The organism is Allofournierella massiliensis (assembly GCF_964241245.1).
Taxonomy (GTDB): Bacteria; Bacillota; Clostridia; order Oscillospirales; family Ruminococcaceae; genus Allofournierella; species Allofournierella massiliensis.
In genome coordinates, this window is the sequence record NZ_CAXSWZ010000006.1 from 57,672 (window position 1) to 112,834 (window position 55,163).

At 51.2% G+C, this 55,163-nt stretch carries 64 protein-coding genes and 1 pseudogene (1 of these 65 only partly in view); 44 read left to right on the top strand and 21 right to left on the bottom strand.

Features of this window, described 5'->3' with window-relative positions:
* The 9 genes from ACESYO_RS04810 to ACESYO_RS04850 form a co-directional block, all read left to right on the top strand.
* A protein-coding gene (locus ACESYO_RS04810) for a hypothetical protein (protein ID WP_071430727.1) crosses the window boundary here: on the top strand, nt 1–2,763 show its 3' portion. It extends 1,443 nt beyond the left edge of the window; 2,763 of the gene's 4,206 nt are visible here — the last part of the coding sequence; its start codon lies off the left edge, out of view; its stop codon occupies nt 2,761–2,763.
* A gap of 11 nt (nt 2,764–2,774) precedes the next feature.
* Nucleotides 2,775–5,105 (top strand): BREX-4 system phosphatase PglZ, encoded by a 2,331-nt coding sequence (gene pglZ / locus ACESYO_RS04815; RefSeq protein ID WP_071430725.1) that lies wholly within the window; start codon nt 2,775–2,777, stop codon nt 5,103–5,105.
* Between the two features lie 12 nt (nt 5,106–5,117).
* Nucleotides 5,118–6,569 carry a BREX system Lon protease-like protein BrxL gene (brxL, locus tag ACESYO_RS04820; RefSeq protein ID WP_076944459.1) on the top strand — a complete coding sequence of 484 codons (1,452 nt, stop codon included), beginning with the start codon at nt 5,118–5,120 and terminating at the stop codon, nt 6,567–6,569.
* Nucleotides 6,559–6,756: a hypothetical protein gene (locus ACESYO_RS04825; protein ID WP_071430723.1), complete on the top strand. Its 198-nt coding sequence runs from the start codon at nt 6,559–6,561 to the stop codon at nt 6,754–6,756. The genes brxL and ACESYO_RS04825 overlap by 11 nt, the downstream gene beginning before the upstream one ends.
* Nucleotides 6,757–6,765: 9 nt before the next feature.
* Complete coding sequence (locus ACESYO_RS04830; RefSeq protein ID WP_235821954.1) at nt 6,766–7,890, top strand: cysteine desulfurase family protein; 1,125 nt, start codon at nt 6,766–6,768, stop codon at nt 7,888–7,890.
* A gap of 73 nt (nt 7,891–7,963) precedes the next feature.
* Nucleotides 7,964–8,137, top strand: coding sequence for a hypothetical protein (locus ACESYO_RS04835; RefSeq protein WP_158100246.1), 174 nt, complete (start codon nt 7,964–7,966; stop codon nt 8,135–8,137).
* A gap of 2 nt (nt 8,138–8,139) precedes the next feature.
* The gene (locus tag ACESYO_RS04840; protein ID WP_083389885.1) at nt 8,140–8,799 is read left to right on the top strand and encodes an SIMPL domain-containing protein; all 660 of its coding nucleotides are present in this window, start codon (nt 8,140–8,142) and stop codon (nt 8,797–8,799) included.
* Between the two features lie 20 nt (nt 8,800–8,819).
* The gene (locus ACESYO_RS04845; protein ID WP_373209448.1) at nt 8,820–9,530 is read left to right on the top strand and encodes a hypothetical protein; all 711 of its coding nucleotides are present in this window, start codon (nt 8,820–8,822) and stop codon (nt 9,528–9,530) included.
* Nucleotides 9,531–9,801: 271 nt separating this feature from the next.
* Nucleotides 9,802–10,041, top strand: coding sequence for a hypothetical protein (locus ACESYO_RS04850; RefSeq protein WP_071430715.1), 240 nt, complete (start codon nt 9,802–9,804; stop codon nt 10,039–10,041).
* Nucleotides 10,042–10,105: 64 nt separating this feature from the next.
* On the opposite strand, the gene ACESYO_RS04855 is transcribed toward ACESYO_RS04850, so the two are convergent.
* From ACESYO_RS04855 to ACESYO_RS04910, 12 genes are all read right to left on the bottom strand, one after another.
* Nucleotides 10,106–10,333, bottom strand: coding sequence for a sporulation initiation factor Spo0A C-terminal domain-containing protein (locus ACESYO_RS04855; RefSeq protein ID WP_071430713.1), 228 nt, complete (start codon nt 10,331–10,333; stop codon nt 10,106–10,108).
* Nucleotides 10,334–10,464: 131 nt separating this feature from the next.
* Nucleotides 10,465–10,782, bottom strand: a complete 318-nt coding sequence (locus ACESYO_RS04860; protein WP_071430711.1) for a helix-turn-helix domain-containing protein — start codon at nt 10,780–10,782, stop codon at nt 10,465–10,467.
* Between the two features lie 435 nt (nt 10,783–11,217).
* Nucleotides 11,218–11,640: a hypothetical protein gene (locus ACESYO_RS04865; protein ID WP_087233705.1), complete on the bottom strand. Its 423-nt coding sequence runs from the start codon at nt 11,638–11,640 to the stop codon at nt 11,218–11,220.
* A 14-nt stretch (nt 11,641–11,654) separates the two neighbouring features.
* Complete coding sequence (locus tag ACESYO_RS04870) at nt 11,655–12,314, bottom strand: endonuclease/exonuclease/phosphatase family protein (RefSeq protein WP_071430708.1); 660 nt, start codon at nt 12,312–12,314, stop codon at nt 11,655–11,657.
* Nucleotides 12,311–13,819 (bottom strand): Y-family DNA polymerase, encoded by a 1,509-nt coding sequence (locus ACESYO_RS04875; protein ID WP_087233708.1) that lies wholly within the window; start codon nt 13,817–13,819, stop codon nt 12,311–12,313. Before ACESYO_RS04875 ends, ACESYO_RS04870 begins: the two co-directional genes overlap by 4 nt.
* 27 nt (nt 13,820–13,846) lie before the next feature.
* Complete coding sequence (locus tag ACESYO_RS04880; RefSeq protein WP_373209447.1) at nt 13,847–14,251, bottom strand: MmcQ/YjbR family DNA-binding protein; 405 nt, start codon at nt 14,249–14,251, stop codon at nt 13,847–13,849.
* Between the two features lie 3 nt (nt 14,252–14,254).
* A complete protein-coding gene (locus ACESYO_RS04885; protein ID WP_071430702.1) occupies nt 14,255–14,833 on the bottom strand; it encodes a flavodoxin family protein in 579 nt (192 codons plus the stop codon).
* 37 nt (nt 14,834–14,870) lie between these two features.
* Nucleotides 14,871–15,287 carry a UPF0158 family protein gene (locus tag ACESYO_RS04890; RefSeq protein ID WP_071430700.1) on the bottom strand — a complete coding sequence of 139 codons (417 nt, stop codon included), beginning with the start codon at nt 15,285–15,287 and terminating at the stop codon, nt 14,871–14,873.
* A gap of 4 nt (nt 15,288–15,291) precedes the next feature.
* Complete coding sequence (locus ACESYO_RS04895; protein ID WP_071430698.1) at nt 15,292–16,278, bottom strand: SEC-C metal-binding domain-containing protein; 987 nt, start codon at nt 16,276–16,278, stop codon at nt 15,292–15,294.
* The gene (locus ACESYO_RS04900; protein WP_071430695.1) at nt 16,275–16,580 is read right to left on the bottom strand and encodes a carboxylate--amine ligase; all 306 of its coding nucleotides are present in this window, start codon (nt 16,578–16,580) and stop codon (nt 16,275–16,277) included. Before ACESYO_RS04900 ends, ACESYO_RS04895 begins: the two co-directional genes overlap by 4 nt.
* Nucleotides 16,581–16,623: 43 nt before the next feature.
* Entirely contained in the window at nt 16,624–17,139 is a 516-nt protein-coding gene (locus ACESYO_RS04905; RefSeq protein ID WP_071430693.1) for an ImmA/IrrE family metallo-endopeptidase, read from the bottom strand.
* A 71-nt stretch (nt 17,140–17,210) separates the two neighbouring features.
* Entirely contained in the window at nt 17,211–17,633 is a 423-nt protein-coding gene (locus ACESYO_RS04910; RefSeq protein WP_071430691.1) for a helix-turn-helix domain-containing protein, read from the bottom strand.
* Nucleotides 17,634–17,896: 263 nt separating this feature from the next.
* Here ACESYO_RS04910 and ACESYO_RS04915 point away from each other — a divergent pair, with 263 nt between their 5' ends.
* The 11 genes from ACESYO_RS04915 to ACESYO_RS04965 all read left to right on the top strand — a co-directional run bounded on the left by ACESYO_RS04915 (nt 17,897) and on the right by ACESYO_RS04965 (nt 27,848).
* Nucleotides 17,897–18,148 carry a hypothetical protein gene (locus ACESYO_RS04915; RefSeq protein ID WP_071430689.1) on the top strand — a complete coding sequence of 84 codons (252 nt, stop codon included), beginning with the start codon at nt 17,897–17,899 and terminating at the stop codon, nt 18,146–18,148.
* Nucleotides 18,149–18,150: 2 nt separating this feature from the next.
* Nucleotides 18,151–18,885: an ImmA/IrrE family metallo-endopeptidase gene (locus tag ACESYO_RS04920; protein ID WP_071430687.1), complete on the top strand. Its 735-nt coding sequence runs from the start codon at nt 18,151–18,153 to the stop codon at nt 18,883–18,885.
* Between the two features lie 311 nt (nt 18,886–19,196).
* Nucleotides 19,197–19,805: a hypothetical protein gene (locus ACESYO_RS04925; protein ID WP_235396398.1), complete on the top strand. Its 609-nt coding sequence runs from the start codon at nt 19,197–19,199 to the stop codon at nt 19,803–19,805.
* A 555-nt stretch (nt 19,806–20,360) separates the two neighbouring features.
* Complete coding sequence (locus tag ACESYO_RS04930) at nt 20,361–20,519, top strand: SHOCT domain-containing protein (RefSeq protein ID WP_140400354.1); 159 nt, start codon at nt 20,361–20,363, stop codon at nt 20,517–20,519.
* Between the two features lie 193 nt (nt 20,520–20,712).
* Nucleotides 20,713–22,254 carry a recombinase family protein gene (locus ACESYO_RS04935; RefSeq protein WP_087233714.1) on the top strand — a complete coding sequence of 514 codons (1,542 nt, stop codon included), beginning with the start codon at nt 20,713–20,715 and terminating at the stop codon, nt 22,252–22,254.
* A 17-nt stretch (nt 22,255–22,271) separates the two neighbouring features.
* Nucleotides 22,272–23,177: a recombinase family protein gene (locus ACESYO_RS04940; RefSeq protein ID WP_087233717.1), complete on the top strand. Its 906-nt coding sequence runs from the start codon at nt 22,272–22,274 to the stop codon at nt 23,175–23,177.
* Complete coding sequence (locus ACESYO_RS04945; protein WP_195450675.1) at nt 23,134–24,780, top strand: recombinase family protein; 1,647 nt, start codon at nt 23,134–23,136, stop codon at nt 24,778–24,780. The genes ACESYO_RS04940 and ACESYO_RS04945 overlap by 44 nt, the downstream gene beginning before the upstream one ends.
* 66 nt (nt 24,781–24,846) lie before the next feature.
* Nucleotides 24,847–25,167, top strand: coding sequence for a helix-turn-helix domain-containing protein (locus ACESYO_RS04950; protein WP_087233722.1), 321 nt, complete (start codon nt 24,847–24,849; stop codon nt 25,165–25,167).
* 3 nt (nt 25,168–25,170) lie between these two features.
* Nucleotides 25,171–26,430: a type II toxin-antitoxin system HipA family toxin gene (locus tag ACESYO_RS04955; RefSeq protein WP_087233725.1), complete on the top strand. Its 1,260-nt coding sequence runs from the start codon at nt 25,171–25,173 to the stop codon at nt 26,428–26,430.
* 295 nt (nt 26,431–26,725) lie between these two features.
* Nucleotides 26,726–27,436, top strand: a complete 711-nt coding sequence (locus ACESYO_RS04960) for an LURP-one-related/scramblase family protein (RefSeq protein ID WP_087233727.1) — start codon at nt 26,726–26,728, stop codon at nt 27,434–27,436.
* Nucleotides 27,437–27,491: 55 nt separating this feature from the next.
* On the top strand, nt 27,492–27,848 hold the full coding sequence (locus ACESYO_RS04965) for a HipA domain-containing protein (RefSeq protein ID WP_330396775.1): 357 nt from the start codon (nt 27,492–27,494) through the stop codon (nt 27,846–27,848).
* On the opposite strand, the gene ACESYO_RS04970 is transcribed toward ACESYO_RS04965, so the two are convergent.
* From ACESYO_RS04970 to ACESYO_RS04995, 6 genes are read right to left on the bottom strand one after another with little or no spacing between them, the layout of a single operon-like run.
* Entirely contained in the window at nt 27,749–28,618 is an 870-nt protein-coding gene (locus ACESYO_RS04970; RefSeq protein ID WP_087233730.1) for a DUF6551 family protein, read from the bottom strand. The two genes, ACESYO_RS04965 and ACESYO_RS04970, sit on opposite strands and share 100 nt — an antisense overlap.
* Complete coding sequence (locus tag ACESYO_RS04975) at nt 28,618–29,571, bottom strand: ParB N-terminal domain-containing protein (protein ID WP_087233733.1); 954 nt, start codon at nt 29,569–29,571, stop codon at nt 28,618–28,620. The genes ACESYO_RS04970 and ACESYO_RS04975 overlap by 1 nt, the downstream gene beginning before the upstream one ends.
* Nucleotides 29,552–29,959, bottom strand: coding sequence for a hypothetical protein (locus ACESYO_RS04980; RefSeq protein WP_087233736.1), 408 nt, complete (start codon nt 29,957–29,959; stop codon nt 29,552–29,554). Before ACESYO_RS04980 ends, ACESYO_RS04975 begins: the two co-directional genes overlap by 20 nt.
* Nucleotides 29,960–29,969: 10 nt before the next feature.
* Nucleotides 29,970–30,755, bottom strand: coding sequence for a hypothetical protein (locus ACESYO_RS04985; protein ID WP_195450674.1), 786 nt, complete (start codon nt 30,753–30,755; stop codon nt 29,970–29,972).
* Complete coding sequence (locus ACESYO_RS04990; RefSeq protein WP_087233739.1) at nt 30,756–32,636, bottom strand: recombinase family protein; 1,881 nt, start codon at nt 32,634–32,636, stop codon at nt 30,756–30,758.
* Nucleotides 32,629–33,234 carry a recombinase family protein gene (locus ACESYO_RS04995; protein WP_087233742.1) on the bottom strand — a complete coding sequence of 202 codons (606 nt, stop codon included), beginning with the start codon at nt 33,232–33,234 and terminating at the stop codon, nt 32,629–32,631. The genes ACESYO_RS04990 and ACESYO_RS04995 overlap by 8 nt, the downstream gene beginning before the upstream one ends.
* Before the next feature lie 428 nt (nt 33,235–33,662).
* Between ACESYO_RS04995 and ACESYO_RS05000 the strand changes: the two genes are divergently transcribed.
* Both ACESYO_RS05000 and ACESYO_RS05005 read left to right on the top strand, forming a co-directional pair.
* Complete coding sequence (locus ACESYO_RS05000; RefSeq protein WP_373211211.1) at nt 33,663–33,995, top strand: hypothetical protein; 333 nt, start codon at nt 33,663–33,665, stop codon at nt 33,993–33,995.
* Nucleotides 33,996–34,048: 53 nt separating this feature from the next.
* On the top strand, nt 34,049–34,342 hold the full coding sequence (locus ACESYO_RS05005; protein ID WP_087233748.1) for a helix-turn-helix domain-containing protein: 294 nt from the start codon (nt 34,049–34,051) through the stop codon (nt 34,340–34,342).
* A gap of 41 nt (nt 34,343–34,383) precedes the next feature.
* Here the strand turns inward: ACESYO_RS05005 and ACESYO_RS05010 are convergent, their stop codons facing one another.
* Nucleotides 34,384–34,743: a helix-turn-helix domain-containing protein gene (locus ACESYO_RS05010; protein ID WP_087233751.1), complete on the bottom strand. Its 360-nt coding sequence runs from the start codon at nt 34,741–34,743 to the stop codon at nt 34,384–34,386.
* A gap of 143 nt (nt 34,744–34,886) precedes the next feature.
* On the opposite strand from ACESYO_RS05010, the gene ACESYO_RS05015 reads away from it, so the two are divergent.
* The 9 genes from ACESYO_RS05015 to ACESYO_RS05055 all read left to right on the top strand — a co-directional run bounded on the left by ACESYO_RS05015 (nt 34,887) and on the right by ACESYO_RS05055 (nt 39,995).
* Entirely contained in the window at nt 34,887–35,270 is a 384-nt protein-coding gene (locus ACESYO_RS05015) for a helix-turn-helix domain-containing protein (RefSeq protein WP_087233754.1), read from the top strand.
* 154 nt (nt 35,271–35,424) lie between these two features.
* Nucleotides 35,425–36,144, top strand: coding sequence for a metallophosphoesterase (locus tag ACESYO_RS05020; RefSeq protein WP_087233757.1), 720 nt, complete (start codon nt 35,425–35,427; stop codon nt 36,142–36,144).
* Nucleotides 36,141–36,503 carry a hypothetical protein gene (locus ACESYO_RS05025; protein WP_087233760.1) on the top strand — a complete coding sequence of 121 codons (363 nt, stop codon included), beginning with the start codon at nt 36,141–36,143 and terminating at the stop codon, nt 36,501–36,503. Before ACESYO_RS05020 ends, ACESYO_RS05025 begins: the two co-directional genes overlap by 4 nt.
* The gene (locus ACESYO_RS05030) at nt 36,484–37,728 is read left to right on the top strand and encodes a hypothetical protein (RefSeq protein ID WP_087233762.1); all 1,245 of its coding nucleotides are present in this window, start codon (nt 36,484–36,486) and stop codon (nt 37,726–37,728) included. Before ACESYO_RS05025 ends, ACESYO_RS05030 begins: the two co-directional genes overlap by 20 nt.
* Nucleotides 37,725–38,288: a metallophosphoesterase gene (locus tag ACESYO_RS05035; protein WP_373209445.1), complete on the top strand. Its 564-nt coding sequence runs from the start codon at nt 37,725–37,727 to the stop codon at nt 38,286–38,288. The genes ACESYO_RS05030 and ACESYO_RS05035 overlap by 4 nt, the downstream gene beginning before the upstream one ends.
* On the top strand, nt 38,285–39,169 hold the full coding sequence (locus ACESYO_RS05040) for a hypothetical protein (protein WP_373209444.1): 885 nt from the start codon (nt 38,285–38,287) through the stop codon (nt 39,167–39,169). The genes ACESYO_RS05035 and ACESYO_RS05040 overlap by 4 nt, the downstream gene beginning before the upstream one ends.
* Nucleotides 39,162–39,386: a hypothetical protein gene (locus ACESYO_RS05045; RefSeq protein WP_373209443.1), complete on the top strand. Its 225-nt coding sequence runs from the start codon at nt 39,162–39,164 to the stop codon at nt 39,384–39,386. Before ACESYO_RS05040 ends, ACESYO_RS05045 begins: the two co-directional genes overlap by 8 nt.
* Entirely contained in the window at nt 39,386–39,697 is a 312-nt protein-coding gene (locus ACESYO_RS05050; RefSeq protein WP_373209442.1) for a hypothetical protein, read from the top strand. Before ACESYO_RS05045 ends, ACESYO_RS05050 begins: the two co-directional genes overlap by 1 nt.
* 67 nt (nt 39,698–39,764) lie before the next feature.
* Nucleotides 39,765–39,995 carry a hypothetical protein gene (locus ACESYO_RS05055; protein ID WP_373211212.1) on the top strand — a complete coding sequence of 77 codons (231 nt, stop codon included), beginning with the start codon at nt 39,765–39,767 and terminating at the stop codon, nt 39,993–39,995.
* Between the two features lie 736 nt (nt 39,996–40,731).
* Here ACESYO_RS05055 and ACESYO_RS05060 read toward each other — a convergent pair.
* Nucleotides 40,732–41,322, bottom strand: a complete 591-nt coding sequence (locus ACESYO_RS05060; protein ID WP_320812437.1) for a helix-turn-helix domain-containing protein — start codon at nt 41,320–41,322, stop codon at nt 40,732–40,734.
* Nucleotides 41,323–41,543: 221 nt separating this feature from the next.
* On the opposite strand from ACESYO_RS05060, the gene ACESYO_RS05065 reads away from it, so the two are divergent.
* The 7 genes and pseudogenes from ACESYO_RS05065 (at nt 41,544) to ACESYO_RS05095 (ending at nt 49,650) form a co-directional block, all read left to right on the top strand.
* Entirely contained in the window at nt 41,544–42,617 is a 1,074-nt protein-coding gene (locus tag ACESYO_RS05065; protein ID WP_058962759.1) for a mandelate racemase/muconate lactonizing enzyme family protein, read from the top strand.
* A gap of 25 nt (nt 42,618–42,642) precedes the next feature.
* Nucleotides 42,643–43,812 (top strand): DUF819 family protein, encoded by a 1,170-nt coding sequence (locus ACESYO_RS05070; protein WP_058962758.1) that lies wholly within the window; start codon nt 42,643–42,645, stop codon nt 43,810–43,812.
* Between the two features lie 22 nt (nt 43,813–43,834).
* Complete coding sequence (locus ACESYO_RS05075; RefSeq protein WP_058962757.1) at nt 43,835–45,916, top strand: CocE/NonD family hydrolase; 2,082 nt, start codon at nt 43,835–43,837, stop codon at nt 45,914–45,916.
* 796 nt (nt 45,917–46,712) lie between these two features.
* Entirely contained in the window at nt 46,713–47,099 is a 387-nt protein-coding gene (locus ACESYO_RS05080) for a DUF6075 family protein (RefSeq protein WP_058962756.1), read from the top strand.
* Nucleotides 47,100–47,163: 64 nt separating this feature from the next.
* Nucleotides 47,164–48,084, top strand: a complete 921-nt coding sequence (locus ACESYO_RS05085; RefSeq protein WP_058962879.1) for a ParM/StbA family protein — start codon at nt 47,164–47,166, stop codon at nt 48,082–48,084.
* Nucleotides 48,085–49,097: 1,013 nt separating this feature from the next.
* Nucleotides 49,098–49,469 (top strand): annotated as a pseudogene (locus tag ACESYO_RS05090) (VirB4-like conjugal transfer ATPase, CD1110 family); the annotation flags it as partial.
* A 58-nt stretch (nt 49,470–49,527) separates the two neighbouring features.
* Nucleotides 49,528–49,650 carry a phosphoadenosine phosphosulfate reductase domain-containing protein gene (locus tag ACESYO_RS05095; RefSeq protein ID WP_132587301.1) on the top strand — a complete coding sequence of 41 codons (123 nt, stop codon included), beginning with the start codon at nt 49,528–49,530 and terminating at the stop codon, nt 49,648–49,650.
* Nucleotides 49,651–49,699: 49 nt separating this feature from the next.
* Here the strand turns inward: ACESYO_RS05095 and ACESYO_RS05100 are convergent, their stop codons facing one another.
* Nucleotides 49,700–50,056, bottom strand: coding sequence for a helix-turn-helix domain-containing protein (locus ACESYO_RS05100; RefSeq protein WP_058962753.1), 357 nt, complete (start codon nt 50,054–50,056; stop codon nt 49,700–49,702).
* Nucleotides 50,057–50,199: 143 nt separating this feature from the next.
* On the opposite strand from ACESYO_RS05100, the gene ACESYO_RS05105 reads away from it, so the two are divergent.
* The 6 genes from ACESYO_RS05105 to ACESYO_RS05130 all read left to right on the top strand — a co-directional run bounded on the left by ACESYO_RS05105 (nt 50,200) and on the right by ACESYO_RS05130 (nt 55,146).
* Nucleotides 50,200–50,544, top strand: a complete 345-nt coding sequence (locus ACESYO_RS05105) for a helix-turn-helix domain-containing protein (RefSeq protein ID WP_058962752.1) — start codon at nt 50,200–50,202, stop codon at nt 50,542–50,544.
* Nucleotides 50,545–50,750: 206 nt separating this feature from the next.
* A complete protein-coding gene (locus tag ACESYO_RS05110) occupies nt 50,751–51,461 on the top strand; it encodes a metallophosphoesterase (RefSeq protein ID WP_058962751.1) in 711 nt (236 codons plus the stop codon).
* A gap of 76 nt (nt 51,462–51,537) precedes the next feature.
* A complete protein-coding gene (locus ACESYO_RS05115) occupies nt 51,538–51,957 on the top strand; it encodes a metallophosphoesterase (RefSeq protein WP_058962750.1) in 420 nt (139 codons plus the stop codon).
* 260 nt (nt 51,958–52,217) lie between these two features.
* Complete coding sequence (locus ACESYO_RS05120; RefSeq protein ID WP_373209440.1) at nt 52,218–52,973, top strand: LytR/AlgR family response regulator transcription factor; 756 nt, start codon at nt 52,218–52,220, stop codon at nt 52,971–52,973.
* Entirely contained in the window at nt 52,970–53,335 is a 366-nt protein-coding gene (locus ACESYO_RS05125; protein ID WP_058962748.1) for a hypothetical protein, read from the top strand. Before ACESYO_RS05120 ends, ACESYO_RS05125 begins: the two co-directional genes overlap by 4 nt.
* A 368-nt stretch (nt 53,336–53,703) precedes the next feature.
* Nucleotides 53,704–55,146 carry a helix-turn-helix transcriptional regulator gene (locus tag ACESYO_RS05130; protein ID WP_242959467.1) on the top strand — a complete coding sequence of 481 codons (1,443 nt, stop codon included), beginning with the start codon at nt 53,704–53,706 and terminating at the stop codon, nt 55,144–55,146.
* Nucleotides 55,147–55,163: the final 17 nt, after the last annotated feature.

Here is a 55,163-nt window from a genome sequence, read left to right on the forward strand (position 1 = left end):
GCAATTTCTCAATATGCCGGCGACTCTGTTGAGCTGTTTATTCCCAACGAAAAGAACCTTGACAACGCTTTTGAAGGGACTGATATGGAAGGCTCCGCAGCGAGATGTGCGGATCAGCTTGTTCGAGAAAAGGTGTTGTTCTCCAAGTCCCTTGGCGGTGGAAAATTCCAGTATGCTGCTTACAACCATGAAAACGAAATTGATGTAACACCTTTTGAGGAACAGATCGACCGCAAGAGCACCTCGGCTTTTATCACAGAGGAACTTGCTGACAGAACTCGTATCGTGGATGCAATCAGCCTTGGTGGAGCTTTGAAGCTTCGCTATGAACTGCGCTATGTTTCGTCTTCCGACTTTGATTCTACAATCAAGCAGCTTCGCAACACGGAAGAAAAGTATGCAAATAAGATCGTTGCTGTTGTATGCTTTGCGAAAGATGATGCAGAAAGTGTGGTTCTGGGCAAGAAAATACATGACGCCCTTGCTGCTGGCACCTACAACATGATTTTCATTGATGCCAGCCGTACTCCGTTTGGTGCGGATGGCTATGGCGTGTATCGTCACGATATGGCGTTATCTATGTCCCAGCAAGGAAAAGACCCTGCATTAGTTACTCAATATGCCAACAATGCAAAAGATTCTCTGAAGAAATGGAAAACCCGCATTGCAGGCGGTGAGTTTATGGTTCACACCGCAGATAAGCCGGATGGGGAACGTGCTACTACGCTGGACGCTCTGTACGGCCTTCTTGCAGAAATCAACAAGAAAAAGTTCGTGTCCTGCCTTGAGGGCTCTTACAATGTCATTGCCAATATGTATACACCGAGCAGCTTGAAGCAAGGTGTTGAGTGCGCATTCAATGAGAAAACAGCTGGTACCTTCCTGTCCGGCAGTCCCGCCACAAAGTTGGAAATCGCTCTTGACGGCGCATGGAAGGTTCCCGAATACTGGCTTTCCAAGCCTCATCTCTTGATTTCCAAAATCAAGCTGTGTGTTGATGAAATTGTAAACGATGGCTTCCAGAACGGTGGTGGCCGTGTATCTATCAAGCAAATCTATGACGTTTTGAAGGCGGCACCTTATGGTTTTATGCCCTGTAATCTGTCTGCATTTATTATGGGCTTTGTGCTGAAGGAATACGCCTCTGGGACATATAGCTGGAGCGATGGGCTTACCAACGACATTTTGAATGTTGGCAAACTCAAGGAAATGATTGACGAAGTTATTCGCCTTGAAATCACGCCGAATCCTCGCTATAAGGATAAATATATCGTTGCGATGACCCCCGCAGAGAAGGCTTTTAACGAAATTACTTCTGTGGCATTTGGGATTCCGCTTAATATGTGTACTTCGGTTCCAAACACCAGAGAACGCATCCGCAACAAGATGAAGGAATTCTCCTTCCCGATTTGGACTTTGAAGTATATTCTGGACAAAGAATCGCTTCAGACGGAAACCTCCGTGTTGTCCGAAATCATTGATTCTTTTTGTGGAATTGCCAACAGCAATAACATGGGTACAGCGAAGAGCGATAGCGATATTGCCATGGCAATCGGAAATCTTGCCCTTTCCAATCCAGATGCCGCAAAAGATTTGCAAACGATTTTGACCAAGGAAAAGTGTACCCAGGGTATGGCTGCCTACCTTGAAACCTTTGAAAATGGTACGCTTGTCTCTCTTGCTAAAACAGTTGGCGATGGCGGTCAATACCTCAATGTTCTCCGCAGGAAGTTTGATGCGGATGCGGCGAATTGGGTTTGGAATGTCGAAACCGCACAGCAGAAAATCCGTGAGGTTATTCTGGAGTATCAAATCATTGTAGAAAGCAATAAGATTATCTCCAAAAGCATCTCCTATGATGCGACCATACGGGAGTGGTGTGACAAGTGCGGATATATTCGCATCTCCTATGCAGCTGCAAAAAATTATCTTGATGAACTTGGGCCATTCCTCGGAATGCTCTATAACCTGAAAAAAGCAGGAACGCTGCTGGATTCCCAGAAGCAGTCTTTCCTGGAACTTGTTCAGGCAAACGGAAGCGCATTCCGCAACTTCTACAACAACCAGGTTGATCTGTTCAACCGTGTGTGCGGATACTATCTTGATGGGCTTTCAGAAGACGAAATCAAGGATGTGTTTGACACGATGCCTGCTGGCTCATTCACCTACGAAAAAGCAGACTATCTGAATCAGGTTGAAGCGAAGGTTGGGGCCTATAAGGAAGGCCAGAAAAACACACAGTTAAAGAAACTGTGGAGAGAGAAAACTGGGACTGACTCTCCTCGTGACTGGTCGAAAAAACACAAGATGCCTATTCTGTGTCTTATCCCTGACAACGAGGTTGCAAAAGCAAAAGCTGCATTTGGAGCTGTCAACCGTGCCAAAGCGGATGAACAGGCAATCGACCGTGCCATGGAATATTTTGCGTCTGCAAAATTCTTTGACCTTCTGGATGATAGTGCCGCTTTGGACAAAGCGTTTAGAGACAGTATCATCGGAAACTATGCGGTTATGCTTCTAAATATTCAGGAAGTGAAAGATTACCTTGACTCTCACATCACAGCAGAGCCGTTTGAGTGGTTCGGCCTTCCCGAAATTGAAAAGAAGCTTCGTCAAATGGCAGAGGCGAAATATAACCAGGGTGGTTGTGAACGTGCCCTCGCCAAGATCGATGAGATGGATATTGCTGATGTGAAGAAGTATCTAAAGGACCTCATTCGGGATAACATGGTTGTTGGCATGGAGATTATCAAAGGGAACTGAGGAGGTGCAAAATGACCATCCAAGAAGTCATTAAAAAAATTGACCGCTATCTGAAGAAAGATAATGTCGAGCCTCTTATCGTAGATGTTCAAAACAAGGCAGATTTGGAAGCCATCATGCTCCACTATCAATTGCCCCAAAATGTCTTTCTTTGTGCCTCTGATGCGGCGTTTTGCAAACCTGATGAATTCCCTGTCATCCCCAACATTCTTGAACGCCTTGCTCATGAGAATACCAACTTTTTTGTCAGTGAGATCACGAGCTTCCTCAAGTTAAAAGGCGAAAAGGCCTTGGTGCAAGAATTAAAAGAACTTCTATCTATGAGCACTGAGGGCCATGCAGTTATCCTCACCTTTCAATGTGTGGAATACTTACATACCCTTATTAAAAATGACAGGCGCCTTGATAGCAGAATTTGCGTTTTAGAGGGGATACCATCCGCTCGTCCTAAGCTGATTTTTACCGCAGAGGGCATTCAACCTACGGACGCAAGTGCGCTGGTAAAAGGGCTTCGAGGCATGGCCAAGGCGGTGGAATCAGCCGCAGCAGAGATTCTATACATCGAGACTGCAAAAAGCAAGGATCAGTATCCGTTTTCGCTCTATACGATCTCAGATTTGAAGAATCCTTATGAAGTATTGTGTCATTTGGACGCAATGACATCTGTACTGCCAGAAAGTTACGGAGATGAAGAGAACTGGCAGTATGCTTTGACAGAGTTTCGGAAATATTCTTCTTGGCAACAGTTGATTTCCGCCCAAATAGGGAGCGTCAACAATTTGGATATTGTTATCTCTACTTACAAACAAAAAGCTTCTAACAAGAAATGGCTTTGGTTGTACTTTATCGGGCTCAAACTGTTCCATGCGGGAAACAACTCCTACTTCAACAAGGCAATAGAAACGGCTACTTCCCCATCCGGGCTGATTCACAGCTTGTATCGTACTATCTTAGAGGAAGATCCGACCGACAAAGACTTTATTTCCCAATATAGACAAAGAAAAGACCTTTTGAATTCCATTGAAAACCCACTTGATGAGGTCAGTGGATTTTGCAAGATAGTCCAAAGCAAGGGGAAATATGCGCTCTGCTACCTGACAGACAATACCCTTCAGGAAAAGGAGCTTATTTTCAAGCTGTTGGATAGATACAGTGAGGACTTCGGGAGAGCAGAACTTCTTGATATATTGGAGCGAATTTATCCTGATCTTCGGGCGTATCTGACAGCGTACCATTTCAAAAGTGAACTGCTTGATAACTATTTCCAGGAGTACAAATATCAGAAGGTTGTCAATAAGATTTTCCCGGACTTCATGACACTTGTCGAAAAGCAAGCAGTCGATCGGGATTATAACAGAATTCTCCCGCCACGCAGTTCTGTGATAGAAGGAATTGATGTAACGGATACCCAGACTTATTTTACAGATGCAATGGGCGTGGAGTATCTTGGCTATATCATGTCCAGATGTCATGCACTTAAACTCATGGCGAAAGTTACTGTGTGCAGATGTGAGCTTCCATCCATCACCAGTCGGAACAAGGAATTTTGGGATGTCCTATCCACAGATCGATTCCCCATCATCTCTGTTGATAAGATAGATAAAATCAAGCATCACGGTGAGGAAGGCTATGATTATAGTCGAGAGGATCGTAAGCTCCCGATTCATTTGATTCGTGAACTGGAGCTGATTGATGAACTCCTGAAGAAAATCAAAACAAACCTCACAAACGGCGACTATCAAAAGGCCATCTTAATTGCAGACCATGGTGCCAGTCGGCTTGCTGTAATTCACGGAACCGAAAATCTATGGGAAATGCAATCAAGCGGGAAGCACTCTGGGAGATGTTGTCCGAAAAGTGAGGTCGATGAGAGGCCGGACAGTGCCACGGATGCGGAAGATTTCTGGGCGCTTGCCAATTATGACCGTTTTAAGGGAAGCCGGAAAGCGAATGTTGAGGTTCATGGCGGCGCAACATTGGAGGAAGTTACCGTACCGATTATCGAGATTTCGTATCTTAACGATGCCGTTGAAGTTAAAATAATGCCGATTGATTCAACTGCAACATTTACGGGTATCCCCGAAATTTTCGTTAGTTTCCGCAAGAAAGCTGCCATTAAAGTATTTTCTACGGAAAAGTTGGTGGATGTCAGCGTCGTAATAGACGGTCATACCTACGAAGCAAAACCGACTGCTGATAATTTCTATGTTGTTGAGGAAATGACTGAAATTCGTCGTGCCAAGACATACAGCGTAGATGTATTTGCCGGTGGAATGCCTGTTGCCACTGGCCTGCCACTTCGAGTGAAAAAAGAAAGCGGCAGCGAAAAGAACATTCTGTAAGGAGGGATACTCGTGACCGAAAAACTTCGGGATTGTTTCGATGAAATGGTCGTCTACAAGGATTTGAAGAAAAGCAACTTCTTTTCTGCGTTAGGTCTGCCATCGTTTTTGAGAGACTGGCTGCTCAAAAAGTTTGCTGATGATGAAGGTAATCTGGACATAGACGAACTTACGGATTTTATCCGCACCTATCTTCCGAATAAAGAAGAATGGGTCAGAATCAAAGATAGAATCATTAACGATAACGAGCGTGTCAAACTCCTGACCAAGATTTCTGTCGATATAAGCATAAAAACCGGAGAAATCACCTTTTCATTGCCCGACTTCGGTTTGACAAATAAAGAAACCATGATTGATGTGTCTACATGGGATCAGTATCGTGGAGAGCTTATCAGTGGGCAGGAGGTCTGGGGTGTGGTCGAGCTCGGCTATCGACCCCCGGATGACACTGCGAAGCCTAAAATTCCAGGGAAAATTCGCCTTACTGGATTTACAAATTTCTGCCCTTATACTATTGACCTTGATTATTACAAGGATGTTCGGAATGAATTTACAACTTCCGAGTGGATTGATGTGCTGTTAGGGGCCATAGATTACAATGCGGGCGGGTATGAAAGTGAGGAACAAAAGCTTTCCATGCTGACACGCATTCTTCCCTTTGTGGAGAAACGCCTCAATCTGATAGAGCTTGCACCCAAAGGAACTGGCAAGTCCTATGTATTTGGCCATGTGAGTAAATATGGTCTTCTAACAGATGGCGGAAAGGTAACTCGGGCAAAAATGTTTTATGATACCGCTCGGAAGACTCCCGGCTTTGTTACCGGCCACGACTTTATCGCAATAGATGAGGTAAAGTTGGTGCAGTTTGGCGATGTGAACGAAATGCGCTCTATCATGCAGGGATATATGGAGTATGGACAGTTTAACATCGGTGGCTACGAGGGGAAATCTGATGCAGGCATCATCTTCCTGGGTAACATCGCACAGGATAATATGGATGAGTGGCAGAATATGTTCTCCGAGCTGCCCTCACTATTTCAAGAAAGTGCATTGGTAGACCGAATCCATGGTTTCATCAAGGGTTGGGATATACCAAGAATGAATGATGATTTGAAGCTGTCCGGCTGGGCGTTAAATTCAGAATACTTCTGCACCATTTTGCACGAGCTTCGCAATGATGTGAGTTATAGAGCGATTGTTGATCAAATTATTGATGTTCCTGATAGGGCAGATACCCGTGACACGGAGGCCGTAAAGCGCATTGCAACAGCATATTTGAAGCTGTTGTTCCCGAATGTGCGGAGCGCACGGGACATCAATCCAAAGGGATTCCAGCAATATTGCCTTCGTCCTGCTGTCCGTATGCGTAAAATCATCAAACGGCAGCTTGGGATTCTCGATGTGGAGTTCAAGGGTAAGGATGTGCCTTCTTTCTCGCTGAAGGAGATTCCTTATGAAAATTGATTGTATCATCTGCGGTAAAAATAATCTTAACAAGAACACCATCGGTATTAACAAAAAACTATTGGGCGAAGACATGGAGAATTTCTACTGTATGGATTGCCTTGCCGAATATCTTGGGTGTACTGTTGAGGAATTGCTTGATAAAATCGAGGAGTTCAAAGAGGAAGGCTGTAAATTATTTGAATGAGGTGGGATTGTGAAGCGTTTTATCTATGCGGATAATGCAGCCACAACACAACTGGATATTGATGCGTTTGAGGCGATGCAACCATATCTTTTAGAAGAATACGGAAACGCTTCGCAGCCCTATTCATTTGCGAGAGCGCCCAAAAAAGCTCTGCGGGAATCGAGGGAAATCATTGCCCAGTGTATTGGCGCTCAACCTGACGAAATATTTTTCACTTCAGGTGGTACGGAAAGCAACAACTGGGCAATAAAGGGAACTGCATTTCTCGACCCGGAAAAACACGGATTTATAACATCAGCCATTGAGCACCATGCGATTTTGCGTCCGTGCGCTGATATTGAAAGAATGGGCTATCCCGTTTTTTATCTGCCGGTAGATTCTACCGGCAAAGTAAATACCGCAACGCTGTCAGAACACATTGCACCGGATACTCGGCTGGTTTCTATTATGGCCGCCAACAACGAGATAGGCTCCATTCAGGACATTCCAGCGTTAGCTGCCATTGCTCATTCCGTTGGCGCAATGTTTCATACCGATGCTGTTCAGGCGGTTGGACATATCAAAATAGATGTGAACGATCTTGGTGTAGATATGCTTTCTGCTTCCGCCCACAAATTCCATGGTCCCAAAGGTATCGGCTTCCTGTATGTCCGAAAAGGGACGCCGCTGGCTCCATACGCAAGTGGCGGCAGTCAGGAAAACCACATGAGGGCGGGCACAGAGAATATCGCATCTATTGTAGGTATGGCGGCTGCATTAAAAAAATGTGTAGATGGACTGAAAGATACAGCGGAGCATTTAACTCGGCTGGAAACCAAACTAATCATGGGCTTGTCAGATGCGAATGTACGATTTTCCAGAAATGGGAGCGCAGCACATATCCCCGGGAACATCAGTCTCTCTTTCCCCGGCTACAGTGGTGAAGCCCTCTTGCACCGATTGGATTTGATGGGAATCTGTGTCTCTACTGGTTCAGCCTGCAATAGCAGAGAAACACAAATATCCCATGTGTTGCAGGCGATTAAACTGGAGCCAGAACTGGCAAAGGGAACAATACGATTGTCGTTAGGAAAGAACAATACAGAAGGCGATATCGACGAAATCGTTGATGCACTTTTGCGAATTTTGAAGTAGAGCTTCTATTGAATACGATAACAATCATCAGCACTTGCTGGATGTGATGAAGTCCCTGTAAGGTGGTGTCATGATGAGCGAAGAACAACCCCTGATTGATTTTAGCCAAATCCCAGAATATGAAATGAAAGCCCTCTGCCGTACACTGCTGCAATCTTGCAGGGAGTTCTATTCCGACCCCAAGAATGTTGAGAAATTTGAACGGTGGAAAGCAGAGCGTGACAAGGAAAACAGAAAAGAGGTGTGATGATGTCAAGGACGATAACCGTAAAAGGAGTTGGCAGAGTCTCCACTCCGCCGGATTACATCGTCATCTCCATGAGCCTTGAAGCGCAGGATACGAACTACGAAAAAGCGATGGAACAGGCCGCACTCCAGATTGACTATCTAAACAAGGCGCTGGAATCTGTCGGATTTAAGAAGAAGTCTGTAAAAACCGTGAATTTCAATGTTCGCACAGACTATGAACGAGTAAAAGACAGAAACGGCAACTATAAAAGCGTATTCAACGGATATATCTGCAATCACCGGCTCAAAGTTGAATTTGATTTCGACACAAGGCGGCTGGCGCAGTCCCTTTCCGCAATCTCAAAATGTCTTGCCAAACCAGAGCTGTCCATCGCCTTCACAGTAAAAGACCCGTCTGCGGTCAACAAGAAGCTTTTGAAATCCGCAACGATCAACGCACGGGAAAAAGCGGAAATTCTTTGCGAAGCCTCGAATGTGGCGCTGGGAGATCTGCTCGCCATCGACTATAATTGGGGCGAACTCAATGTTGTCTCACGCACTGAATATATGCTTGATGAAAAGTGCTTGGCGATGCCGATGGGAGCCATGGCCGATATGGACATCGAACCGGATGACATTGATGTAAGCGACACAGCCACTTTCGTCTGGGAGATTCGATAATCAGAATGTGAGGTGCGGAAATGACTTGGGATGAATATTACGAAAAGTTCTATGACTGGGCGACGAGTACACAGATTCGACGGCTTTCCGCCCTCACCTCCTATGGCTCCCCGGCTGAAGTCACCGAAGTAGCTATGGAATTGTGTGATGAAAAGGCCGCAAGTCGGCTGATAAACAGAGCCTTGGATGCCGGTGTCACCTTTCAAGTCGAGAATATTGAGGATTTGAATTGCTGCGTGGATACAGCGACGATGAAGCGTGTCGTTTCCTCCGTCCAAGGAACACTTTCCGATGAAGCGTTGGATACCCTCACCGGCTGCATGGATGATGAAGTATTCCAGACACTTCTGAAAAAGGCTACGAGCGACCAATATGCACCGGCAACGATTATGGAGTTGGTTGACTGCGCAGATGAAGAGACCTTCAAAACGATGGTAATGAAAGTCACGGGATGCTTTGACGCTGAGCAGCTTGATATTTTGAGGGATTATCTTGACCAGGCAACTATCGAGACTCTGATTGAGAAATCGTTACAGGGCAAGGTGCGGTTCGCTCCGCAGCAAATCATGGAGTGGCTCGATTTTGGAATTTCGGAATCCCTCATTGAAAAAATGTCGCTGACCGCCCAAGGGACATTTGATGCCAATCAAGCTGAGGAGTTGTATGATGTACTTCCCAGACGATACATATTTGAAGATTGCGAAAAAGCATCATCTGGAACTTCACAATGAGCCCATCTACGAGGACATATCTTATCAGGAATCCGCAGCACCTCGATTGGGCTTTTGGGGAACGCTATTCGCTGCGATTGCCGGAATCAATGCAGTTTCCCGGCACAGCGAACGACACCAGCATAACGGACATTGTAACGGGGACTGCGCCAACTGCCCTCCCCACTATGGGTATCGCTATGGACGATGGTACTATGGCCACGGTCATCAATACGGCTGCGAGTTTGGAGGTAACAAAGGCGATGGCAGCATGGATTGATGAGGTGCATTGATGTTTGGAAAAAAGAAAAAGGCTCCTGCGCCGGCCTTCGATGTGACGCAAAAGCTGAAGAAAACCTGGTATGGCGGCAAGAAACGGATTCCTACCACAAAGGCGGAACAGCGCAAGATGAAGGAGGCAATCCTGAAGGTTTATCCCGAGGCGATTGTCATAGATGATAATGCAAAGCGGCAAAGGGAACTGGATTGGATAGATCGAATTAAGGAATACGATGCCTTGTTCAATGACTAAGGCTATAAAGCCACCGAGAAGATAGCAGAGGGAAACCCGCTACAACATGGTCAGAGCATCCAATTTAATGTAATGATCCGTTTTTATCCAGCATCATTGCCACCTGAAAGATGAACTCTTCCGGTGTCGGTCTGTCGCTTTTGAATGACATCATATCCCACAACTTTTGCGCCTCCTTGTCATGGTGATCGTAAGCATGATCAATAGCCAACTGCATTTCACGGAGTACATTTTCTGGCGTGGTTCCGTTCTCCCTGGCAATTTTCGCAATAATCTCTTCAAAGTTTTTCATGGATATTCCTCCGTCTTTAGACTTTTCTCTTGTTCTTTGGCGCAAGTATAACATCATAAGAATGTCGAAATCACTCACATTTTGACAGAGGAAAAAGAAAAAGCGTGGAAGAGCCGAAAGCTCTTCCACACTCATCTATCTACCAATACAGACACTACTTTTAAGACCCGCATCCTTTCTTCGTGAGGGAGCGCCTCGATGGCGGCAGAAAGCTCCGAAGCAACTCCGGCAGTCGCTCGATCCACCACATCCACCAGAAGGTCATCCGCAGATACGCCAAGCACATTTGCAATCGCTACGAAAGTGTCCATCCTCGGAATCTTGGTTCCGCGTTCAATCACGCTCACATGGGTCGGGCTAATGTCAATGCAGGCGGCAAGATCTTCTTGTGTCATGTTCTTTTTCTCCCTTGCAGCCTTGATTCTTTGTCCAACTGCTCTTGCATCCATCCTGCCACCGCCTCCTTTAGAACTCGCTTTTGTTCTAAAGAATAGTATAGTGGTGATGGCCTGATTCATACAGAATCCAAAGAACGAGGTATAATTCTAAAGAACTGTTTACGCGGATAACTTTCAGCAAAGATAGAAAAATCGAGTATCAGGTAAGGCAGTATTGATTGACTGCGCTTTTGATAGCACGCACCAATCAATCGTTTTTTTCAATCTGCATCCAGCGGCGCACTGACTCGAACAGTGCAGATGGCTTCACGCAAGACCTCATGGTCGAGCTGTCCTGGCGCTGCCGCAGTAATAGTTTACAACACGATCCGCCCCGATGCCCGAATGCCTTGTAGTCTCCACCGCATCGATACTGGTGCCAAAGAACAGAAATTCCCAGCCATATAGGAGGACTCTTCTTCGGTTTGGTCGCAGGGAAAGCAGTAATCACAAAATTCCTCGAAAGCATTCACTCTCGATATCGGCGATCTCATCCAGTGGGATTTTCGTCCCATCGGTCAGAACAAATACTCGCTCATAATAGTCAATCCGTTTCAGACTGCCGGTGTGGGATGTATAGGAGCCTCCGGCCTTCCTCTCATCCGGGACGAAGTAGGTAATGGTGATCTCCGGTCGGTCTGCTATGATGTCCTGAAGGTACTGCTGTTTCCGGTCCAGCTCCTCCCGCACTTCCTCCCCAATCTCCACTTTTGTATCTGTCAGCCGTCCGGTTTCCTGGATGGCATCCTCGTAGCCGGTGAGAGCGGCGAAGGGGGAAAACTGTGCCGCTCTGTCCAGCATGGACATCTGCGGCCTTGTTTTGGAGACATGATGGGGCAGATGGATGATGTCATCATACTGTGTTTTCATGATTTTTGCCCCCCTCAAAAGGTGACCACAATTCCCTTGTGGTCGGATAAACGCTTGTCCACATTCCATTCTTCCAGAACTGGCCGTTTGGTGGTAACCATACTGCTTGACACGGCAATGTGGTCAATGCACTCTGTCTGTCTTTCGGTCAAAAGGGTCAATCCTGTATCACGAAACAAATCCAGAAGCGTTGTCCTTGCGGCCTGTGTGAAACAGTAGTTATCCGAGAAGGAGCAGTTAAAATCTCCGCAGACACATATCCCATCGCCCAATTCGGACAGGCGGCGAATGTCATCACACTGCCGGTGCAGTTGTTCCATGAAGGAAGAATGACGATTGCCCAGCGTACCTATGATTGTCCCATACACCAGCAGATTCCCTTTTTCCGTCTTTAGCTCAGCACAGAGGGCGGTACGCGAATCATAGGTTTGATGCAGCCGAACAACGGGATAGTTGGTGTAAAGCGAGACGCGATTTTCTGTGACGGCATAGGGAATGGTCTTATCTCCCATCAATGATGTGGTCTCGCAGCAGAAGGCATAATCGGGATGCAGCCGCTTGTCTGTCTCGGTCAGCACAAGGATGTCGGCATGGATGCCATCACATAAGCCTTGTATCTGGTCGAGCTGTTTTTTGTGCCTGAGCCGCTCCACATTCCATGTGGCAATTTTCACGCCCTATGCCCTCCAATCTGCCCGTTCCTGTCCTTGGCCGTTGCCCCTTCTTCCAAATTCATTCCCCGGAGGATCGCATTCTTGCCGAACTTCTTCTTGATGGTCAGCATAGCCGTCTGCATTTTCTGCTCCCGCTCCAATTCCTGCTTTTCCCGTTCCTGCTGCGCCTGTTGTGCGGCATAGTCGGTAAACAGGTCGAGCTGTTCAAAGCCCCCGTTTTTCACCGGCGCAGACTCTTTCGGAAGGACATGGTTCGCCACCACATTCAGCCTTCGGATGAGAAGGTTTTTGCCTACAATGCAATCAAACAACTCTGCCGCAGCGCACATTATTTTGCGTGTAGATGATGTGTGTCCGTCCAGATTGATGGTGCCATGGGCGTGTTTGGGGATCTGGCGTCCGTAATGATCCTTCACAACCGCACCGTGGTACTTTGCTTTTCTGGCCGGGTCGGTGAGGTTTTCGATGTCATAGCCCACCGTCACCACCAGCTGATCGGTGACAAGCCCCTTGTCCACCAGATCCAGCGAGAGCATATCGGCCATCTCCCGCAGGACAAGCCGTGCCTTCTCCGCATTGTAGGGACAGTGAAGCACCTGCCCGGAGCCTAAGCTGTTGGAGCTTGGCCTGTATGCCTTGATCGCCTCAATGGTGGTCGGCTCCCAGCCCCACGCATGGTCGATGAGCAACTCCGCATTTTTCCCAAAGAGTTGATACAGTAGGTCCTCGTTGCGCTCGGACATCCGCGCCACATCGCCCATGGTGAACATCCCATGCTCTTCCAGCTTCTTTGCATAGCCACGGCCTACCCGCCAGAAGTCGGTGAGAGGCTGATGCGACCACATGGTCTGCCGGTAGGTCATCTCGTCCAGCTGGGCGATGCGTACCCCGTTTTCATCCGCTGGGATATGCTTCGCCACAATATCCATGGCCACCTTACAGAGAAAGAGGTTGGTGCCGATCCCCGCCGTGGCCGTGATGCCTGTTGTCTCAATGACATCCAGTATGATCTTCATGGCAAGGTCATGGGCAGACAGCTTGTAGGTATTCAGGTAGTCGGTCACATCCATGAATACCTCGTCGATGGAGTAGACCACGATGTCCTCCGGGGCGATGTATTTCAGGTAGACCTCGTAGATCTTTGTGCTGTATTCCATGTAGTAGGCCATGCGGGGCGGGGCGATGATGAAGTCGATTTCCAGCTTCGGGTTTTGTTGCAGCTCAGAGATGAAGTGTGACTTGCCCTCCAGCACTCTGCCCGGAGCGTCGTGCCGCCGTCCGGCGTTGGCCTCCCTGACCCGCTGCCTGACCTCAAAGAGCCGCCCCCGGCCGGAAATGCCATAGCTTTTGAGGCTTGGGGTGACGGCAAGGCAGATGGTCTTGTCAGTGCGGCTTTCATCCGCCACAACAAGATTGGTGTCCATGGGGTCAAGCCCGCGCTCCCGGCATTCCACCGAAGCGTAGAAACTCTTGAGGTCGATTGCGATGTAAGTGCGCTGCTTCATGCTTCGGTACGCCTCCTTTCAGCGGCATCAGCTTTTCTTGGCTTTCTTTTTCCTCTTGGGCGCTGTTGCGCCATAGCTCATATCCAGCAGCATTTTGATCAGTTCGTCCGGCACACTGCCGTCTAAGGCAACCGAGATCCAGTTTGCCTTGTTCATGTGGTAAGCCGGAAAGATGCCGGGTTCTTTCCGCAGTGAGCCGATGAGGATCGGGTCGCATTTGAGGTTTACCACATCAATAACATCCGAGCCTGCCAGACCCAGCTTGTTTTTGGGAACATCCATCACAAGGGCAAACCATTTGCGGTTGCCCGGATGCCGGAAAACCTCGTTGTTGGGGTATTTTATCCACGGGTGGTTTGCCTCACAGGGATAGGTTTCAAGAATATATTGCTTGAACTGTCCCCGATTCATTCTGCAAACCTCCCGCTGCATTGCTCAATAGATGTGTTTTCCAAATTCATATGCCTCTTGCAGATGGTCGGTCTTGTCAATCTGTGGCTTGCCGTTGGTGTCGCCGCAGCCTCCGGCCAATAGCATCCCTCTGTCATGGAATCCGATGTAGTTGACAAGGGTAAACTGATAGTAAGAAACCGCTTGCTCAAATGTCCAGAAGAAATTGTCAGCGGAGGTCATCAGCAAGGCGCAGTCTTTGGAGGGGTATTTCTCATACCGTCCCAACGGCGGGTTGGGATCTTCCTCTGCGATGCAATAAAAGCGCTCGATCAGCGCCTTTAGCTGAGCGGAAATCGTCCAGAACAGTAAGGGTGAGGCAAAGACAATGCAGTCTGCATCCTTAATTTTGGGAACAAGCTCGTTGAAGCTGTCCTTCTGTACGCAAGGCTTTCCATACCGACAGGCGTTGCATCCCATGCAGCCCTTTACTTCCTGTTTTCTCAGTGAAATAACTTCTACGGTATGCCCCGCTTCTTTCGCACCACGGGCAAAGTGTTCCACCAACTGGGCAGTATTTCCGTTGGGTCTGCCGCCCCCTTGGATAATGAGAATGTTTTTCATCCGGAACCTCTTTTCTGCTCTTGATACAGCTTCCAATTTATTCGTACTCCACATCGTTGTCCCGGCACCAGCGCTCTGCCAGCTCCCGGTAGGCATCCGCCTGATAGTCGTACCACAGCTGCTCGATGCCGTGGAAGCGGATGGTCTGCTTGAAGCGCCGGAATGCACCCCTGCCCCGGATCGCTGCGCCGAGTTCGTTTTTCATCCTTCCCGGCGGGAGGTAGTCCACAAAGGAGTCCATGATGCTGTATTCGTGGATATCATATTTTGTCGGAAAATGCAGGAACCGCTTCGGTTCGTTCTCAACCAGAGCGGCAAGCGCCTCGTCGGTCTCACCAGTGACCCACGCATCGGGCAGATAAACCGTTTCGTTGGTTTTGGTGTCGTAGAGCATCGTGTAGGCATCGCTGGCCTGTTCGATTGCGTCTATGACTGTTTGCAGCTTGATTTTCATATGCTCACCGTCCGCAGCACTTTTTGAACTTCTTACCGCTGCCGCAGGGACAGGGATCATTCCGCCCCACCTTCTTCGGCTTAGCAGCAGTTTGAGCCGCTGCAATCTCTTTCAATAAACTCATACGCAGTTCTTCACTTGGCATATCCATCGTCAAGATCCCCTGCCGCAACTCTTCGGGATTCATGGTTCCGTCCGCAATGGCCTGACGGATGTTCGGACCAAAGGAAAGGGATTTGGGGATGCGTTCTTCCGGGGGAAGTAAGGCAAAAAGTTCATCAGGAGTATGCCCTCGGTTGCATTGCATCCGCACATGGTTGTGAAAGGGGGTATAGACCTCGGCAAAATCGCCTACATCCACTTTGCGGCGGAACTCCACGCCAATCTCATCCAACCGGTTCAGCACATCCTCCAATCCGGCGTTCATGCAGTGGAGGCCATAGTAGATGTCTACGAAAACCGCTTCCATCTTGTCCTCCGGCACGGTGGTTTTGGTCAGGAGGAAGGTGCGGAATGCTTCCGCTTCTGGGGTGTTCTCCCAGTAGAAGGGATTGTCGTAGGCCAGAAGCTCCTTTTTGTCCGGCACATAGTAGGGTTTTCCCTGATGGCCCCGTAAGACCTCGTGATAGGGATCAAGATCCTCGTCGATCAGCTGCACGTCGATGACCTCATATTCCATCAGCTCCGTTTCGGGGCCGTCGTAATAGAGTTCAGACTTGCCGAGGATGTAGTAGTCCTCACACTCATGCCGCGCGATTTCGGCAAAGGCCAGAAACTCCTCCCTGGTTACAAGGGATTTATTCTGGGAGGCGATGATCCCATAGAGCTTGTGCAGGGGGATAATGCCGTACAGATTGGCGGCGGCATTAAAATACTTCCGCAGGAGCCGGGAAGTGGCGTCCTTCAGCGGGATCTCCCGATAGAGGGCGTTCAGTTTTCTTCGCCCGTATATCTCCGGCATCGGGATATAATAGGGTTCCTCTCTGCTCATTCCGCTTCCTCCACGATTCCAAAGTCAATGAGAATATTCTTGTCAGCATGGGTAGGATAGACAATGCCGGTCATCTCGTAGGCGTACCGCTTGGTCTTACGGAAATCCTTTGTCCGCTCCGGAGCGAAGGCGGCGGTCTCATACTTTTCGTATTCCGACAGACCGGCAAGGTCATCCGCAGCTGCCTTGATGAGTGCGTCGGTCACATCGTAGATGTCTTTTCCATACTCCACAGCCACCAGCTCGTGCTTCTTCACATCCTTGTCCAGATTCCCGAAGGAACGATACAGCAAATATTTCATCTTGATTTTCTCCTTTTCGCTTGTCCCGGCAAAACCATCTCGTTCATTTTAAGAAATCGCTTCGGTGTTCCTGTTCACGGAAGCGATACCCCCTCGTGTTCAGCTCTGAGACCTTGAGCGCCACCAAATTGATGTCCGAAGACATTGCCCGCGCAATCTGGCCCACATCGTAGCCGCCGTATATGTATTCCAGAATTTCCTCGTCTGGAAGGGCGATCTGTGCGGCAAACATATTTGCCTCGTATTCCATGCGCTTGTCTCTCATGTCAAAGATATTGAATTCCTGCAGTCCGCCGGCACGGATTGCATCTTTACGGTGGAGGCGGTCATGGCCGATCTCATGGAGCAGAACAATGTCGTGCATCACGGGGTCGAGATGTTTATTGATAAAGATATAGCGGTTTCGTTCAATGACCATGTATGCGCCTTTTTGACGGGAGAAATCACGAGACATGACGATCAGCCCCAGCTCCCTTGCGATCCGGTCAGCATTTCTCGTGCCGCATTGCCGCACAATACGGTTGGCTTTTTGAATGGCTTCCTCCGCTCGAATCAGCATAGTGGTATCACCCCTTCCGGGCAGAATGGTACTGTTTCAATATAACAGATGAAAAGTCCCATAGAGCGGGCTTACTTCGTTCCTTCCTGCTGTTTCAGATACTTTTGGGGCGTGTATTTCTTGTTTCGCTTCTTCGCATCGATATAGGCTTCCTGAATGGCAAGCATCATCTCATCCATATCTTCTTCTGCCATCTCGCCTCCGGAAAAGGCTACCCTTACTTCTTTTAGCAGTCGCTCGGCGCCCTTCTTGCCCCGATAGCCATATTGCTGCCCCGCCATTGCGATGAAATCGTCGCCCTCGTTGTGCAGATAGTCTGCATCGCAGCCGAGAATCCGGGCAAGAATGCCATACACCTCGCGGTTCTGGGGGTATGTGCTGCCCTTTTCATAGTTGGTGATCGTCTTGAGTCCTACTCCCGCCAGTTTCGCAAGTTCCGCCTGAGTAAGTCCCTTTTCCTTGCGCAGTACGCGGAGCTTTTCTCCGAACCTCATAGTATATCCTCCTACCTGTAAGCGTGATAATATGCAATCTATTTGCGTTTTCCGCCTAAAAGTGCTTGACACAAGCAATCCGTTTACATATAATGATAATACGCAATCGCTTTACGCATTTATTGTATATCGGTTTGCGTGTCCCGTCAAGAGTGCGCAGACCAAAATGTGATGTTCGTTTTCGTTTGGACTGAAATTGGTAACGGACACCGGGCAACGAGAAAGTTGCCGGTGCCCGTTATGTGTAGCAAGGAGTGAGAAACATGAGTGCACACTGCAGGAAAGCCTATGTCTCGGTCAATCTGGATGTGGATCAGGAGGGCGTATTCCATCCGCGCTTCATCCGGTGGAAAAACGGCCTAATTTTTCAGATCGATCAGGTACTCTATAAGTGCCGTGCCTCTTCCAAAAAGGTGGGTGGCGGCGGCATTCGCTATACGGTGCTGATCCGTGGCAGAGAATCCTATCTGTTTCAGGAGGGCAGCAAGTGGTTTGTTGAAGCAAAGGAGACCTAACGATGATCTTATCCCAGAAGAAAATCGAAGAAATTGCAGTAGCCGTAACCAAGGATTTCAATGAGTTCTTTTTCGGCAGCGAAACCAAGGACATCCGACGAATGGCACGAGGGACACCGATTGACCAGTTCGCCAAGGAATACCTTGGCTTGGAAGTGTCGTTTGCCCATCTTTCCCCGGATGGAAGCATCTGTGGTCTGACCGCCTATGCGGATACCGAGTATATCACGGAAGAGATGGGCGTGAAGCGAACCATCCCACTCAGGAAAAATCAAATTCTGATGGACACCAGCTTTATTCAACCCGGACAAGTCCAAAAGCTCTGCGGCAAGAGACGCTTTACCCTTGCCCATGAGTGCGCACATCAGATTTTGTTCCAGATGGAAAGTGAAACTGCGCAGTCAGCCTATGCAAAGAAATACTCGGCACGGACAGTGTATTCGCTCCGCGACTTAAAGACTCGCGAGGACTGGAATGAATGGCAGGCTAATGTCCTTGGCGCGGCCATCCTTATGCCGCAAAAAGAAATTGATCTTGCCATGTGGTATTTTGCCGGTGGCAAGAAGTTAATCAATTACGAGGGGGTGTTCGCATATCGTGACAAGTTATCACTGTCTCTTTTGTGTAGGCAGTTTGCCGTGTCGAAGTCGGCGGCTGTAATCCGGCTGAGACATCTCGGTTACATTGAGGATCGTCCGTACCGGGAATATTCAGATCCCTTGGAGGTGTGGGCATGAAAAAGAATATCCGCATCTCTGAGCCGTCTGAGGAAATGATGGAGAAGATCCGAAAAGCGCGTCATGCCATCGCAAACCAAAAAACAAGGATGGTGAAATGTCCCTTCTGTGGACACAATTCAATCGCTGTATTTGAGGACACCAGAGGCCATGTCCAAGCAAAGTGCAAACGCTGTGGACAGGAGACCGTCTTTAATGTCCTCAGTATGAGACGGTTAAAACTTCGCTTTTATCAAGACCGATAAGGGCAGAGATTAACAAATAAATATTGATAGCTGTGCTGTGGAGCCGCTGACTGGTGAGTCTTCCTAATGCCGCATGATCAGATGTTTCCAAAATGGAAACACCTGATTTATCGGTATGGAATTACACGCTCACCGTCATGCGGCTCTTTTTGTTGCCTCGTCATTCCGCTGCTTCGCACCAGCGGAAAGGACGAAGCAATGAAAGGAATCCCGAAAACCCCAGTCGAGTTCGACTATGACCTCTGGACAACGGAGGACGGCAAGTGCATGGTGCGGATCAAGGCTACTGGCGAGGTAACAGAGGTGGAGCGCACTGTGATGCAGGTGTTGCGTTCGGAGGAAAAGCGGTTCCGTCGAGCAATGTCACTGGATCAGGAAGCGGATAGAGACGGCATATCCAAACCAACGATTCTATCGCTGGATGTGCTCCCTGAAGATGTGACAGACTCCAACTGGTTGGCTGATACGGTCGATTACACAGAAGAAATCTCCACGAAGCTGCTGGAACAAAGACTGCGAGAGAGCCTGACTCCTACCCAATATGGAATTTACCAGGCTTGCATTCTGAATGGGATCAGTTACAAGGCTTATGCGGATCAAATGGGAGTCAGTTATCAGAGCGTCCAGAATGCAATCCGACTCATTCAGAAAAAAGCGAAAAATATTTTTGGGTGATGGTTGTGATTTGCTGAAAAAATGTCCGTTGTAAAGTGAAGGGGTTCTTCGGACGCCTTCATTGAACCTTTTCAACTGAATATCCGGCAGCTAAATAACATCAGCGGATGAGCGAGCGATGCGGACGGTGCGCGATGACCACCTGTAGGGGAGAAAGGGGCAAAGCCCTCTTTCTCTTCTATCAATGACGGCCAATAAGGTGCCCAGCGGGTCCACCGATCCAAAAGCAGGCGTGGCAGTCTGTTTCGTCAAGACCTCATCCGCCTACAATGGTACCCCTGCCCAGCCACAGTCTCAAGCAATGGGGGCAGCTCGGAGAGATCCTCGGAGGGGTTCGATTCCCGGAGTGCGGCGCCCGCCGCAGTTTAGATGTCCGCCCTGGCCTGGGGAAGTAGTGTCGAATACAGGCAAAAAAAGACGAACAATCGTCTTGATATCAGAAGCAATGGGGGTCACCCACTATGTAGCGAAGTAAGCCAACACTGCCGCAACCAGACGGGGTGGCCCCTATTTTTGTGGTATCAATTCAATTTTGCAGTTAGGAGGGATCACACCATGATTACCATGTCACAAACCAAAAGTGCAAACTATCTGTTTATCGTGGTCGTGCTGAAATCGATGCGGAACAGCGGTGTGATCACCGCCGCTGAATACGAGCGAGCCAAGCGATATTACCAGAAGCTTACCGGCTCGGATCTTGTTATTGCGGATTAGGATGTCAGGACGGCATCGTCTAATCTGATGGAGTTTGCACGGCGCAGTCTGTTGACTATGTAGAAATTTCCTGATCTGCATTTATTCAATGGATTTTATCTTCTTCTTGAATATAATGTTGCTTGAACCGTAAAAGTGGATTGTACCAAAATGTAGTACAATCCAAAATTCAGCCAGAAAGGGGATTCTGCTGATGCCACAGGCCAAACTCATCTCGCCCATCACCAGACAGGAAATTCGGAAAGTCCGAGTCGCTGCCTACTGCCGGGTATCTTCCAATTCAGCAGATCAGCAGAACTCCTATGCCAACCAGATTCGGGTCTATACCAGCCTCATTCAGAGAAAAAAAGAGTGGGAACTGGTGGAGATCTTCGCGGATGAAGGGCTGTCTGGCATGAAAGCGCAGAACCGAACCGAATTCCAGCGAATGATCAAGATGTGCGAACAGCACCAAATCGACCTGATCGTCACCAAGTCCGTCTCCCGCTTCGCCCGAAACGCCAAGGAGTCTCTGGAATATGTCCGGAAGCTGAAGCTGCTCGGCGTGGGGGTGCAGTTCGAGAAAGAGGGAATCTACACTCTGGCCCTCGGGGATGAAATGCTCCTCAATACCTTCTCTGCCATTGCGCAGGAGGAGTCCAAGGCTATTTCCCAGAACCAGCGGCTTTCCATCGTGAAACGGATGCAATCGGGTGAGTATGTGGACAGCAACGCTCCATACGGTTTCCGGCTGGTGGAAAAGGCACTGGTGGTCTATGAACCGGAGGCGGCCATCGTCCGCATGATGTTTGAAAACTACCTGAGCGGCCAGTCTACATCGGAGATCGCCCGCGACCTTAACAGCCGCGGCATCAAAACTAAGACCGGGAAATCCCTCTGGCGCTCCACCAAGGTGGCGTACATCCTTGGGAATGAACGGTATTGCGGCGATTGCAAATACCAGAAAACCTACCGTGACACCACAGTCCCGTTCAAACAGTTCCGAAATCGAGGCCAGGAGGATATGTTCTACGCCTCCATGACCCACGCTCCGCTCATTGACCGAGAAACCTTCGACAAGGTCCAGACCCTCCTGAAAAAGCGTCAGGATATCTTTGGGAAATCCACAGCGCAAAATATCTATCCTCTTACGAGCCGCATTCAGTGTTCTGAGTGCGGCTCGTATTTTCGCAGGCGGCAGGTTTCCGGGACCGCCAAGTGGGGATGTTCCAAACACATTCAGGATCGCACCCAATGCGACTCGAACTACTACAGTGAGGATCGGATCTATGATGCCTTCATCGCCATGGTCAACAAGCTTCGGTTCTCCGAATACGACATTCTGGGTCAAACCCTGCTCCGCCTGGAATCCGCCGAGCTGAAACAAAAGCGGAAAAACACAGCCGCAAGGGAGATCAGCCGGAGCATCGCAGATCTCAATGCCAAGCTGGTGATGGTGGAACAGCTCCATGCAAAAGGATACCTCAAAGACGAGGTCCACAAAGCTCAGGTGCAGGATATCAACGACCAACTGCGCCAACTGAAGCGTGAGCGCCAGTGTGAATTCTCCTCGGGCATCACCGATATAATCGAGGAAGTGACACGGCTGAAAAAACTGCTGGAGGAGTTGGAAGAACCCCTGGACCGATTCGATGAAAAGCTGTTTGCCGAGATTGTCCAGGCCATCCGCATCACCCGCCGGGATGAAATGACGGTCACCCTCATCGGCGGGCTGCGATTTACAGAAATGCTCTGACGGAGAGGAACCTCAAAATGAAGAAGATACGCTATATCCCATACGGTTACACTATGCGGAACGGAAGGACAGTCATCGCACAGGATGAAGCTATGGTCATCCGTGAGATATTCAGCGCCTACATCAACGGCGCTTCCCTCCAAAGCATTGCCGAACTGTTGACTGAAAGGAAGATCCCCTACAGCGAGAGGACGGATGTGTGGGATAAAGCCCGTATCGCAAGAATCATAGGAAACGCCAAATACCTCGGAGATGGAGAATATGACCCCATCATCGAGGAGGAGCAGTATGAGGAGGCTGCTGCGGTGCGGACAGCCCGCCAGCGGAACACCTTCGAGAAAAATCTGGAGGGGATCGACCTGCTCCGGAACCGGGTCCGGTGCGCGGAATGCGGGGCGCCAATGCGGAGGAGAGTAAGCAACAGGCACCGGATTCGGGAAAGCTGGGAATGCACCAATGCGGATTGCGGACAGCGCATACGAATTTCCGATACGCATCTGCTGGAAAAGGTGACGATCCTGATGAACCGCATCATCGCTAACAGCCACCTGCTCATACCCCGCCCCAAAAAACGAAGGGAGTTGTCGGCAGAGGCTCAGCAAATCAACAGGGAAATCGATGCCGAACTGGAGCGGGATAATCCCAGTGACGCCCTGGTCATCGCCAAAACAATTGAGATGGCGGAGCAGCTGTACGCAGAGAGCGATACACATCTGCAGATCGCCGCATCCATCGCCCGAAAACGTGTGCGCATGATGACGCCCCAGGAGGAATTCAGTCCGGCCTACTTTAGTGACATCGTCGCCTATCTGACGCTGGGAAGCGGAGGACAGGTGATCCTACATACCAAGACCGACGTAGAGATCGGAGGGGATGAAAATGAATGTAACCAGGATACCGAAAAAGACCATATCGGTCATTGAGCCGAAGCGCTCGCTGATCGTCAACAAGGAGCAATATCACCAGCGCCGGGTTGCCGCCTACTGCCGGGTATCCACTGACAGCGAGGAACAGCTTACCTCCTACACCAACCAGAAAAAAGTGTACACCGAAATGATTGCCGCCAAGCCGGAGTGGGAATTTGCCGGCCTGTACGCTGATGAGGGCATCTCAGGAACTCGAGCAGATAAACGGCCCCAGTTCCAAAAGATGATCAACGACTGCCTGGCAGGAAAAATCGACTATATCATCACCAAGTCGGTCTCCAGATTTGCCAGAAACACTGTTGACTGCCTGGACCATGTGCGTATGCTCAGGGCAAGAGGGATTGGCATCTACTTCGAGGAGCAAAATATAGACACACTGCAAATCGACAGCGAGCTCTATCTGGTCATCTACGCAGGGTTCGCACAGTCTGAATCCGAAAGCATCAGCAAGAATGTCACATGGAGCTTTCGGAAGCGATTCCAGGACGGCAAGCCCGTATTCAATTATAAGTGCCTGCTTGGATACCGAAAGGGCGAGGACGGAGAACCGGAGATCGTCCCGGAGGAGGCATCCATCGTGGAGAGAATCTTCAATATGTACCTGTCAGGTGAAACCATCAACCGGATCTCAACCAAACTCAGAGAAGAGAATCTCCAGATACCAGGAAAACGATTCTCCTTCTCTGCGAGCATGATTAAGGGTATTCTCCGGAATGAACGATACTGCGGGGACAGCATCCTTCAAAAGACGGTCACAATTGACTGTATTGGCAAGGTCCGTCGCAAAAACACGGGTGAGGCACCCATGTACTATGTACAGAATAGCCATGTTGGTATCATCAGCCGAGAGCTCTTTCACAAAACGCAGGAAGAACTCGCCAGGCGGATGAGTCGGGAGCCAAACTCCACCAAAGCAGCCACTACGGCCACCGGAAAATACTCCCGGTATGCGCTGTCCAATGTGATGATCTGCGCCGAATGCAGGAGCCGATACAAGCGCGTGACCTGGACATCCCGTGGGAAAAAGCGGGTGGTCTGGCGCTGCATCAATCGATTGGACTACGGAAAGCGGTACTGCAAGTCCTCCCCTACAGTAGACGAGGAAGCGCTCCATGCTGCTATCGTCCGGGCGGTCAACCGCTTCAATGAGGAAGACGAGGCCACCTATCTGGCACTTATGAGGGCGACCATTGGGGAGGCCATCGGGCTGAACGGGAACAGCGATGAAATCGACCTGCTTCGCCGAAAAATCGATGGTCTGAACCGCAAAATGGTGTCCCTCATCAATGAGAGCGTAGAGAGCGGCGAGGGCATTGAAAGCCATGAGGCGGAATTCAAGGAGCTTTCCGATACCATCGAACTCCTGCAAGGGAGAATCAAAAAGCTGGAGGACGCCCTCCTCTCGGACCAGGGGAATGATGGCCGCATCCTCCAGCTGCAGCAAATCATCGCAGATCGTGCGTCGAGAAAGATGGAGTACGACGATACCATCGTCCACCAGATGATCGAGTGCGTAAAGGTATATCCCGACGGCAGGCTGGACATCATCTTCGGCGGCGGGTATCTCATCGAGGAAGCGCTCAATGAGGAAAACAAATAACTTCAAATATAATTGACATAATCGCCAAGGTAATATACTATAATGTATGTTAGGAGGCGATGATGTATGGGCAAAAGAGCGGCGGTCATCATGCCGCAGACAAGAAAGATTCTGGAGCAGATGGGTGAGCAGATCCGCCTTGCCCGCCTGCGCCGGAAGCTGAGTCTGGAACTGGTGGCGGAGCGGGCGGGGATCAGCCGGGCCACCCTCATCTCCATCGAGAAGGGTGCGCCCACGGTATCCATCGGCTCCTATGCCGCCGTGCTGCACGCACTGAACAATATGGACAGCGACCTGCTGCTTATTGCCAAAGATGATGAATTCGGCAGGAAGCTGCAAGACCTGGCGCTGCCTACCAGACGGCGGGCGCCCAAGAAAGGAGAGTAGCCCATGGCGCAGGACGAAAAGACCATCTATGTATATGAAAATTGGCGTGGAGAGACCCCCACCCTGATGGGGCGGCTCCGCTGCAGCTTTATCCGGGGGCAGGAAACCTTCTCCTTCGAGTATGACCCCGCCTGGCTGACATCCGCCGAGAGTTCCTTCTCTCTGGACCCGGATCTGGCCCTCTACCGGGGACGGCAGTATGTGCCGCTGGACAAGCGGCTCTTCGGGCTGTTCGCCGACTCCTGCCCGGACCGCTGGGGCCGCCTGCTGATGCGGCGCAAGGAGGCAATTGACGCCAGAAAAGAAGACCGAAAGCCCCGAAACCTCACAGAAAGCGATTTCCTGCTGGGGGTCTACGATGAATCCCGCATGGGGGCACTGCGGTTCAGCCTGGAAGAGGGGGGAGACTTTCTCTCCAACGACAAGTCCTTCGCAACGCCGCCCTGGGTTCATCTTCGGACACTGGAAAACGCCTCTATCGCCTTTGAGAATGACGAAAGCGGCCTGAACGAAACATGGCTGCGGGAGCTTCTGGCCCCCGGTTCCTCTCTGGGCGGAGCAAGGCCCAAGGCCACGGTGCAGGCAGCGGACGGCGCTTTGTGGATCGCCAAGTTTCCGTCTAAGCACGATGAATCCAACAGCGGCGCATGGGAGAAGGTCGTGCATGACCTGGCGCGGCTGTGCGGATTGAATGTCCCGGAATCCAGGCTGGAGACCTTCTCCAAGACCGGCAGCACCTTCCTGGTCAAGCGATTTGACCGGGATGGCCGCCGCCGTATCCATTTTGCCTCCGCCATGACTCTGCTGGGAAAAACCGACGGAGCCTCTGCGGCGGACGGGAGCAGTTATCTGGATCTGGCGGCGTTCATCCGCGCCAATGGGGCGGCTCCCAGGCAGGATCTGGCTGAGCTGTGGAAACGGATCGTATTCAGTATGGCGGTGTCCAACACCGACGACCACCTGCGCAACCACGGTTTCCTCCTGACTCTCACCGGCTGGCGACTGGCTCCGCTCTACGATGTAAACCCAGTCCCCACAGGCGACCGTCTCTCCCTCAATGTGAGCGAGTACGACAACACCATCGACCTGGATCTGGCGCTGGAGGTCGCTGACTACTTCGGCTTATCTCCCCAGGAGGCTCAGCAGGCGGCGGAGGAGATCTGCAAAACCGTATCCGGACACTGGGAGCAGCTGGCCGGACAGTATGGCCTCAGTCGGGGCGCTGTGGAATATATGCGCCCGGCCTTTTCCCTCCGGCCATGAAATTAAAAATGGACCATTCCCACAGGAACCGTCTCCATCGAAGTTAGGTTTCTTCGGAATACGCTTTACAGTCATAGCGTGTGTTGGCATCGCATCCAAATCAAAGGCAAAGACATTGTAATGGGGGACTGCACCAATTGTCTCCCTCACAGTGGTTACCGATACTGCAGATGGTATTATGGACATGACCATGTACGCGGCTGCGAGTTCGGCGGAAATAAAGATAGTGGCAGCATGGATTAATTATCCGCGAAATTTACAAGTTCTCTTACAGAACACGATAGGAGGTGCGCTTATGAGTTTAAAAGGTAAACTCACAGCTTTAGCTGGTGCTAAAATCGCCGAAAAAGTCATACCGAAAGGATCGGTAGATGGGGTGGTAAACTCCGTGCTGAATAAACTCGGTCAAGCCACAGGGCAGAAAACTGCGGCCGAACATATCCAGGGAATCAAGAAAAATTTCCTGGTTATCAAATCAAAGTCCTATTCCATAGGCACGATGGTCGGCCTCTTTACTGGGAAAACGCCTGATATGAATGATTATCTTGGGCGTTATCAAATTGTTGACGGCAATGGTACGCTCAAGTATAAATCTAACGCTGAGAACACTATCACCGACCGTGAAATCTTGGATTTGTTTGATGCAAACGGAAATAAAATCGGCTATGTTAAAGAGCATCTGATTTCTACAGGTGTTCCGTTGTTTGAAAAAGAGGTGAAGAAATGCACGGTATTCTTGGGTAAAGAAAAAATCGCATTGCTAAAAAAATATGTGTCATTTGGTAATCTGGAGTTCGAGGTTCTTGAAGGTAGTGTCAAAATCACACACCAGGAAGGCAAGAGTTTCAAAATCCAATATAAGGGTAAGCAGGTAGCTACTCTGCATGATTGTCCTTTAAATCTTAAGGATGGCTATGCCGATAAATTCGTTATGGAGTATGATAATTCTGAAGATGAAGTCATTGCAATTCTGCTTGCAACAGCAATCGACCTTATAAATACATAAATCTTTTAAGCATGAACGATGTATCTACCAACGGCGAATGGGGTAAGGTCGCATAATCTGGGGCGGCTGTGGATTAGATGTCCCGGAATCCAGCCCGAAGACCTTCTCCAAGGTCGGCAGTACCTTCCAGGTCAAGCAATTTGACAGGAACGGTCGCCTCCGCATCCACTTCGCCTCCGCTATGACACTACTGAGAAAAACCGATAGAGCCTCTGCGGCGGACGGGAGCAGTTATCTGGATCTGGCGGCGTTCATCTACCCTCCGGCCATGAAATCACAAGCGGACGATTCCCTGGGGAGTCGTCCGCTTGTTTATTCCTCGGGGTTATCTCCGAAGGAGTCCTCGTTCTCCTCCTCATCCAGATCTGTATCAATGTCCAGCCCTTCACTGTTCCCCACATTCTTCTCGTAGAGCCTGGTCCACTTAAGCGGATATTTACACTTTCGGTTGTAGGCAATAAGCATGGCCTCGGCATACCCCATGGAGCCGGGCCGCCGCTCCTTGGCGGTTCTGGAGAGCAGCTTTACCGACATCTCGCCCACCTTTTCCTTGAAGTTTTCATCCTTCAGCGCATCTCCAAAGGTATGGACCAGGCGGGCAATGCCGTTGAGCATATTAGCGGAGAGAGAATTCATATCGCCCTCCCAAGTGCCCACACAGAGCCGAAGTGTCCGGTCCAGAACATGATAGCCGAACTTGTCGTAGATGCTTTCCAACGTGGACACAGCGCAAACCACCCCATAGTTTCTGACTTGGCCAATGGAAAGCGAGTAGGACTCCACCAGATCCCGGATAATGAGCTGTTTCTGATTTCCGGCTTCGATATTTGCCATGAACACCTCATAGGGCTTTAAGGGTTTCACGAACTTCATCTGATTGGCGAAGATATCCGCCTCGTGCTCATAGTTGAGATCGTCGTAGATCATGCACCAGACCGGCGTGTCCCGAGAACCGGAGGCCAGCGCGACGATCTCCACCGTGTGCTGCCCATTGAACACATAGTTGACGCCGTTTCGTCGGCTTACCTTGACCGGATTGATCTGATATAGATCAAAGTGGGCTGCCGCATTCAGTACATGCTGTTCGGATATGTTTCGCTGATACTCCTGGTTGGACACCAGATTTTTAATGGGGATCTGCTCGAAATGGACATTGGGTACAAACATGCTGAAATCAGCCATTAGGAATCCTCCTCAATTGCCGCGAGCATCTCCTGCACCTTTTCTCCCAGCGCTGTTAAGGCTGCCTGCAAGTTCTCCTTGGCTGCGGGAGAGATGGATGCGAGATGCGCCATATTTCTGGTTCGCTCGATGGAGCTCATCCAGGAGGGAATGGTGAGGGTCAGTCCAGCCACCTCCGCATCCGGATCATAGGCGGGCATCGTCTTGATGGCAGGCTGCTCCGCCGCCTGTATGCCGGGCTTAGAAGACGCCTCGGTGGAGAGGCTGCGCCGTGAATCGCTGTATCGGGCAAAGGCATAGGGATTGTTCCCGATTTTCTTACTGAGTTCCTTCAGCTCCGCAGGGGCCATCTCCGCCAGTGCCACAATGTTTTCGAAGGATATCTTGTATGTCCCCGACAGGATGTGGGGAATCAATTCCGGCGCGGTTTTTGCAATCGCATCCAGCGCCACGCTGTATTTTGCATATTTTTGGACCGTTGCTCCAGACACATGATGCTCCTTTCCCAGACGGGCGGCGGTTCGTCGACTGCTCTCTTCCTCTACCGGACGGCCTCTTCCAACTGTGGCGAGGGGATTTGGGCAGTACTGATTATAGCCGTTCTCATTCCGGTGCGCTTTCTTTTCCGCCTCATACTGCCTGCCGATCAGATACTTCTTCGTCTCCTCTGAAATGTTGCGGCGACCGAGTTGATTGGAGCAGATCCAGGCGATTGCCGCATCCCGGTTTGGAAAAACCTGTTCTTTTACGCCATAAGGGATTTTCAATTTATTGCAGATCTCGTATCGGTTATGTCCGTCTACAATGGTACCGTCCCAAACAACGATGGCCTCCCGGCAGCCCTCCATCACCAGATTCAGCTCCAGCTGCCGGTATTCCTCCCGCCGGAGAGGTCGAATCAGGTTTTTGAATTCCGGATCGATCCTGAGTTCCCTAAACCCCTTCTCTTCCATATTGCCTCCTGCGCTCCTGCGGTTTCACGGTTTGGAGGGAAAAATAGGCGACCCGGTTCACCGAATCGATCTCTCCTGTCAAATGATAATTGAACCGCAGATCGAAGCCACCGACAATCTCCGACAGATTGCTCAGCAAGGTAGAACTATAAAACTCTACGGATTGGTTGGTGTGAAAGCTGACACTGGACAATCGAACCTTATTTGCCGTTCCCCCAATCATAGGCTTGTCCGAGCCAAGAACGGCGATATAAAGTTCTTCCGGATTCACTAAAAACTGCACATAGGCAGGACTGCCCAGGCGGCGTATGGTTTTCTTGTGGATGCGGATTCGATTGCGAAATGGATCAAGGGTCAGCGAGGCTTGCGGTTGATTTTCTCGACTCATATTCTGCCTCCTATGATGGATTCTGTTCTTCGCTTCCGTCCGGTATGGGAGCCTCCGCAATAGGCGTTTCTGGCGTAGAGGCACGATCCCGAAGCCCATACACCGCATATCCTTCAAAAATATCAACCTGCATGGATTTCTGATGTTCCCGGAACGGCAGGCCAAATTGTGTTTTCCAACCTTCCGGGAACACCGGCGTCCGGGAGGCTCTGGGCTTCTCGCCATCCTTCAGAACCCGCTGGTATACTTCGGTGGCAGTCAGGTCAAATGCGATAAGCCATTCATCCTTGGCGTGGATCACCCGTCCGAGGAGCTTGTATCGATAGTCCAGATTCCATCCCATCAGAGAAAACACCTTGGCAAAGAAGATCTTGCAGGTGATTTGCTTCGGCTTTCGTCTGCCAGAGCCATTGGTACACCAGGCGCAGGCATCCCGGTCTTCTGCCTGACAGGGGCGGATCGCCAATATTTTGCTTTCCTGATTGACCAGCACCTGCACATAATCTACCTTCGGGAATCGATTCAGGCAGGCAGCGTTTACATAGAATTTATAGTTGTTAAAGGTCACGGATGGCTCATTGATATGGGCAAAGAATTCCCGGCGTACCACCTGGTAGCCCTCGTAATTGAATTCCCGCTCCGTCTCCAGAACATCATCGCCTTCATGACCTGCCTGATGAACGTCCACTTCCATCTCCGGCATGACAGGAGCAATCCCGGCCGTCTGCTCCCCTTCCAGAGAACGGAGCATCCCGGCAATCACACCACCGGGTTTTTCGCCTCTCTCCTCGCTCAATTATGGTTCCTCCTTTCCGCGCCGGTTGAATTCCTGGCGGATATAGTCTCTCAGTTCCTCAAAACCGGTCACATGGAGTTTTTGACCGGTTTCGTAAAGCTGCCCCTCTATGCGAATCTTCCAATCCTCCTCGCTCTGGTCATGAACCTGCTGGAAAGATTGCTGGTGGAGATAATACTGCGTTCCAAAAGAATGAATCCACTCCTCCGGTACGGCGCGCACCCGCTTGCCAGAGATGGAGAGCGGCTGCACAGAATCATGGGAATCCTGCTCGCCTTGCTGACCGGAGAGCAGATAAGATTTGATAAACGCCTCTGCGTCATTGAGATCGAAAATATACGCTGATTCACTTTGGCTTTGAAAGAGCCGCCCGGCAATCCGATACTTTAAATCCGGGCTCCAGCCGAACAGCTGAAACAGCGTTTCCATATAGGCCGCACCCGCAATCTCTCTGGGCTGGTATTTCCCATCCACCAGTTTGGAGAACAGGACGGCATTGCGGTTGCCTTTTTCCGCCGTGCGGACAGCAAACTTCATCTCCACTGGGTTGACCAGTAGTTCCACATGGTTGTCTTTCCCAAATGTACGAACACAAGCTGTGCTGAATTTGATCCTCTTATCCTGAAACTGAACATAAGGACGGTGGTAATTATCAAAGAACTCGCTGCGGGTAATCTCAAAACCCCTCATGTCAAAATCCCCAGGAGCCAGAGTGACACTGGAAAGAGGCGCTCTTTCTTCCGCCTGCTCATCGGGAGGATGGATACTGGCGGAAGCCTGAAAGTAATCCGCAGGTTTGAACCCGGCCCAGCGAGGGTTGATGGTTACAAAGCCTTTGAGCAGGCCGCTGTCAATCACCCGCAGCTCCGGGAGGATAGAGCGATGTCCATACTTGGAGTTGTTCAGAAGGTGCTGAACGGCAATGAAATCATCTCTGGAAACAATGCCCTCGTGGTGATTCCGGTAAAGGCTCTGGGGGCGGTCGCCCCGATTCTTCCTGGACTTGTGGTTCAGGTAGTTCGGGGTGAAGGTCTTTCGGGTCAGCACATCCCCGCAATGACGCTCATTGCGAAGAACCTGAACAATGGAATTGGAGGTCCATTTGATATTTCCCAGGTAGGTCTTACGGCCCAGCTCGGTAAGCGCCGCCGCGATGTCGCTGGTGGAGTAGCCGTACAGATACATGTAGAAGATGAGCTTCACCGTAGGCGCTTCCTCCGGGTTGACCACCAGGTTTCCATCCCCGTCGTGAGAATAGCCCAGCAGCTTGGGCGTCAAAGGCAAGCCGCCGTCCAGCCGCATCCGCAGGGAGGTTTCCATGCTCCGGCTGCGGATATGGGACTCCTCCTGCGCCATGGTGGCCTGAAAGGAAAGCGCCATCTGGGAATCATCCTTAAGGGAAAAGATACATTCGCTCTCGAAAAACACGCCCACCGGGCTGGGCAGTTCCGCCAGCATCCGGACCATGCTGATGCAGTCCACCACATTCCGGGCAAAACGGGACACGCTTTTGGTGATGATCATGTCGATTTTACCGCTGCGGCAGTCAGTCATCATGGCATTAAACTCGTCCCGATGGACGAGGGAAGTCCCACTAATGCCCTCATCGGCATAGATTTTAACCAGCGTCCAATTGGGGTGATGCAGGACGAAATCCTCATAGTATTTCTTCTGCAGCTCATAGGAGGATGTCTGCTGGACATTGTCCGTGGAAACACGGGCATACACGGCGACTCGTTGCGGAATATCGTTGTCGTAGTAGTCGATAGGCTTCTTGGCAGGGATGAATTCGTAGTTCTCCGGGTCAACCTTTGTGTTGATCCGGCGGCGGACCCGTTCCTTTCGTTCTGCAAGCCGATTGCGGGTGGCCTTGTCAATCATGCAGCATTTCCCTCCCAGGCTGGTGATCGGGGAGGATCGTCCAATCAGGACCGGGCAGAAAATACGGATCATGGAGATCCTCCCGGTAGTAGGAAGCCATTGTGTAGATATCCTCCGAAACAAAGTAAATGCCCACCGGCTTTGGCAGCGCCGCAAGAAGCCGGGCACAGAAAGAGAGCTCCGATAGTTTCTTGGAAATATTGCTTGCCTTCTGGGTGATCACCAGATCTACCTTGCCCTCATAGCAATCTTGCAGGAGTCTCGCCCATTCTGGAGCGTTTTCCATGTTCGGTGCGGTGCTTCCCTCATCCACATAGAAACCGACAAATTCCCAGTTCGGACAAAGAGCCAGCGTGTCCAAAAACTGCTTTTTGTGGGCGGAGAGATAATCCTCATAGCGGGTTTGGTTGAAGTAGCGAATGTATACCGCCACCCGGTGATGGTTTTTCGGAAGCGGGCGCTCCCGCCGAATGCCTTTTAACCAGGCACGATGCTCTGCCAAAAGCGCATTCTTTTCCGCCTCTCCTTCCAGCAGAAAATCAAAGGACGGCATGATCTCCTGCTCCATTGCTTCGCCCTTTATTGCCAGCTCTTCCATATGTGCTCCCCCTGCGAATGTTCTTACGGGCTATTATAGCGGCCACAGACTATAAATAAAATCGACCAGAGGTCAACAACTTGACTCCTGGTCGATGAACGAGAAAAAAAGATTCAGATTACAATGACTTCCGGCGAGCTGCAAACCCATTTCTACCCCAAGACGAGCCCCATTGAGTCTTCTGCACCATATATGTACGATGAAGATAGTGAGATCGCAGTATTTTGCCACTCGGCTTTATCCTATCCAGGATGTACTGCCATCCGTGCTACTCCTGAAAACGAAATGTGCATTGACATTATGTGATATAACACATATAATGAACATAGAGAGAAGGCGGTGGGTATGGAAAACTTCTCGGCAAAATACTACGAAACGACAGACGGTACTTAACCAGCTTAAAATTGCATTCTAATAGACTATTCGAAGTGGAAGGAATGGTTATCGGCATGGACAATAGCATTGAAAAAAAGCGAATTGAGGGCGAAGAAGATCTCATTTCAACGATTAAAGTGGCAACTGCGGCTCTCCCTCTTATCTTCACAATTGCAGAAAAACTATCTAAGCAACATGGATTTATCCACGATAGCGTACCTGCTCGTTTCGGGGACAAAACTGGACGATTAGTTTGGGATTACATATTATACAATGAGATTACATTTGATAGTGAGGACGGAAAAATAATTAGCCTTTTCACATCTCTTTCTGATGCAGAAACGAAGAAGCGCTGGGATGTTTTAGTCGACAAGTATGGGTTATAACATTAGACAGACATTATCGAGCGGACTACCAGCAGAGGAAGGAGGATTGACCTATGGGCAAGAATTTTCGTGAAACTCTGAATGAACAGCTCCGAGATCCCGCATTCAAAGCCGAGTGGGATGCCCTCGAACCGGAGCGTCAGATCATGAGAGCGATTCTGGAAGGGCGCGATGAACAGTCGCTGACGCAAAAGCAGCTGGCGGAAGTGACTGGTATCGCCCAGGCAGACATCAGCCGTTTCGAAAACGGAACCGGCAATCCGTCTCTCCGCACCCTGAAAAGACTGGCGGATGGCCTGGGGATGCGTCTCAAAGTGGAGTTCGTCCCCAAAAAACCAACTGCATAAGAAAAGCGGCGGGCCTTTGGAACACTCCTCGGCTCGCCGCTTTAATCGTTGTCTTCTCTTCTGGTCATGGTGGATTTCACTTCCCGGACGATTTTCAGGATGGAATCCAGTTCCTTGGGGGAGCAATCGGCCAACAGCTCGTCAAACTCACTTTGGTAGAGGCTCCGCACCTCCGGCACATCGGGCCGAAGCAGGGAGTCCGCTGACACCTGAAGCGCCTCGATGATCCGGATGAAGGACTCCAGTTTCATATTGGTCTTTCCCGTTTCAATAGCGCTGACATGAGGCAGGGAGATATTGGCCTTGGCTGCAAGATCTGCCTGGCTCATCCGCCGGCCGACTCGCGCCTCCCGAATGCGGGAGCCAATCAGCTGACGCTCGTTCAAACCATGTTCCTCCATCGGCTCCCCCCCTTTTTGAAATATATTCTCCAGTTAATCTATTTCTAAGAGTATATCAACTTGGGGTGAAATTGATATAAGGCAAAGGCGATGATATAGGCCAGACACTATAATAAGGCTACAATTTTTTTGGAGGTCTTATTATGAGTCTTGACTACAAAGCCATTGGCAAACACATCCGCGAAGCCCGTCGCCGCAACCATCTCTCCCAGGCAATGCTCGCCGAGGCGGTGGACAAAACCCCCTCTTACATCAGTTACATAGAGAGCGGCCTCAAAAGTATGAGCCTGGACACCTTTGTTCTCATCGCCAATGCCCTCGGCGTATCGCCGGAAAGGTTGTTGATGGAGCAGATCACCGACACGGAACGGTGCGCCAGTGAGGAGATCACCTTGCTCCTCTCAGATTGCACCATCTGTGAGGCTCTCATTCTGCTGGACATGATGAAAGCCTTAAAGACAGCTCTGCGAGAACACCGGGAGAAGTGCATCGATTCGGATGCTTCCGATTTTACATTCCTGCTCTGAGAAAACAATCGACCGGAAGTCATGTGCTTTGACTGCCGGTCGATTTTTGCCTGTAAAAGTGTATATGTTTTTGGGAAAGTGAATATGTTTTCGAAAAGTCCAGGATATGGGCCTCCAAAGTTGGTATAATGGAGGGCGAAAGGTGGGATAGTCCATGATCTACTACACGGGCGATATCCACGGGAACCCTCGTGAGATCGTACAGTTCTGTGACCGGCACAAGCTGACCGAGCAGGACACCCTCGTCCTTCTGGGGGATGTGGGGGCCAATTATTTCCTGAACGGGCGGGATGCCGAGATGAAGCAGCTTTTGACACAGGTGAAACCCACGCTCCTGTGCATCCACGGCAATCATGAGGTTCGCCCATCTACCCTGCCATCCTACCAGACCAAGGAATGGAACGGCGGAACGGTCTGGGTGGAGGAGACCTACCCCCGCCTGCTGTTCGCTGCTGATGGGGAGATATTTCATCTGGAGGGTCTTTGCCATCTGGTAATCGGCGGGGCTTACAGCGTGGACAAGTTTTACCGGCTGGACAGAGGATATGGCTGGTGGCCGGACGAGCAGCCTTCTCAGGAGATCAAGGAGAAGGTCATCCGGACGCTGGATGCCTGCGGCTGGCAGGTGGATACCGTTCTCTCCCACACCTGCCCCTATCGGTATGAGCCGCGGGAAGCATTCCTCCCCATGATCGACCAGAGCACCGTGGATGCCTCTACCGAGGAGTGGCTGGAGGAGATCGAGAGGAAGCTGCAATACAATCACTGGTTCTGCGGCCACTGGCATATCAACAAGCGCATCGACCGGATGCACTTCCTCTTCCACAGTGTGGAGGCGGCGCCGCAGCTCCTGTCGGGAGATAGCATACGATGACAGAGGAAGAAAAAACGGAACGGGAGGCTTGCTTTGCCGCAATCCGTGAAACCGTCCAGAGGCTCTCCCGCCTGATGGATACCGCATACCAGCAATACAGTCAATTGGTGGAACAGGTGGTGAAGGACAGGATCACCGGGGAGCAGGAGATCGAGCGGATCATGGACGGCCTTATGGACTTCGGGGATGACCAGAGATTCCTTGCTCTGTACAAGGCCCTTTGCCGCCATGTCTATGACAAACATCCTACTCTTGTGAGAGAACACATTGCTCTCTTCCGAACCCAATTTGAGGAGAGAGCGGACGAGGAAACGCAACAAGCACAAGGAGGTGAACGCCATGAAGGCACCGGAGATTAAGCACTATATCAGCTGGCTGGGCCGGGTGGGATACCGAAACATCGACTGCTCTTTCTCCTACGACGAGGCATCCTATGGGGCCATCGACCGGATCTTCCGGCTGCTCTACCGGCTGGAACCTGACCCGGAGCACAACAGCTGGGAGCTTTGGCTTCGTGCCGAGCGGGGAACCATCGAGGACTTCGGCAGTTTTGAGGATCTACGGGAGGATGGGCAGGTGGAGAGCTACGAGGAATTTGAAGCCTGGTGGCGTTCCGAGTTCCCGGAGGAGGTGGAGTGGTTCCACTTTTCCGCCGGTGAAGATCAGAAGATCGGATACCGGGCGGTATTCCTGAGCCATAACCATGTGCTGGAGGTGGACTGCCGCAAAGAGAGATCTTTCCCCCATGACATCTCCCCATTTACCTCCTGGCTGGAGGAAGCCGTGCGGGACGCCGTGCAGGCGGTGGAGGATGGCAGCTATCCGAAGCTGGTGGAGCGGAATCTGCCCGTCTGGCATCGGACGGGAACCGTCCTGCGCCGGGATCTGTGGAAGGTCTTTCCCGAATGGAAAGAGAAGTTCTTCCAGAATATCTCCCGGCAGGAGGTGGATGAGTTTCTTGCCTCGGCGGCAGGCTATCCCCTGGAAGCAAACAGAAGACTCCCGTCCATGACCGCAAACGACTTCTATCATGCCTGCGCTCTGGGCTACCGGGCCATGGGATATGCCGGAACGGAGAAACCGGACAAGGAGCAGTACCTTCTCCACGCGGATGGGCGGGACGAGGGCCTGTCCAAATTGGACGGGAATTCCCCCGATGCCTTTGATCGCTGGCTGAAAGAGCGGCCACGCATCGGCCACCCCTGGGAGGTATGCCGGGGCGGCAACAGCACCCACATCGACTGCATCGTGTGCCGGGATGAGCATGGTTACTATCTGGCGGTGGCCGGTCTTGCGGAGACCCGGACGGTGGAGGCCATCCACTTCTTCCTCGCACTCCATCGGGCAGACATTCCCGTATGTATCCGCAATGCTGAGGAATTGAAGGCCCGCCTGACCGGAGAGGAGCCCATCGGCATCGTGCCGGAAGGAGTTCTTCCCGCCTACTGCCACGCCTGGTTCCCAGGCGAGCGTATCGTCGATTTTATGAATCTGCCCCTTGAGCGCCGGGACGAACTTGCAAACTACTGCCGGTGGCAGCCAATCCCGGTTCCCCGGTTGAAGAAGGACGGTGAATCCCCATGATTTTCTTTACCTCTGACCTGCATCTCGGTCACGAGAACTGCATCCGGCTTTGCAACCGGCCCTTCTCCAGCATTGAGGAGATGGACGAAACCCTCATCGAAAACTGGAACCGCAAGGTCACAGGGAAGGATACCGTCTATATCCTCGGCGACCTCATCTACCGGAGCAAAAAGCCGCCGGAGGAATACCTGCGGCGGCTGCGGGGAAAGAAGCATCTCATCCTTGGGAATCACGACCGGGGATGGGTCCAGAATTGTCAGACGGAGCGATTCTTTGAAAGCGTGAGCAATCTGCTGTATATCACGGACGGAAAGCGGCAGTACACCCTCTGCCACTACCCCATGATGTCCTGGCCGCATATCATGCGGTGCTACATGGTCTTTGGTCACATCCACGGAAATACCGATGCGGACTACTGGCCGCTCATTCAGGCAAACGAGCGGATGCTGAATGCCGGGGTGGATGTCAATCGCTTCGAGCCGGTCACCTTCGAGGAGATGGAAGCCAACAATCTCCTGCATAAAGGCCAGCAGAAAGCGGAACCGGAGGTGCAGCCGTGAAAAGAAGAAAGGGATTTTATGAGGCGGAACCTCTGGCCAGTTCCATCGCTCGTCGAGACTGGCAGCACACGCTGGAGCGAGCCGAGGAAAGCGGCCTGCCACTCCAATCCCGAAAGGGGAACACAGGACTGCTGTTTCCGGCAAGAATCCTTGCCCCCGTTTGGGAGGAAGGACTGCGGCATATCATTCTGGCGGCGATTCGGTACAGTATGGGACGGCACACCTATATGCCCAGCATCGCTGTGGATTTCACCTGCCGGAATCTGAGCTGCCTGGACGAGAGCACCCGTTCCGCCGCTGCGGCGGAGATTCAATATCATCTGAACCGATATGGAGAACAGGAGCCATATCCCCGGCTGTGGAACAGTCTCAGCCGACTGCTCATATCTGAAGAAATCGGACAAGAGGACAGGAGGAAGGAAACAATGCCGATTTTACAATCACTGGAAAGCATGGAGCGCATCTCACGTCAGGCGCTGGCAGCTGATCTGGATGCCGTGTTGGAACGGGTAAGCCGTGAAAACATCGGGCTGGTGATCACCGATGAAGGGAAGGATGATCTTGTCCTCTGTCCGGCCTCCTGGTTCGATTTCGACTATGTGGATGACTTTGGCTGTGTCATCAACTGCGCCCTCCGCTATGCCATGCGAACGGAAGATGAGGAGAGCGAAGCGGTCGTCCGATATGCCCGATGTCACTACCGCCTGTTCGATGAAAAGACGCTGTCGGTGGCCGTGGCCGATCTGGAGCGGGAACTGGAAGAACCGATGGAACCTCTCAAGAAACCGCAGGGCTGGAAAGAGCTTCTGGAACTGTTTCAGCAACGGCTTACTGAACTGCGACAGGAAGATTCAGAAGGAGAGGAAAAATCCAATGGATGAGAAGAAATACGAAATTGTGGAGATTCAAGTGGATGCGGATGTGTTGGAAGAACTGAAAACAGTGATTGCACCACTTGGCCTGACACCGGAAATGCTGATCGTGCGTTTCTTTGAATTCTGTACCGATCCTGCCACGCAGGAAGAGGCCGTTTCGCTGCTTCTGAAATGGAAAGCTGAGTTGGAAGCTGAAGGGTGGAACCCCGAAGGTATACGCTGATGCTGTCCAAGAAAACTTTCTGCGAAGCCCTGCGGAAGATCCAAGCCCAGAGGGAAAGAGACGCGCAATTCAGCGAGGCGCTCAACCTGGTGGGCGATGGTCATTTCGTTTTTGAGGGCGGGCCGCAGCTTCTTTCCGCCTTACTGAATGTGTTGGAGGAAGCGGTCAACGACAAGTACGACTACATCAGCTGGTGGATTTACGATGCCGCTCCGGACTATGAGGTCTGGACCGAAGACGAAAAAACCAAATGGTGTCTGAAGGAGCCGGAAGCCCTATATGATTTCATCCGGGATGAATGTCAGGGCTAAGCGGCGGCTCCTTCTCACATCGGAACCTTGGTGTTGAGAAATGAAACATTACCATAATGAAGATTATATGTTGCAGTTATCCCCTGAAGACAGGGAAAGATTTGAGCAGATTTTTCTTGCTCTTTGTATCCGAGAATCCCAGGAAAAAAGCCGTGGGGGAAGTATACCAATCAATTATTACAGGCTGAGTAATGAACACCTTTTTCCCGATATGCCGCAGGATGAAGATACCCTTGAGGGAAAAGAAGGGCTGGCGCTATTCACCGATGGCTGTCAGAAGCCGAAGAAGCATGAATAGACAGATATCTTTTTTGGTCTTACACTCCATGTTGTCTTAACAAAAAAGATATAAGACCGAAAAACCCCGTAAACAAGCCGTTTACGGGGTTTTTTCGTGCCCAAAATTAGGCCCCAGTTTGAAAGATATTTTTCGCCCATTTTGGGCATTGGTGAGGAGTTGAACTAACGACTACCGATTTTGCGACTAATTTTGACTGGTTTGGAGCGTTTTTTTCCGATTTTGACCCGGCGAAATTGTAAACAAATTATGAATTTTTTGAAATAGTCACAAGTGACGACTCAGTACCACCTGATTAGTCCCCGATCCCCCCCTTTTTTGAGAAAATATATTGTAGAAAAATTCGGCTTAATTTTGTTTATGATGCCGAAAATTCAAGTTTTTGCGTCTGTATTGGATTTGTCCAAACAGGCGCTTTTTTATTTTCCGAAGTCATCATCATATCTGGGCAGAAATCCCTCTTTACACCCAGGGGAAGGTGCGTCTATTTTGCCCATGAAGCACGGTGCGCTACTTCCCCCCCTCTCATACTCTCCCCCCAAGTAACACTTACCTACTGGGAAGAAGATATCAATGCTTACCAAATGCACTCTTTCAGCCCCGGCAATGCAACTACACTATTCATCTCATTTTCTTCCCATTTACGAGAAAAAGGCCACCTTCCGGTGACCTTTTTCGACAGTCTGAAGTACAGGCAATTGGCTGTACTTTCTTTTTGGTATTCCTATGCGAAGATTTAGGTTTCGCCACCGCGGTTGAGGGTGCGCCGGTTGTTGGGAAACCAAATGGCCGGAGTGAACACCGCCAGCCCCACCGCTGTGGTATCCCCAGGGTTGGAAACGATGTGGGGCAGGTTGGACTGCACCACCGTGGTATCCCCGGCGTTCAAGCGGATGGTTTCGGACTCCACCAGTACATCCAGCTGCCCTTGTTCCAGCAGCAGGATTTCTTCACTGGGATGGATCACCGGCAGGTCGCCGTCCTTGCAGTAGGGCTCCAGTTCAAAGCGTATGACCAACGACTGAGGTACAAAATCCCCGTTGGGCATGGGGGTGAGCAGATGATACCGTATATTGGAGTTGGGCTGGGAGAGGATCATCATATCCGCCTGACGGGTCGTCAGGCCAGTGCTGCTCTCACCACCCATGAACAGATAGGTGGGGATGTCCAGAGCGGCGCTGAGTTTGCGCAGGGTGGACAGGGACGGGTCGGTGAGATTGCGCTCGATTTGGGAGATATACCCGATGGACAAACCAGTCTTTTCGGCCAGTTCCTTGAGGGTGATTCCCCGCTTTTTCCGAATATTTCGAACCTGTTCGCCCAGCATAAAACCTCCCGCTTTTTCGTAAAAAATTTATTTACAGTATATCACAAAATATCCTGTACGTAAATAAGCGAGAAAATATTCGATATTTATAAAATTTTTACAAAGAAAATCAGATGATTTCTTGCTTATTCTCTGAAAAATGTGAAAAAAGAGGAAAGCTCTTGACAAAAATTTTAGAAATAGTAAAATTGTATAAAATTTTACTGTGCAGGAGGCATCCCATGAAAATTACAGATGTTAAGGTGGAAACCATTCACATCCCTATGAAAAAGCCCTTCCGTATTGCCTTTGCGGTACAGGACCATTCGGTGAACGTGCTGGTGAAGATCACCACCGACGAAGGCCTGTGGGGCATCGGTGAGGCCGCGCCCTTTGAACCGGTGACCGGCGAGAGCGCGGCCACCGTTCTGGAAGCGCTGAAACTGTTCCGCACCGGATTGATCGGCATGGATCCGCTGGATGTTGAGGGCATCCATTGCATGATGGACCGCCTGCTGTCAGGCAACACCTCGGCAAAGGCCGCAGTGGATATTGCCCTGTACGATATCAAGGGCAAGCTGATGGGTCAGCCTCTGTACAAGGTGCTGGGCGGCAGTGTGAACCAGATCGTCACTGACATGACGGTGGGCATTGACACACCGGAAGCCATGGCCGCCGAAGCTCGGGAACGGGTGGAGAAGGACGGTTTCACCATTCTGAAAATCAAAGCCGGCATCAACCCGGCAGAGGACATCCAGGCATTGACCCTGATCCGCCAGGCGGTGGGCCCCAACATCCGCCTGCGTGTGGACGCCAACCAGGGTTACACTGTCAGCGATGCGGTGCGCACCCTGAAAGCCTTTGAACAGGTGGGCGTGGAAGCGGTGGAACAGTGCCTGCCCAGCTGGGATCTGGACGGTATGCGCTTTGTGCGTTCCAAGGTGGACCTGAAGGTCATGCTGGATGAGTCGGTCCACTCTCCCATTGACGCAGCGAAAGCCTGCAAGATCGATGCTGCAGACATCATCAACATCAAGCTGATGAAGTGCGGCGGCCTGTACCCGGCGGAAAAGATCAACGCCATTGCCGAGGCGAACCATGTACAGTGCATGGTGGGCTGCATGCTGGAGACCAAGGTAGCCATTGCCGCCGGTGTGAGTCTGGTCGCTGCCAAGCAGAACATCACTGAGGCGGACTGCGACAGCTTTATGTACGCCGTGGACCCCGAGATGGGCATGCCCGGTGGTTTTGCCGTGAACGGCGGCGTCTACACCCTGTCCGACAAACCGGGCCTTGGCATCGATATTGATTTTTAAGCGGGACCCCGCAGAGAGGTACATTATGCCGAATACAATTTTTTCCTCCGAAGGCGCGCTCCTGTTCATCATGGTCGCCACGGTCGCCCTGGGATTCTGGCTGCAGCGGTTCAAGGCGTTCAAAACGCTGGGCCCGGCCCTGACGGTTATCGTCATGGGCATCGTGATGTCCAACCTGCGGATCGTGCCCACCTCCAGCGCTACCTATGATGCCATCAGCAGCTACTGCGTGCCGCTGTCCGTTTCCATCTGCCTGCTGAGCCTGGACCTGAAACAGATGCGCAAGCTGTCCAAAGAGCCGGTCATTGCGCTGGCATCGGCAGTGTTCAGCGTCTGCGTGGCGGCCCTGGTGTTCGGCGTACTGTTCGCCGGCAAGATCGACGAAGGCTGGAAGGTGGCCGGCATGTTCGTGGGCACCTACACCGGCGGCAGCTCCAACCTGACCGCCATCGCCGTGGGCCTGGAGGCCAGCAAGACCACCATCGCCTCGGCCAACGCCGCCGACTATGTGGTGGGCATTCCCACACTGATCCTGATGTTCGCCGCCCCCGCCCTGTACAAGAATTCCAAACGGCTGAAAAAGTTGTGGCCCTATGAAATGAGCGAGCCGGAACTGCTGGGCGACGGCGACCACGAGGAACTGATGGCCTCCAAGGAATGGTCCATCCAGGAAATCGCCTGGCTGCTGGCCATCGGCTTCGGCACCGTGTGGGCCGCCACCGGCATCTCCTCGGTAGTATTCGGGGAAGGATTCCGCAGCGCGGGCCGCATCCTGCTCATCACCACCTTCTCCATCATCCTGGCACAGGTACCTGCCATCCGCAAGCTGCGCGGCAACTTTGACCTGGGCCTCTTTGTGGCGCTGCTGTTCCTGGTGACCATCGGCTTTGCGGTGGACCTGCAGCAGTTCTTCGGCTCCACCTTCTACATCACCCTGTTCTGCTTCTGCGTCATCGCCTGTTCCATCCTGCTGCACCTGCTCATCACCCGGTTGCTGAAAGTCCGCTTTGAGTATGTGCTGCTGTCCATCGTAGGCTGCATCTCAGATGGCCCCACCGCTGCCCTCATCGCCTCCAGCGCCCAGTGGAAGACCCTTATCAACATCGGTCTGCTCATGGGCGTACTGGCCGGTGCCCTGGGCAACTATGTGGGCATCGGTGTAGCCTATGCCATCCGTGCCTTGATCGGCGCCTGACCGGAAAACGGGAGAAACGGAAATGCGTAATTTTGACTTATATGTTTCGGGCATCCTGTACGGCAGGCTGCGCCTGGGCGACGGCACACCCCAGATCCAGAAACTGGATGTGCACACCGGCGCGCTGCTGGACTGGCAGGACCTGACCGACCAGGACCGGGATTTTTACCGTTCCTTTGTAAAGATGGACTTTGCCGCCCTGGGGCAGAACCTGTCCCGCTACGAGGCGGGCCTGCAGGGTACCGGGGAAGTTTCCCTGTGCGGCGAGCGCTACACCAGCGAAGACGGCTGTAGCTACCTGCAGCGGGATGTAAAATTCCCCAACAACAAACAGATGAAAGAAGGGCGGCTGATCGCCGTCACCTGCCCTGCCCGGGAGATGGTCACGGTGCTGGTGGAACCCGGTGCCGAGGAGGAGACCATTCTGCGCCTGTGGCGCTCGACCTGGCCGGAGGAACAGCTGTTCCCGGTAGAGCATGCGGGGACATTCCCGGTGCCCATGCGGGACGGGGTACATCTTTCCACCGACGTATACCTGCCCAAAGGCTGCAGTGCCCCGGTGCCTGCAGTGCTGGTACGCACTCCCTACGGCAAGGAGGACGGCTGTGAGGTCTACTACCGCTACGTCCAGCACGGCTACGCGGTGGTGGTACAGGATGTACGCGGCCGCAACGCCAGTGAAGGCGAATGGCTGCCCAACTACCACGAAGTGGAGGACGGCGACGATACTCTGAACTGGATCGCCTCCCAGCCCTGGTGCAGCGGACGCATCGGCATGGTGGGCGGGTCCTACCTGGGTTATGTACAGTGGGCGGCCGCTGCCAGCGGCAACCCCCACCTGAAAGCTCTGATCAGCGTGGTCTGCGCGGGCAGCTCCTTTGTGGATCTGCCCCGCCGGGGCGGGTCTTTCACCTCGGGCATGCTGGCCTGGGCCTTTGCGGTGTCTCAGAAAACCTTCCACCCCGAGCTGATGGAGCGCGACGACTGGGAGGAAGTGCTGAACATTCGCCCCCTGACCGACCTGCCCAAAAAGGCCCTGGGATACGATGTGCCCTTCATCACCCGGTGGCTGGAACCCAGTGACTACAACGATTTCTGGCGTCGGTCCAATTGGCAGGAGCGTTCCGTCGGGGCGCAGATCCCGGCGCTGATTCAGTCCGGCTGGTTTGACGACAACGGTATGGGCACCACCGAAGCCCTGGAACTGGTCCACGACTTCCCTCGGGGCATGCGCAAGGTTGTTCTGGGGCCCTGGCAGCACAGCGGCAACAGCAAGTACGATATGCACGGGGTATCCTTCGGCAGCCAGGCGCTGCGCTTTGATCTGGACTGGCTGTATTTCCGCTGGTTCGAGCATCACCTCAAGGAAGTGGACAACGGCATCGACCAGACTGCCCCGGTGGAATACTACACCCTGGGCCAGGAGGTATGGAAGACTGCCGAAAACTGGCCGGTGCCCGAGACACGGGTCACCCACCTGTATCTGGACAGCGACGGCCACGCCAACACCTCCGCCGGGGACGGGCGGCTGACCTTTGCCAGGCCGGAGCAGGAGAACAGCGACGGCTACGCCTATGACCCCGAGCATCCATCCCAGCACATCATCGATATGTCGGAGAACGAGATCGAGGTGCCGGAGGACTACACCCAGGAGGAACTGCGCCAGGACCTGCTGTGCTACACCTCCCCCGTGCTGGAGGAGGACCTGGTCCTGACCGGCGATATGACGGCGGAGCTGTACATCTCTTCCGACGCGCCGGACACCGACTTTGTGGTGCGTGTTACCGACGTGGACGAGAATGGCCGTTCCATCAAGCTGGCGGACGGCCTGCTCAGCGCCCGCTATCGCAACGGCTTTGCCCGGTCGGAGTTTTTGCAGGAAGGCGAGATCGTCTGCCTGAAGATCCGTACCACCAAGCTGTCCAACTGCTTCCGGAAAGGCCACCGCATCCGGGTGACCGTCACCTCCAGCGCCAAGAATTTCATCTTCCCCAACAGCAACACACGGGAAGGTTTTGCTTCCGCCCGGACCGTGGTGGCCCATAACCGGGTATATCACGGTGGGCTGCACGCCTCCCGCCTGACGGTGCGGGTGGAGCCCTGAGTCATTGATGTTTCTCCCTGTCAGCAGAAGCGAAATATCCCTCAAGCGACCTGTTCCGGGGTGGGTGCGCCACATAAAATCCTGAATCCGTACCCATCCAGACCGAGCCTTGGGCGTTGTTCCTGGTGCAATTTTGATACCACGCCGCCGCCCTCCCGGCGGGACCGGGCGCGGCGTTTTTGTATAACGAAAACCACTCGCTGGGCGAGTGGTTCCAAAGAAGACTATTATGCTGATAGTCGGAGCAATAGTATTGATTGCAGGAATTGGCGCACTCTCATATCAATCGCAAGAAGTCCGAGGCTTACTGCTATTCTTTGGCGGCTTAGGTTTGTTGATAGTTCTTGCCGCTCTATTAGTAACTCCTTTGTGCTTACTGATAGTGAAGTATTTCAAAAAACATATATGACTCAGCCCCCCTGCAGCAGGAACTATTTGTTGGGATGAGTTTCTGCAACTTACCATCGTTTTAAGCGTCTGTATTGGATTTATCCAAACAGACGCTTTTTTATATTTCCCGAAAACATCTTCATACCTGGGCAGAAATTCCTCGTCACACCCAGGGGGAAGTGCGCCTTTTCCTGCTTTTGAAACAGGGGACGTTGCTCCCCCCCTCTCACACTCTCCCCCCAAGATACACTTACCTACTGGGAAGAAGATATCAATGCCTACGGAATGCGCTCTTACAGCCCCAGCCAGCCCAAGCAAGCGATGCAAACATCAATGCTGAAATGGGAGTCATCGTCTTTCCCAGCCGGTGATTTCCTTGAACAAACGAACCAGAAGGAGGAACGAAATGTCCATCAAATTCAAAAATAAGGAACACGAGAAATTCTATGAGCAGTGCCTTGGCCGGACCGGCAGCCTTGATCCCTACCACAAGGCGTTTTTCTACACCATGGGCATCAGCGGCGAGACCAGGAAGCACATTAAGGACGTCTTCAACTTCCGGGAGGATGCCATCCGGCCGGAGGGCATGAACAAAGGCTGGCAGACCAGCGGCAGCAGTTGCCTGACCCGCTTGGCGTTCAACCTCTGGAACGGGTGGAACGCGGATGGCTGCGCGACGCCTTACGATCTGTTCACCACTTCGGATGTAACCTACATGTTGGAAGCGGTTCGGCTTCGGTACCCGGAGTACTGCAAGGAACCCCAGGTCCCCAGTATGAGTCGGGCCAGATAAGATGGGACGGGGCCGAAAGAAAAAACTCAGAAATAAAGGCAAATGCCAGAAAGGACTTGAAAGCATGATCATTGGCATTGACCATGGGTACTACGCAATTAAAACCAAGAATTTCTCGTTCCCAGCCGGTGTGACAGCGTATACCCATGAACCTTATACCCTGAAAAACACCCTCCAGATCGGCGGCAAATACTTTGTCTGTGGCACTGGCCGGCAGCCTATCCTGCGTGACAAGACCGTCAACGACAACTACTACATTCTGACCCTGGCCGCCATTGCCATGGAACTTCGCTACAGGGGCCTTCCGGCAGAGAGTTCAGTAACCCTGGCGGCAGGACTCCCTCTAGCACGGTATGGCCGTGACAAGAAGCCGTTCACCGAATATCTGCTGCGCAATGGTCAGCCGGTCAACTTCCTGTTCGAAGGGGAACGCTACAAAGTCAAAATCGAAAGCGTGAAACTGTTCCCCCAGGGCTACTCCGCCATCGCTATTCATCCTGAGCTAGTGAAGGATGAGCCGTCTGTGCTCCTCATGGACATCGGCGGATGGACGGTGGATCTTATGCGACTGGACAACAACGTCCCTAATGCAGCCACCTGCCGCAGTCTGGAACTTGGCATGATCCGCTGCATGGATGAGATCCAGGAGCAGGTTCGTCGGGATACCGGCCTGTCTGTTACGGACGCCCAGGTGGAACGGATCCTTGCCGGCAAGCCCTGTAGCATGGATGAGGAGGCACGAAAGCTGATTCAGCGGCAGGGCCGGCTCTACACTGAGCGACTCATTTCGGCGGCAATGGAAGCAGGGTTTGACCTGCGAACTCTGCCCGTGATTCTGATGGGAGGAGGTGCCGCGACCGTCATGCGCAACGTGAGCGAACGTGACGGCCTTTGTCGGGCTTTTCTGATCGGGGACGATAAGGTGAACGCCGAGGGCTATGAACGGATTTTGGGCCAAATGTCGGGCCGTGAGGAACAGCGATGAAAAGGCAGCAATTCCTCTTCCGGCCTAACCCTCATTCGGATCTTCACCAGCGTGCCTGGGCGTATCTCCAGACCTGCCCTACTGGCCAGAAAAACGACTACATAGCGTGGGCCATCATACGCCTTGAATCGCAGAAAGAGTTTGAAAATATCCTGCGCGAAATCCTGAAAGAACCAGAGGCGGTTCCCCATGAATCAGTTCGTGCTCACAGGTCGTCAGCAGCATCCACAATCCCAGGAGAAATGCACCGTATATTTATCAGCATAGACAAAACCATGAAATGCCGCTGTGCAGGGAGAAACTCGCTGACGAAGGAAAAGCCAAGTAAACCAAAAGGTGGAACGGATGCTTATATACTCCGAAAATATGGAAAGTCCAAGCAAGTAAGGTAGATAAATGGATTTATTATCGCTCCCGTAGCATACTGCAAGCACAAAAGCCCTATGTGCCACAGACCATCCATCAATCAATTTACCCCCGAGGGCAGACGCAAGATACACGACATGCTCTGTAAAGAGGAATATGCGGATGTTCTGTTTGAACTTGGAACCAGCATCTCACCCTCGCGGAGCGTGGAATACTGCGATAACCGTCTGGCGAGATTTGTGGCCTCCAAAGGAAAGTGTGAAATCACGGGGAAATTATTATCCGCGGAAGAAGTACACTGCCATCATTTTCTGCCGAGGCATTTAGGCGGAACAGACCAGTACTCAAACTTGCGTATAGTCCATGTGGATGTGCACAGGCTTATCCATTCGACCACACCAGAAAGTATTCAGTACTACCTGCGAAAAACAGATTGCTTTAAGAAACCCTGTCTTGATAAAATCAACCGTTGGCGTTCAAGCGCCAATCTTCCCGCCATTACGTTATAAAAAACAAACAAAATCCTTACTTTGAAAGTGACTACATTAACAATGAAAAACTTATCCCATGGAACGCCGTGTGCAGTGAAAGCTGCTTGCACGGTGTGGACCGGGGCGAAAGACTCGAAAGAGTCTGACCTATCGGTATTGCTGTTCCGCTATCAGTACAGCGCCGACTTTTTCTACAAACTTTGGAAGCGGATCCGCAAGTACAACGGTCTCGTGACCGGCTTGACCCAGAACGTGGATGAGATCCTGCGTTCCGATACCGCCCGCCTTATGCTGGCAAACTCGGAGTTCCTCATCCTGCTGAATCAGTCGCCCACCGACCGGGAGGAACTGGCGCACCTGCTGCACATCTCGGATACCCAGCTTGGCTATATCACCAATGTGGCTGCAGGCTGCGGGCTGATCCGCTGTGCCGGCAACATCGTCCCCTTTGAAAACAGCTTCCCCCGGAACACCCAGCTGTACAAGCTCATGACGACCAAGCCGGACGAAGCAATCCGAGGAATGTGACGATGGTGCTTGAGAAGGAGGTGGCGTTGCCGCAAGAGAAGTTTATACTGTTGCATCGCTGTCGGGCGGAAAAGACTCGACAGCGATGCTTCTTCGTCTCGTAGAAGAAAACCGTCCCATCGATGAGATCCTGTACTGCGATACCGGGTGGGAGTTCCCTCAGATGACTCCTGGTTTATAAACAAGAAAAAAGGTGCGTACCGTTTTGCTCGGTACGCGCTTTCACATACTTATTCAGGATCCCTTTGGAGCATCGTTGCTCGAAGTTCACGGACGATTCTCAATATGGCTTCCAGTTCTTTTGGGGAGCAGTCAGCCAATAATTCGTCAAACTGGCTTTGATAAATTCCTCTTGTTTCCGGTGTGTCCGGACGAAGGATCGAATCGGCTGAGACTTGGAGTGCTTCAATGATCCGAATGAAAGAATGCAGCTTCATGCTACACCTTCCGTTTTCGATTGTGCTGATTTGTGGAAGGGAGATTCCGGCTTTATCAGCCAGCTCAGCCTGGCTCATTCGACGCTTAACGCGAGCCTCACGGATGCGAGAACCAATCAGCTGACTCTCTGTAGGACTTAATTCTGCCATTGGCTCCCTCCCCCTTACAGTATATGCTACAAGCTATCTGTTTGATAGAATATATCAATCGGGGGCAAAATTGATATAAAGTAAAGGCTATAATATATCCTGCAAACTATAATAAGGCTACATTTTTTTAAGGAGGCCTTGTTATGAGTCTGAATTACAACGAAATTGGCAAAAACATCCGTGAGGTCCGCAAAGAAAATGGGCTGTCACAGGCGATGCTTTCTGAACTGGTTGAAAAATCCCCTTCATACATCAGTTACATAGAGACCGGCGCAAAAAGTATGAGCCTTAACACATTTGTTATGATTGCAAACGCTCTGGGAGTCACTGCCGACAGATTGTTGATGGAGCAGCTCGACGAAAAGAATGACATCACCAGCAGTCAAGTGGCAGCTCTCTTGGCAGATTGCTCTGCTTTTGAAGATGGTGTCATCATTGACACGATCAAGGCTCTAAAGCATTCCATGAGAGAGCGTCGAAAGAGATGACAGGAATGCTTGCTCTCTATTCTACTGAAACCAACTGAGAAAGCAATCGACCGAGAGTCAGAAGCATGACTTTCGGTCGTTTTTATAGTCGCACATGGGGTGATAGATGATGTGTATATGTTTTTCTGAGGAATGTATATATTTTTGAGGTGATACGGCTGTCAGGCTAAGGTTCTGATATAATAGGTACAGAAGGAGGCTGTTCAATGGTTTATTACATGGGAGATATCCACGGAAATCCGCTTCCTGCTGTTTTTGCTTGCAGGCAGATGAACATGACTCACGAAGACACTTTGGTTCTTTTGGGCGACGTTGGAGCTAATTACTATGGCGATGAACGTGACGCCCGTACAAAGAAGTCTCTTGCAAAATTAGGGCCGAAAATTCTCTGCATCCATGGCAACCACGAAATGCGCCCAGAGAGTATTACATCATATTCCTCTAAAGTATGGCGGGGAGGAAAGGTTTGGTATGAGCCAGAACGCCCCAGCCTACTTTTTGCTGCGGATGGCGAAATGTTTGACCTTGAAGGAATCAAGCATCTCACCATAGGCGGTGCCTATAGTGTGGACAAACAATACCGGCTGGAAAGAGGATATGGTTGGTGGGCTGACGAGCAGCCTTCGGAAAAAATCAAAGCGAAGGTGGCACAGACCCTGGACCAGGTCGATTGGAAAGTTGATGTTGTTCTCTCGCATACCTGTCCCTTCCGGTATGAACCGCGCGAGGCATTTCTTCCTTTTATTGATCAGTCCACAGTGGATGACTCGACCGAAAAGTGGCTCGATACTATCGAGGAGAAGCTCGCATATCAGTATTGGTTTTGTGGTCACTGGCACATTGAGAAGCACATCGATAAGATGAGGTTCCTCTTTCATAATGTCGAACTGTCTCCTCTGTCAGAGCCCTATAAATGAGTTGACATAGTTTTCCACGAAAGAGCAATTTGGTGTTGATAATTAGATACTGTCTATAAGGAGGTGGTGTGACCCAATGACTTATGTTCTTTCAGATATCCACGGGAATAGTCGGCGGTTTCAATCTATCCTCTCTCAGATCGATCTACAACCTGAAGACACTCTTTACATCCTTGGTGATATCATTGACCGGTTCCCGGATGGTGGGCGGCTGCTCCGGCAAATAATGAAGATGTCGAATGTTAAAGTGCTTCTTGGCAACCACGAGTTGATGATGCTGGATGCGCTTCGGCCTGAAAAACCTGCGGAGATGTTGTCTACCAGAAATCTGTGGCTTTGGTATGATAATGGAGGGGAAGTAACTCACCGTTATCTCAAACATCTGCGGAAAACAGATCGGACATCTCTGCTGGAGTATGTTGCTTCGCTTCCGTTGTTTTTTGACGTTGAGGTAAACGGGAGAAAGTATAAACTATCCGACCATAACAGTTCATAATCCGGGAACTGCCGAAGATGTTCTGCAAACACCCGCTGGACTTCATCAAGTTCCTTTTTTTCAACTTCTGTGTAGATCATAGCTTTCTGCCTCCCAAATTCATTTTAGTGTATCCAATTTTTACAGCCAATTGCGAAGTGCTGGCAGACACAGTATAATAAAAAATCAAGGCAGCGTCTTGGCAAAAGAACAAATTTCTTTGTACTGGTGGTCCTCAGCTTTTTCTCAGCAAACAAAGTGCTTTTTGCAAATAGTTTATTATGTTGCGTTATATTGGTGCGGAAAGGTGGGGAAAAATGATACGGATTGCGATATGTGACGATGAAGAACGGGCCGTTGCTTCGACTGAAAAAATCGTCAAGACTTGCTTACAAGCGCAAGGCATCGGCTGTGAAATAACGACCTATACCCAAAGCCGGAACTTGCTTTACGACATAACCGATGATGGCTTTTTCTATGACCTGATTTTGCTGGACATTGAAATGCCGGGGATCAGCGGCATGGAAATCCCTCAGCAGGTCAAAGGGTTTCTGCCCAATGCCAGAATTATCTTTGTGACCTCACATACGGAGTATGCGATTGATGCATTTGAACTGTCCATTTTCCGCTATGTGCCGAAAAATAATCTGGAAACGAAGCTGACCGCCGCTATAACTGATGCCGCCAAACTGATTGAGTTGGAGGCTGGACAGGAATACACGATTCAGACCGCAAACCACATGGAGAAGATTCCCTACAAGGATATTTTCTATATCCAACGGGACGGCAAGAATTCCAGTATCGTGTCCAGCGTTGGAACTTCAAAAGTACGAAAGAGCTTGCAGCGGGTATTTGATGAACTGAATGCACCGGAATTTATTTTTATTGACCGTGGTTATATCGTCAATATCGTCCAGATTATGAAGGTCAGCGATAGCATTGCCATACTGAAAAACGGCGATCAGCTACCCATCAGCCGCTCCCACTTGCAGGAAGTCAAGCGACAAATCAATCAATTTTGGGGGGCGCATATATGATGGATTGGGTACGGGTGGTTTCTTGCCTTTTCACCAATGAACTGCGCCTGTTTTTAGGGGTTTATCTCGTGGCAAGGCTGACGGATTTTTCTTTGGAGCGGAAAGCATTGTTGCTGACCGGTGCTGGTGGATGCCTTGCCACCATTCTGCAAGCGGCGTCGTTACCCACCATCGGCGTAATGGCCGTTGAAGTATTGGTTATCACTGCGGTTGCATGGTATTATCAACGGAAAAAAATGAATTATAAGATAGCGTTGTTAGCGTATCTTTTTGACTGCGTTGTGGTCTTTTTTGATTTGTTTTCGGGAAAAGATCATCCGCTGTTGTGTTGGATTGTACCGCCGCCGAAAGACCTGTGTTAAGCGCGCAAGGGAAACTATAAGGGAAAACTTTATGGCCGATACGCACGGACCACACAGCCCCGGGACACCAGCGGGAGGCCATTTTTCGGATCGGCTTTGATCTTTGAAAATCACTTTTCTGACGTTTCTTGTTGTGGTATAATATTTCCTCCCGTATTATGTGTTTGGAATCAGTTGTAGTTCCCTGACGTTTCTTGTTGTGGTATAATGGGCCGTCAGAAATTACAATAAAGTATAGCCACTTGGACAACAAACAAGAAGTAAAACGAGAACGGCCCCTAAGATGGTTACAGGTGCCAGAGCAATGATATGAGTGCAGTATACTCATGCCATATGGAGGAGCAATGGAGAGAAGGAAAACGCAGGCTATGGCGTCGCATAGCGCCATATTTTTATTGCTGAGTATTTTTACATTTGTGTTTCTTGGTTCGGAATATCTATATGTCAATATGGTCTCCCGCATTGTCGAGGAAAGCCAGACGGTCATTGCACAAAATTATGCGCTGGGCGTCAATGCCCTTGGATTTCTTATATACCCGCTGATAAACCGCTCTGTCCGCGAGAGGAACAAGACGATCCTTATATTTTCCCTATCGTTCCTCTCCATTATCTGCATATTTTTGATCCAACAGCACATCTCGTTTTCCGTCACGCTTGCGGCAGGCGTGGTTCTGTTTCTGTTGCTGGGCGTTTTTGGCGGCTCCGTTCATTATCTGGCTGCCTGCACGATCCGGACCGAACGCATAGCCGGCCTGGTGGGAATCTCCTACGCGGCCGGCATCCTGCTACAGTACGCAAACAACAATTTGGTAAATATAGAGATCGCGGAGGCCGCGGTACTCTCTGTTTCCCTTGCGGTACTGAGTGTTTTGATCATGCGCACACGCCGCATCCACAAAGAAGCACTCGCATCGGATGAAACGGCGCCGCTCCGAACCGCGCTCCGCCCCGATGAAATGTCCAGAAAGAAAATACCGGCGGGACTGCTCCTGGTACTTCTGGTGGCCCTGATGGCCTGCGTATTCAGCACATTGGATAACGCGATCACCCTGGGCCATGCGGCGGGCACGATGGACATCGGGCAATGGCCCCGTATGCTGCTGGCCCTGAGCGGCCTGGCTGCCGGTTTCCTCTTTGATATCCGGAAAAGAAAATATATGACGCTGATGATGTACTGCGTGATGGTGCTCTCGGTGCTGTGTGTGATTGTTCTCCGGTGGGGCGGGCCATTCCTGACCGGAGTAGCGGTCGCCTATGTGGCCTCCGGATTTTTTGTCGTGTTTTTTACCACCAGTTTTTTGGAGCTCGCTGCCTGTATGCGCCTGCCGGACCTCTGGGCCGGCATGGGACGGGCGGTGAATAATCTCGTGGCGGCGCTGGTTACCAACGGCTCGGTGACGCTGCTCCTTGCCGGCAGGAGTATTACGCTGATCGTCCTCATGCTGGTGCTGTTTGTCGCGGCCAGCATCCTGATGTTTGCCTACACGGTCAAGGCTCATGCCGTATTGGCGCCGCCCCCGGCTCCGGCGGCGGGCTACACGCCGAAGGAAAAGTTCTCTTCCTTTGCCAGCCTCTATTCATTGACTGACCGGGAGCGGGATGTGCTGCAGTATTTACTGGTCTCGGACGGCAGCGTGCAGGATATCGCGCAGCAGATGGCCCTTTCCCGTCCTGTGCTGTATCGCCATATCAGAAGCCTGAATGAAAAGACCGGAACCCAGAGCCGGATCGGCCTGCTGCAGTTCTATTATGAGTGGATGCCGGAGAACAAGGGCGTTACCCCTGAAAAAAGCCCGGATTTCAAGGCGTGAGACAAATGTACCCCCCC

Excerpts from the sequence above, each read along its gene's own strand:
- ACESYO_RS04975 (WP_087233733.1), bottom strand. The coding sequence starts at position 29,571 with ATGGAAGAGAAGGGGTTTAGGGAACTCAGGATCGATCCGGAATTCAAA.
- ACESYO_RS04940 (WP_087233717.1), top strand. The coding sequence starts at position 22,272 with ATGAAGAAGATACGCTATATCCCATACGGTTACACTATGCGGAACGGA.
- ACESYO_RS05045 (WP_373209443.1), top strand. The coding sequence starts at position 39,162 with ATGGATGAGAAGAAATACGAAATTGTGGAGATTCAAGTGGATGCGGAT.
- ACESYO_RS04955 (WP_087233725.1), top strand. The coding sequence starts at position 25,171 with ATGGCGCAGGACGAAAAGACCATCTATGTATATGAAAATTGGCGTGGA.
- ACESYO_RS04910 (WP_071430691.1), bottom strand. The coding sequence starts at position 17,633 with ATGAGGTTCGGAGAAAAGCTCCGCGTACTGCGCAAGGAAAAGGGACTT.
- ACESYO_RS04990 (WP_087233739.1), bottom strand. The coding sequence starts at position 32,636 with ATGATTGACAAGGCCACCCGCAATCGGCTTGCAGAACGAAAGGAACGG.
- ACESYO_RS04875 (WP_087233708.1), bottom strand. The coding sequence starts at position 13,819 with ATGAAGCAGCGCACTTACATCGCAATCGACCTCAAGAGTTTCTACGCT.
- ACESYO_RS04935 (WP_087233714.1), top strand. The coding sequence starts at position 20,713 with ATGCCACAGGCCAAACTCATCTCGCCCATCACCAGACAGGAAATTCGG.
- ACESYO_RS05105 (WP_058962752.1), top strand. The coding sequence starts at position 50,200 with ATGAGTCTGAATTACAACGAAATTGGCAAAAACATCCGTGAGGTCCGC.
- ACESYO_RS04850 (WP_071430715.1), top strand. The coding sequence starts at position 9,802 with ATGTTTGGAAAAAAGAAAAAGGCTCCTGCGCCGGCCTTCGATGTGACG.
- ACESYO_RS04860 (WP_071430711.1), bottom strand. The coding sequence starts at position 10,782 with ATGGATGCAAGAGCAGTTGGACAAAGAATCAAGGCTGCAAGGGAGAAA.
- ACESYO_RS05120 (WP_373209440.1), top strand. The coding sequence starts at position 52,218 with ATGTTGCGTTATATTGGTGCGGAAAGGTGGGGAAAAATGATACGGATT.
- ACESYO_RS05050 (WP_373209442.1), top strand. The coding sequence starts at position 39,386 with ATGCTGTCCAAGAAAACTTTCTGCGAAGCCCTGCGGAAGATCCAAGCC.
- ACESYO_RS04905 (WP_071430693.1), bottom strand. The coding sequence starts at position 17,139 with ATGCTGATTCGAGCGGAGGAAGCCATTCAAAAAGCCAACCGTATTGTG.
- ACESYO_RS04855 (WP_071430713.1), bottom strand. The coding sequence starts at position 10,333 with ATGAAAAACTTTGAAGAGATTATTGCGAAAATTGCCAGGGAGAACGGA.
- ACESYO_RS05015 (WP_087233754.1), top strand. The coding sequence starts at position 34,887 with ATGAGTCTTGACTACAAAGCCATTGGCAAACACATCCGCGAAGCCCGT.
- ACESYO_RS05020 (WP_087233757.1), top strand. The coding sequence starts at position 35,425 with ATGATCTACTACACGGGCGATATCCACGGGAACCCTCGTGAGATCGTA.
- ACESYO_RS04915 (WP_071430689.1), top strand. The coding sequence starts at position 17,897 with ATGAGTGCACACTGCAGGAAAGCCTATGTCTCGGTCAATCTGGATGTG.
- ACESYO_RS04845 (WP_373209448.1), top strand. The coding sequence starts at position 8,820 with ATGACTTGGGATGAATATTACGAAAAGTTCTATGACTGGGCGACGAGT.
- ACESYO_RS04885 (WP_071430702.1), bottom strand. The coding sequence starts at position 14,833 with ATGAAAAACATTCTCATTATCCAAGGGGGCGGCAGACCCAACGGAAAT.
- ACESYO_RS05085 (WP_058962879.1), top strand. The coding sequence starts at position 47,164 with ATGATCATTGGCATTGACCATGGGTACTACGCAATTAAAACCAAGAAT.
- ACESYO_RS05075 (WP_058962757.1), top strand. The coding sequence starts at position 43,835 with ATGCGTAATTTTGACTTATATGTTTCGGGCATCCTGTACGGCAGGCTG.
- ACESYO_RS05030 (WP_087233762.1), top strand. The coding sequence starts at position 36,484 with ATGAAGGCACCGGAGATTAAGCACTATATCAGCTGGCTGGGCCGGGTG.
- ACESYO_RS04865 (WP_087233705.1), bottom strand. The coding sequence starts at position 11,640 with ATGAAAACACAGTATGATGACATCATCCATCTGCCCCATCATGTCTCC.
- ACESYO_RS05005 (WP_087233748.1), top strand. The coding sequence starts at position 34,049 with ATGGGCAAGAATTTTCGTGAAACTCTGAATGAACAGCTCCGAGATCCC.
- ACESYO_RS05025 (WP_087233760.1), top strand. The coding sequence starts at position 36,141 with ATGACAGAGGAAGAAAAAACGGAACGGGAGGCTTGCTTTGCCGCAATC.
- ACESYO_RS05010 (WP_087233751.1), bottom strand. The coding sequence starts at position 34,743 with ATGGAGGAACATGGTTTGAACGAGCGTCAGCTGATTGGCTCCCGCATT.
- ACESYO_RS04970 (WP_087233730.1), bottom strand. The coding sequence starts at position 28,618 with ATGGCTGATTTCAGCATGTTTGTACCCAATGTCCATTTCGAGCAGATC.
- ACESYO_RS05060 (WP_320812437.1), bottom strand. The coding sequence starts at position 41,322 with ATGCTGGGCGAACAGGTTCGAAATATTCGGAAAAAGCGGGGAATCACC.
- ACESYO_RS04925 (WP_235396398.1), top strand. The coding sequence starts at position 19,197 with ATGCCGCATGATCAGATGTTTCCAAAATGGAAACACCTGATTTATCGG.
- ACESYO_RS05070 (WP_058962758.1), top strand. The coding sequence starts at position 42,643 with ATGCCGAATACAATTTTTTCCTCCGAAGGCGCGCTCCTGTTCATCATG.
- ACESYO_RS05100 (WP_058962753.1), bottom strand. The coding sequence starts at position 50,056 with ATGGCAGAATTAAGTCCTACAGAGAGTCAGCTGATTGGTTCTCGCATC.
- ACESYO_RS04835 (WP_158100246.1), top strand. The coding sequence starts at position 7,964 with ATGAGCGAAGAACAACCCCTGATTGATTTTAGCCAAATCCCAGAATAT.
- ACESYO_RS04960 (WP_087233727.1), top strand. The coding sequence starts at position 26,726 with ATGAGTTTAAAAGGTAAACTCACAGCTTTAGCTGGTGCTAAAATCGCC.
- ACESYO_RS04920 (WP_071430687.1), top strand. The coding sequence starts at position 18,151 with ATGATCTTATCCCAGAAGAAAATCGAAGAAATTGCAGTAGCCGTAACC.
- ACESYO_RS04930 (WP_140400354.1), top strand. The coding sequence starts at position 20,361 with ATGATTACCATGTCACAAACCAAAAGTGCAAACTATCTGTTTATCGTG.
- ACESYO_RS04945 (WP_195450675.1), top strand. The coding sequence starts at position 23,134 with ATGAATGTAACCAGGATACCGAAAAAGACCATATCGGTCATTGAGCCG.
- ACESYO_RS04950 (WP_087233722.1), top strand. The coding sequence starts at position 24,847 with ATGGGCAAAAGAGCGGCGGTCATCATGCCGCAGACAAGAAAGATTCTG.
- ACESYO_RS04895 (WP_071430698.1), bottom strand. The coding sequence starts at position 16,278 with ATGAGCAGAGAGGAACCCTATTATATCCCGATGCCGGAGATATACGGG.
- ACESYO_RS04900 (WP_071430695.1), bottom strand. The coding sequence starts at position 16,580 with ATGAAATATTTGCTGTATCGTTCCTTCGGGAATCTGGACAAGGATGTG.
- ACESYO_RS04995 (WP_087233742.1), bottom strand. The coding sequence starts at position 33,234 with ATGGAAGAGCTGGCAATAAAGGGCGAAGCAATGGAGCAGGAGATCATG.
- ACESYO_RS04825 (WP_071430723.1), top strand. The coding sequence starts at position 6,559 with ATGAAAATTGATTGTATCATCTGCGGTAAAAATAATCTTAACAAGAAC.
- ACESYO_RS05055 (WP_373211212.1), top strand. The coding sequence starts at position 39,765 with ATGTTGCAGTTATCCCCTGAAGACAGGGAAAGATTTGAGCAGATTTTT.
- pglZ (WP_071430725.1), top strand. The coding sequence starts at position 2,775 with ATGACCATCCAAGAAGTCATTAAAAAAATTGACCGCTATCTGAAGAAA.
- ACESYO_RS05125 (WP_058962748.1), top strand. The coding sequence starts at position 52,970 with ATGATGGATTGGGTACGGGTGGTTTCTTGCCTTTTCACCAATGAACTG.
- ACESYO_RS05080 (WP_058962756.1), top strand. The coding sequence starts at position 46,713 with ATGTCCATCAAATTCAAAAATAAGGAACACGAGAAATTCTATGAGCAG.
- ACESYO_RS05065 (WP_058962759.1), top strand. The coding sequence starts at position 41,544 with ATGAAAATTACAGATGTTAAGGTGGAAACCATTCACATCCCTATGAAA.
- ACESYO_RS04840 (WP_083389885.1), top strand. The coding sequence starts at position 8,140 with ATGTCAAGGACGATAACCGTAAAAGGAGTTGGCAGAGTCTCCACTCCG.
- ACESYO_RS05115 (WP_058962750.1), top strand. The coding sequence starts at position 51,538 with ATGACTTATGTTCTTTCAGATATCCACGGGAATAGTCGGCGGTTTCAA.
- ACESYO_RS04880 (WP_373209447.1), bottom strand. The coding sequence starts at position 14,251 with ATGCAGCGGGAGGTTTGCAGAATGAATCGGGGACAGTTCAAGCAATAT.
- ACESYO_RS04890 (WP_071430700.1), bottom strand. The coding sequence starts at position 15,287 with ATGAAAATCAAGCTGCAAACAGTCATAGACGCAATCGAACAGGCCAGC.
- ACESYO_RS05035 (WP_373209445.1), top strand. The coding sequence starts at position 37,725 with ATGATTTTCTTTACCTCTGACCTGCATCTCGGTCACGAGAACTGCATC.
- ACESYO_RS05110 (WP_058962751.1), top strand. The coding sequence starts at position 50,751 with ATGGTTTATTACATGGGAGATATCCACGGAAATCCGCTTCCTGCTGTT.
- ACESYO_RS05130 (WP_242959467.1), top strand. The coding sequence starts at position 53,704 with ATGGCGTCGCATAGCGCCATATTTTTATTGCTGAGTATTTTTACATTT.
- ACESYO_RS04980 (WP_087233736.1), bottom strand. The coding sequence starts at position 29,959 with ATGAGTCGAGAAAATCAACCGCAAGCCTCGCTGACCCTTGATCCATTT.